Here is a 53,153-nt window from a genome sequence, read left to right as displayed (position 1 = left end):
TGAAATGTACCCTTTGTAAAGGACAGTTTAAAAAAAGCCTAGGCAGCTTGAAAAAGATGATTTCTGTATTGAACAGGAGTCATCTTTTTTAAATTCCATTGGTATCTGTAGTGATTGTAATACGTCATATATTGCTTAATTTCTTTTTTTAATTCATCTAAAGTTGAACATGCTTTAATAGAGGCTTCATCTTTAAAATGGCCAAAAAAAGATTCTTGAGGTGCATTATCCCAGCAGTTCCCGCGCCTTGACATCGACTGGCCTAATCCCAGTTTTTTTACTAATTTCTGAAAGTCCGGATGGGTATAATGAGTTCCCTGATCAGAGTGGATAAAGGCATTCTTTGCTTTGTGAAATCTTCGATTTTTCTTTAACTTGAGGAGGGTTTCCGTAGCCAGGTCCATGGTAATGCGATCTGATACATGGTAAGCCACAATTTCATTGGTCGAAGCATCCTTAATCGTTGATAGATAAGCTTTCTTTCCTTGGCCATAGAACAAATATGTGATATCTGTCAGTAGTATTTTACCTGGAACTTCCTGTTTGAATTCCCTCTTCAAAAGATTCGGCACCACACGGTGCTCGTGAGTGGCTTTCATCATTCGTCTGTACGGATTTGCCTTCCGAATAGGGCATATAATGCTGTACTTCTTCATGATTCGCCGGATACGCTTCAAATTATAGACAACATTAAATTGACCCGCCAAAGTCATTTTGATCTGACGAGCCCCTTTCTTACGATTTTTGAAATGGAATGCTTTTATGATGATTTCTTTCACTACCTCATCCTTTTCATCTTTTCGAATTCTTTTTTCCTGTGATTTCACTGAGAAGTAATTATAATAACCACTTCTTGAAACACCGACTATTTTACAAAGGTATTTCACCATATGTTTTAGTTGATATTTTTCAATCACGGAGCGAATTAGGATATATTTTTGGAAAGGAGGAAGAACTACTTCTTCATCCCCCTTTCTGCAAAACGAATCTTTTTTAACAGTTCGTTTTCTGCCTTTAGTAAGTTGATTTGTGCTTCTAAGCGAGCATTTTTCTCCTCTAGGGTAAGTTTTCTTTCCTTTTGGCGCCCTGAATTTCCTGCTCTAGTGTCACATAAACCAATAATCCCGTTCTTCTCGTAAACTGCTTGCCATCTCTTACTCGCTGATTTAATTCTTTCCGTCCCCAAAACCTCTACATCAAACCCAAATTCTTCAAATATTTGCCTTACGAACTTGCCTTTCTGTTTTTCCGCTATAAATATATGCTTAAATTCATCAGTATAAGTAATTCCTTTTGAACTTACAGATTTAACATAATTATTAGATGATAGTAGTTTGATTTCTTTCTCTGTAAAAAGCTTTTTACTCATAACCTTCTCCAGTCCCATGTTGTGTTTTCTCGTTGTGTTTCTTAATTATACAAAAAAGTACCCTATAGGAGACTTTTTTAGGTGTCTACTCTATAGGGTACAGTTTATTATGTGAGACGGTTTTTTTTTGGACAACACCCTCATTAATCCTTTGGAATCTATATTTCCAGCTATCAACTTTTTTTGTTTTTACTAGTTTAAGATAGCTGGAAAATGGTGAGACTAATTCATGTGAGGGGGCGAAGGCGATGAAAACTAAACATTTAGCCATTATTTATCTATTAATCTTAACTATAGGAACGATCGTAAGTATATATATGCCTAAAGCGGAGATGGTCGGTGCAGAAGATACGAAGGTAATCCCGGATGAGGCGATTCGGCTGCGGATACTCGCCAATAGTGATGCAGAAGAGGATCAAGCGGTTAAACGGCTGATTAGGGATCAGGTAAATGAAGATATCACAAAGTGGGTCGCTGAGCTTACTTCTTTGGATGAAGCGAGGGATGTGATCACCTCGCATCTGCCGGATATCCAGGCGACGGCTGAGGCGGTAATAAAGGAACAAGGTTTGGAGCAGTCGGTGAAAGTGGATTTTGGACAAGCTGAATTTCCGACAAAACTGTACGGGCAGTATTTATATCCGGCAGGGGAATATGAAGCAGTGATTATCACGCTTGGTGAAGGGGACGGCGCTAATTGGTGGTGTGTGTTATTTCCCCCATTGTGTTTCTTGGATTTTTCAAATGGGACGGCTGTAAGTCAAAGTCCGATTGTCGAGGATGAAGGGGAAGGGTCATTGACTTCGGAAGGAAAGGCGTATGCTGCAACGAATGAAGAGAGTGAACCTGTTGCGGAGGAAGTGGTTGAAGAAGAAGGGCTGGCTGAAAAGGAAAAAGGGCCGGAAGAAGTAGTTGAAGAAGAGGTAATCGTGGAGAGCGTAAAAGAGGAAGCACCGGAAGTAACGGTAAAAGAAGAGGTTGTAGAGCCAGAGGTAAAAGAAGAAGTGGCGGTAGTGAAAGATAAGGAACAGGTGACAGAGGAAGTCATTGAAGGGAAAGTTGAAGAAAACAAGGTTGAACTTGCGGCATCCAATGAAAAAGGTCAACAATTATATGAAGGGGAAAAGGAGCCCGAGGTGGAAGTGAAGTCCTTGTTTGCAGAAATCTTCAATAATCTATTTTAAGGAGGGGGCTGAGTCCCTCTTCTTTAAATTCAGATAATTTTAAAAACTTATCCACAGGGTTATTAACAAAAAATCAAAAAAGTCTGTCATTAATTATTAATATCCACAAACTTATCCACGGATTCGATGTGGTTATCCCCAATTTGTGGATAACACTTGAATTATGTGTATACTTCTTTTATACTTTCAAAGTATCTTTTAAGCGGAATTCGTACGTTAAGTTGAAAATACCGTTCATATTAAAGCGATTATATAAAATAAGAAATGTTAAAAGGCGATGGTGTTCAAAATGAAAACGAAAATTTGGTCAGTGGATAAAAATGTGGATAATTTACAAAGTTATCCCCAGATTACACAATCAGCTGAATTATTAAAGGCTAATCAAGTGGTTGCTTTTCCTACGGAGACCGTTTATGGACTCGGCGCGAATGCCAAAAATGACGAGGCGGTCAAAAAAGTGTTCGAAGCAAAGGGGCGTCCGAGTGATAATCCTTTAATCGTTCATATAGCCTCGGATGACCAGTTGTCAGGTATTGTAGAAGAGATTCCGGAACAGGCCCGGAAGCTAATGGCAGAATTTTGGCCGGGTCCTTTGACTTTGATCATGAAACGAAAACCGGGCCAGCTATCGAATCTTGTGACAGCTGGATTGGACACGGTGGCTGTCAGGATGCCGGATCACCAGGTTGCCCTTGGCCTTATTCGTGCGAGTGATTTGCCCATTGCGGCTCCAAGTGCAAATACTTCCGGTAAACCAAGCCCCACTTCAGCAAAACATGTTGAAGATGACTTGATGGGCCGGATTGCAGGTATAGTCGATGGCGGGAATACAGGTGTGGGCGTGGAATCCACAGTACTGGATTGCACTGTGGAAGTCCCAGTTATTTTAAGGCCTGGCGGGGTGACCCTGGAACAGCTGGAAGCGGTAATAGGGGAAGTCAGGCAAGATGTCGCTTTGAAGAATCAGGAAACGGCGCCAAAAGCCCCGGGCATGAAATATACCCACTATGCACCGAAGGCCCCTCTATTTTTAGTCAAGGGCAATCAAGCTTTCCTTCAGAAGCTTGTGGATGAAAAAAGAAGTGACGGGTTAAAGGTGGGCATCATTACGGCTTATGAACATCAACAGGATTATAAGGCGGATTATGTGGTTGTCCCAGGTTCATTAGCCGATTTACATACAGTTGCGACAGGCTTATATGATGCCTTAAGACAGTTTGACGAGCTGGAGGTCGATGTCATTTTTAGTGAAATGTTTCCTGACCATGGAATAGGGGCTGCGGTCATGAACCGGCTTGAGAAGGCTGCAGGTCATCAAATCATCAAGCAACATGTGTAATAAGGACTGATTTATCCTTCTATTTCTTTTCGGACATGCATAACATGTAGTAGGCACGTCCGAGGGGGATTGGAATGAATACATTTGCTGGAGAAATCATCACCTTATTGCTAATGGCCTTCGCTTTGGGAATGGATGCCTTTTCAGTGGGCCTTGGAATGGGAATGTTTAAGCTAAGGTTGAGGCAAATTCTGTTTATAGGTTTGACAGTAGGCATTTTTCATATTTGGATGCCCTTGCTTGGAATGGGGGCAGGCCGTTTCATTTCAGAAAAATTCGGGACCTTCGCTACATACGCCGGCGGTCTCTTGTTGATCATTCTTGGTATACAGATGTTTATTCCTGGTAAAAAGGATGGAGCTGGTGCCATGCAAAATAAGATGCTGGCTCCTGTCGGGAAAGGTTTAATCATTTTTGCTTTAGGGGTAAGCCTGGATAGCTTCTCGGTAGGGTTGACTCTGGGGATTTACGGTGCCAAAACGATTTTAACCGTTCTTTGTTTTGGGTTTGCCGCCACTCTATTAACGTGGGCGGGGCTTTTACTGGGTAGAAAAATGCAGGGTTTGCTTGGCGTGTATAGTGAGATTCTAGGCGGAAGCATCCTGTGTGCGTTTGGATTGAAATTATTGTTCTCTTTTTGATCCGCCTGAATTCATATCATTCCTTCCTCAACTGTTCCGATTAACGGGGCGGTTTTTATTTTTCTTCGGCCACAATGACAGTGATTTTTTGACTATAATAAACGGGCGATAGCTTATAATGAATAAAAAGGAGGCGTTAAAATGATCCGAGTATTATTTGTATGTACAGGTAACACATGCCGAAGCCCGATGGCAGAAGCGATATTGAAAAACAAGAATATTGCGGGTGTTGAAGTGAAGTCCGCAGGCGTGTATGCTTCGACAGGTCAGGATGCTTCGATGCATGCTAAAAATGTATTGGTTGAAAATGACATAGTGCATAATCATCATTCAACGCCTTTATCCGCGAAGGAAATGGAGTGGGCAACTCATATCTTCACCATGACGGAAGGGCATAAATCGGCCATTACCCGTTCATACCCCCAAATGATCGATAAGACCTTTACTTTAAAAGAATTCATTCTCGGCGATAAATATGATAGAGACATAATGGATCCGTTCGGCGGTTCTGAAGGCATTTATCGGGAAACGTTCAGGGAGCTGCAGGAATTGATAGATGAATTAGTCAAAAGGCTTAAAAATTGAACTGGGGTACATAATGTGGTCGCTGGAGTAAAAGATATTACTAAGCTTGGTATAGGATCAAGGCGGCCCCAAGAAGTGGCTGCTATTGCAGAATAAGCATCTGCTGGAGCGGAAGAAGTGACGGCTGTCACAAACGAACAAGGGATAGTCATGGGAAATGTCGGAAAATCGGCAATGGAACTTAAAGTGAAAGCGGAAAAGTTGAACAGGACCATTACCCGCTAGCAGGAAACCAGAGTTGGTTTCCTGCTTCTTTGCGGGGAAGTGATGGACATCCTTTATCTTTTCATAATTTTGTGACACAATAAAATCAAATGAAAAAGCTAGAGGAGGATTATGATGAAAGTTGCGATTGCTTCGGATCATGGTGGTATACATATCCGTGAAGAAATAAAGAATTTATTGAATGAGTTACAGATTCCATTTGAGGACTTTGGCTGTGAATGCAGTACGTCGGTCGATTATCCTGATTATGCCTTGCCGGTTGCTGAAAAAGTGGCACGGGGTGAGTTCGATCGGGGCATTTTAATCTGTGGAACTGGAATCGGAATGAGCATTGCTGCCAATAAGGTCAAAGGAATACGATGTGCATTGGTTCATGATGTCTATAGTGCGAAATTGACCCGTCAGCATAATGATACCAATATGTTAGCGATGGGGGAACGTGTCATTGGTCCGGGTCTTGCCAGGGAAATTGCCCAAACATGGCTGACTTCGGAATTTGAGGGCGGGCGCCATCAAAACAGGATCGGTAAGATTGCGGAGTACGAAGGTAAGCACAGCTGATTCTTATGGTTTTTGGAGAGTTCCGATAGCAAGTTTTCTTATTGAAAGGATGCGTTTTCATGACAAGTTATGCTACATTTTCAAATGAGCTTGAGATATGGGAAAACCAGTTTCGGGAACTTTTATATGAGTTCCAAGAACAGACGGCTTTAAAAGAGAAACAGCTACTGGTTATCGGCTGCAGTACAAGTGAAGTGATCGGGAAAAGGATCGGTACTGACGGGACGCTCGATGTTGCTGGGATGATTTTTTCCGTTGTGAGGGATTTTCAAGGAAAAACGGGTGTTCAGGTTGCATTTCAATGTTGTGAGCATCTAAACAGGGCCTTGGTTTTACAAAGGGAAACCGCGATTCGTTTTGGTTATGAAGAAGTTTCGGTCGTTCCTGTAAGAACAGCTGGGGGATCGATGGCGACGTACGCCTATCAGCAATGGAAAGATGCAGTCGTCGTTGAACATATCAAAGCGGATGCGGGGATAGATATTGGAGACACATTCATTGGTATGCATTTGAAGCATGTTGCGGTTCCGATCCGCTCTGCCATTAAAGAAATAGGACATGCACATGTGACCATGGCAAAAACCCGTCCGAAACTGATTGGCGGGGAGCGTGCAGTTTATCGGGACCTCTCTGAAAACAAGAGTTGTACTTAATGGGTAAGTAAGACAGCATTTCTCGGATGGGGAATGCTGTTTTTTAATTGAGGCGGGCAAAATCGTAAAGCTCAAGGTATGGCTTAGAAGAAAAAACTTTCTTTAATAGTGCTAATAGAATGGTGATTTCGCTCATGGAATATAGGGTGAAAGAGCTATTTATCACAATTTCGATGTTAAATACGAACATTTTTAAATGAAAAAACATTTAATGTTCGATAAAATTAGACTATCACTTCTAAATTAGACATGTTAAAATGGAGTAGAATTTTCTAATAATTATTGGTAAGGCTTTTTCATGCTTTTTGAAGGCATGTTGCACATAAATACTAAAAAGCGAATCACGCACAATTTGAGGAGGAATTACGGAATGAATCGTTTAGCAAAGCAAGATGAGCAAGTGTTTAACGCAATTCAACTGGAATTAGGGCGTCAAAGAAGTAAAATTGAGCTTATTGCTTCTGAAAACTTCGTGAGTGAAGCTGTCATGGAAGCGCAAGGGTCGGTCTTGACTAATAAGTATGCAGAAGGATACCCTGGAAAACGTTACTATGGCGGATGTGAGTATGTAGACATCGTTGAAGATCTAGCACGTGAGCGTGCGAAAGAAATTTTCGGAGGCGAGTATGTGAACGTACAGCCTCACTCTGGAGCTCAAGCCAATATGGCCGTTTACTTTACAGTGCTTCAAACTGGCGACACAGTGCTTGGGATGAACCTTTCGCATGGTGGTCACTTAACACATGGAAGTCCAGTAAACTTCAGTGGTGTTAACTACAATTTTGTTGAATATGGTGTAGACGAAAAAGATCACCGTATCGATTACAATGATGTATTGGAAAAAGCGCGTCAACACAAACCTAAATTGATCGTAGCGGGTGCAAGTGCATATCCACGGGAAATCGACTTCAAGCGATTCCGTGAAATTGCGGATGAAGTCGGGGCATATTTAATGGTCGACATGGCGCATATTGCAGGTTTAGTTGCGGCTGGATTACATCAAAGTCCAATTCCTTATGCTGACTTTGTAACGACAACTACTCATAAAACACTTCGCGGACCACGCGGTGGGATGATCATCTGTAAAGAGGAATTCGGTAAGAAGATCGATAAATCCATCTTCCCTGGAATTCAAGGCGGTCCTTTGATGCATGTTATATCAGCTAAGGCTGTTGCATTCGGCGAAGCGCTTCAAGATGATTTTAAAGTATATGCCAAACAAATCATCGACAATGCTAAACGTTTGGGTGAAGGTTTGAAGAAAGAAGGGTTCACTCTTGTTTCTGATGGAACGGACAATCACTTGATTCTTCTGGATGTGCGCTCTACAGGATTAACGGGAAAAATCGCAGAGCATGTTTTGGATGAAATCGGTATTACCGTGAACAAAAATGCGATTCCTTATGACCCGGAAAAACCTTTCGTTACCAGCGGTATACGTATTGGGACTGCGGCAGTGACATCACGTGGCTTCGGATTGGAAGACATGGATGAAATAGCTGCTATCATCGGACTTGTATTGAAAAATAATGAAGACGCAGCTAAGCTTGAAGAAGCAAAACAGCGTGTTGAATCATTAGCGAACAAATTTGAATTATATCCTTCATTGTAATATAGGAGCCGCTCCCTTTAAAGGGAGCGGTTTTTTTGCATTTATGGAAGGTCAGTGTGTTAGAAGAATCCGAATAGTGAAAATAGGTCTGACATCTAAACCTTTATTGAAGATTGAAACATTTTTCTGTAAAATAGGTTGAAGTGAATTTTAAAAGACACGAAAATTTTTCTATTCGATTAGGGAAATCATAAAAAAGCGCAAAACTAAGCAATGGAATTGGAGAGATGCCAAATGGGAAAAGTTTATGTTTTCGATCACCCGTTAATTCAACACAAATTAGCCTATATACGTGATATAAATACAGGAACAAAAGAATTCCGTGAACTAGTGGATGAAGTTGCATCATTGATGGCATTTGAAATCACGAGGGATATGCCGCTGGAAGAAGTGGAAATCCAAACGCCTGTAAGCACAGCGAAAGTGAAAATGCTTTCTGGTAAAAAAGTGGGGATCGTCCCGATTTTACGTGCAGGCATAGGGATGGTGGACGGAATCATTAAGCTGATTCCTGCTGCAAAGGTTGGACATGTTGGACTTTACCGTGATCCTGAAACATTGAAACCGGTTGAATATTATGCGAAGATGCCAAGTGACTTGGCAGAAAGGGAATGCATTGTCGTTGACCCGATGCTAGCCACTGGCGGATCAGCCATCGAAGCGATCCATTCCATTAAAAAGCGCGGTGCGGTCAATATTAAATTCATGTGTTTGATTGCAGCTCCAGAAGGTGTAGAAGCTTTAAAAGAAGCTCATCCTGATGTTGATATCTATATTGCGGGTCTTGACGAAAAACTGAATGAACATGGTTATATCGTTCCAGGTCTTGGAGACGCAGGAGATCGTTTATTCGGCACAAAATAAGGAAAGAAACTGAGGTGTCACGAATGAACAAACCGATTAAAGTCATGACCATTTTCGGGACGAGACCAGAAGCTGTCAAAATGGCTCCCTTAGTACTCGAATTTCAAAAACACCCAGAATATTTCAAGCCGATCGTTGCTGTTACTGCTCAGCATCGCCAAATGTTAGATCAAGTTCTCGAACTATTTTCCATACAGCCGGACTATGACTTGGACATAATGAAGGAAAGGCAAACGCTTGCTGACATTACAACAAGAGCATTAAATGGTCTTGATTCCGTAATGAAGGAAGCTAAACCAGATATTGTTCTCGTTCATGGTGATACAACCACAACGTTTGTCGCCAGTCTGGCAGCTTTTTATAATCAAATTGTCATTGGGCATGTAGAAGCGGGGCTGCGCACATGGAATAAGTATTCCCCCTATCCCGAAGAGATGAATCGACAGCTTACGGGTACGATGGCGGATTTGCATTTTGCGCCGACTTCGAAAGCCGAGGAGAATCTGCTGAACGAAAACAAGAAGGATAATATCTTCGTGACGGGAAATACGGCAACGGATGCTTTAAAAACGACTGTAAGGCCGACATATTCCCATCCGGTTTTAAATGGCCTTGGAGAAGACAGGCTCATTTTGCTTACCGCCCATCGGAGGGAAAATCTAGGGGAACCCATGAGGAATATCTTCAGGGCCGTTAAGAGAATCATTGTTGAGCATGATGATGTTCAAGTGGTATATCCTGTTCATTTAAATCCGCTTGTTCAAGAATTGGCAAACGAAGTTCTCGGGGACGATCCGCGGGTTCATTTGATCGAACCGCTGGATGTATTGGATTTCCATAACTTCGCTTCTAGAGCCTATCTGATTTTGACTGATTCTGGAGGAATCCAGGAAGAGGCACCGTCACTTGGTGTACCCGTCCTGGTTTTAAGGGATACGACCGAACGTCCTGAGGGGATTGCGGCCGGAACCTTAAGATTGGCTGGTACTGATGAACAAACCATATATGATTTGGCACATGAATTGCTCACCGATCAAGAGGTGCACGAAAAAATGTCCAAAGCTTCAAATCCATATGGGGACGGAAATGCTTCGGTCCGCATAGCTGAAGCGATCCGGTACTATTTTAAGCAAGTGAATATGCCGCCAACTAGATTTGAACCATAAAAAAGGAAAAGCTATGCGCTTTTCCTTTTTTTTATTTGCATACTCCAAGGTTGTTGAGAAAAGATAACTGCTAAGGGGATGATTATGTTGGGAAAGAAAACGTTCATAGTGTTTGTTTTCCTTTTTATATTTATTTATCAAAATGAAAAGGGCTTCGCAAAAGTCATTTTGCCGCCTTTACCAAAACTATCTGAATCTAAGGAAGTAACGGTTGTTGTCACGATGGATAAGGCGTTTAATCGAAAAAAGATCGAAAAACTGCTTGAAAAATATCCATCTCTTCAATTACGGAATGTTTATTCGGTTGCCCTGGATGGATTTTCCCTTCACGGGAAAATGAAAGAAATAGAACAACTTAAAAAGGAGGGGGGAATTCAGGCCGTAACGGAAATATCCGTTTATCAACCCGTGTTGGATGAAAGTGTCCCATACATAGGAGGAGACAGGGTCAGGGGTTTCTTTGATAAGGAGAATCACCGGATCACCGGGAAAGGGATAAAGGTAGGGATAATCGATACTGGCATCGATTATACACATCCCGATTTGCAACGAGCTTATAAAGGAGGTAAGGATCTGGTTGACGGTGATGCAGATCCGATGGAAACCAAAAATCAAGGCGACCTGGATACATTGCATGGCACTCATGTGGCAGGCATCATTGCAGCCAATGGAAAACTGAAAGGCGTCGCACCTGAAGCGGAGATTTACGCTTATCGAGCTTTGGGGCCAGGCGGTTCTGGAGATACAGATCAAGTATTGACGGCCATTGAGACAGCCATGAAGGATAAGGTGGATGTATTGAACCTCTCTCTAGGCAATAACGTCAATGGTCCTGATTTACCCATCTCCCTTGCGTTGAATAAGGCTGTGGAAAGCGGCATCGTTGCCGTGACATCAAACGGGAATTCCGGTCCGGCTGTATGGACCGTCGGTTCACCCGGTACAGCGGAAAAAGCGATTTCCGTTGGGGCCTCGACTCCCCCCTTAAGGGTTCCGTATTTGATTTACGGACTTGGATCAAAAAAGCATCAATCGCATTTAACCTTGTTTCAAGGCTCTAAAAAATGGAACCTGACGTTTTCCGAGGATGTCATATATGGGGGACTGGGTAATGAAAAGGACCTGAAGAATGTTCGGGATAAGATTGTATTGATGGAACGTGGTACACTTACCTTCCAGCAGAAAGTATCCAATGCAGAAAAGGCAGGTGCCAAGGGGGTAATTGTTTTTAATAATACGAGCGGGAGCTTTACTGGAAGCTTGGAAAAAGAAATGAACATCCCAGCTGCTTCTATTAATAGAAGAGATGGATTGCAGCTCAAGCAAATCATGGAGCAGGGGCAGAGCAAAACCGTTCAATTTGTTTATAAGAACGAGCAGGATAGGCTCGCGGATTTTAGCTCCAGGGGACCGGTAACCGTATCATGGGGAATAAAGCCTGACGTATTGGCACCGGGAGTGGAAATTGAAAGCACCATTCCTAAAGGATATATGTCCCTGGATGGAACAAGTATGTCCGCACCGCATGTTGCAGGTGCATGCGCCTTAATCCTGCAAAAACACCCGGAATGGACTCCTGACCAAGTGAAATCTGCATTGATGAGCACTTCCAAGCCATTGAGGAAAACAGCGTATCAATTGTATCACACATATGAACAGGGAGCTGGACGCATCCAGGTCGACGAAGCTTTAAAAGCGGACACGCTCTTGAATCCAAGCTCATTGTCCTTTGGGATGTATACAAAAAAAGAGGGAATTGAAGAGCATCATGAAACGATAGTCATAGAAAATACCGGAACGGAAATGAGGAAGTACTCATTCATGGTCCCATTAAAAGAGACGGGGCTTACTTGGGAATTGCCGAAGTCCCTAACTTTGAAACCGAAGGAAAAGAAACGGATAAAAGTCGGATTGCAGGTCAACCCAGCCGAGCTTAAAAAGGGAGTCTTTGATGGATACCTCATTATAATGGAAGGAACCAAAAGAATATCCCTTCCTTATTTATATGTAAAAGAAGAGCCTGATTATCCAAGGATAATGGGATTTGATTTTGGTCAAGGGGACCAGGAAGGCACATATCGATACGAAATGTATCTTCCGCGCGGGGCTGAAGAATTCGGTATTGCCCTTTATGAGGAAGATAGCTTGAAATTCGCTGGATATTTGGATTGGTCCAGATCGGCTCCTTCCGGTTTGATCAAAAAAGATGTATTGAAAGAGGACTTGCCGCCTAAAGGAATATATAAGGCGATAATCTTTGCAAGAAGGGGCGGAAGGGAAGATCGGATAGAAAAGACGTTACTTATCGAGTGAAGAGAGGACAATAAGTAAAATAAAATGGATGTCAATAGTATAAAAAAGATAATTTGTGAACAATTCGTTAATAATTACAAACCTGTGACAAATTTCACTAACCACTCATTGACAATGATTCTAGCCTATTGTATGCTAACAAAGGATGTAAAATGAGAGGGTTTTCAGGAGCCCGGCATGCAGATTTTTACAGCATGAAATGTTTTCTATCCTCCACCAAATTCAACCGCGAGGATGCAACTTGCGTCAAATGATCGCCGTCTAAAATGGCTATGACTTTGATGTCAGCGATTCTTTCTCAAATAGTCGGATCAGTTTTGTTCGGTATCTTCTTTTACTCGTCAGAACCTAAGATTCGAACCGCTGCTATTAGTAATTGGCCTTCTTTGTGGACTTGCTAGGTTTACAAGCAATGCTTCATTCAGTACGAAAATATTTCTCAGGAGATTAAATGAAAAATGCCAGAAATGAAAATCATGTTCAACAGGCAGAGTAAATATATAATTTTTCTTCTGGCGGTTTATGTTGTTGGATGGGGACTTACGAGTTATCAAGCCGTTTTTGCTGGGCTTATACTGGGTACGAGTTTGAGTTTATACAATTTATGGCTGATCAATCAGAAAATGAAAAAGTTCAGTCAGGCGCTCGATGAAGGAAAGAAAACGAAATCTCTTGGGACGATGACACGAATGGCATCCGCAGGTCTAGCGGTACTCATTGCATTGGAATTTCCGGAGCATTTTCATCTGATAAGTGTTGTATGGGGATTAATGACAGCTTATATTGTCATTTTTATAGATTTTTTCATCCAATTAATACGTCGATAGCGGGGAAGAGAGGTGAATATAGTTGAATCATGAAGCACCCTTACAAGAATTTATGGGTCTTACCTTTAACTTGAGTAACGTCCTAATGATTACAGTTGCCAGTCTAGTTGTGTTCATACTTGCTGTGCTTGGTACACGTAAGCTTGCCATGAAGCCAACCGGCATGCAGAATTTCATGGAATGGATTATGGATTTCGTTAAGGGTATTATTAATAGTAACATGGACTGGAGAACAGGTGGTCAGTTTCAACTGCTTGGTATGACTTTGCTAATGTACATTTTTGTGTCCAATATGCTAGGTCTTCCGTTTGCAATTAGTTACGATGGAGTGCTTTGGTGGAAATCACCAACAGCCGACCCAGTTATCACATTGACTCTTGCAGTCATGGTTTTAGGTTTAACGCATTATTATGCTATAAAAATGAAAGGCGCCAAGGGTTACTTTAAAGCTTATAAAAACCCAATGACACTTGTAGAGGAATTTACAAACTCCTTGACACTTGGTCTGCGTCTATATGGTAACATTTATGCTGGTGAAGTTTTGCTGAGTCTATTAGCGGGCACCCTGGCATTTAGTGGAGCTGCCGGATTTATTGGTGCAATTGTGCCTACATTAGTATGGCAAGGCTATAGTATTTTCGTCGGTAGTATCCAAGCGTTTATCTTTGTCACGTTAACAATGGTTTATCTGTCTCATAAAGTCAGTGACGACCATTAATTATAAGTTCATTTAGAACTAAAAAAATAATAAATTTTGATACAATCTAAGGAGGATATTTATAATGACAGGTTCAGTAGGTCTTCTTGCAGCAGCAATTGCAATTGGTTTAGCAGCACTAGGTGCAGGTATTGGTAATGGTCTTATCGTTTCAAGAACAGTAGAAGGTATCGCTCGTCAACCAGAAGCTCGCGGTATGCTTCAAACAACAATGTTCATCGGGGTAGGTTTAGTTGAGGCGATGCCTATCATCGCGGTAGTAATTGCGTTTATGGTATATGGTGGTTAATAGAACCTTCAAAAAGTTCAAAAATGGCGAAGTTCGTTCCATGTGAACCTTCGCCTTTCCTTTATGTCCACAATCCTGTTTTTATACAGTTTAAGAGCATAGTTTTCTAAAGTTCATATAATGAACGCTTTAAGAAGTGAAACTCGTGAAGGGAGTGAACCAAGCGTGTTAACAAGCAGCTTTGTACTTGGGTCAACGTCTCATGGCTTTAATGGCGGAGACATGTTATACCAATTAGTAATGTTTATCATTTTGTTAGCGTTGCTGAAGAAATTTGCATGGGGTCCTCTAATGGGCATCATGACTCAACGTGAAGAACATGTTGCAAATGAAATTCAAGCAGCTGAAGCTAGCAGACAAGAAGCACTTAAATATTTAGAAGAACAACGTGAAATCGTAAAACAATCTCGCACTGAAGCGGGACAACTTATAGAAAACGCAAAACTTCAAGGTGAAGCACAGCGTGAAGAGATCGTGAATCAAGCACGTCTTGAAGCTGAACGCGTCAAAGAAACAGCTAAGCGTGAAATCGTACAGGAAAAAGAAAAAGCCATTACGGCATTACGCGAGCAAGTGGCATCTTTATCCGTACTTATTGCTTCTAAAGTAATAGAAAAAGAACTATCCGAAGCAGATCAAGAACAATTGATTAATGACTACATTCAAGAGGCAGGAGAAGGGAAATGAGCGATATAACAGTAGCAAAGCGTTATGCCGTTGCCCTTTTCCAAATTGCGAAAGAGCAAAATCTCATTAACCAACTTGAAGAAGAGCTTCGCATAGTGAATGAAGTTTTTACAAAAGATGATGAGCTATTAAGCTTCCTGGCTCATCCTAAAATGACTAAAGATGCAAAAGGCGCTTTGATTGCAAATGCATTTGCAAGCCTTTCTTTTTCCGTTCAAAACACTGTGATGCTGATGGTGGAGCGTCATCGTACAGATGAAGTGACAGCAATGGCACAAGAGTTCATTGAACTTGCGAATGAAGAAAACTCAGTAGCTGATGCAACGGTCTATACAGTACGTCCATTGACTGAAACGGAAGTGGAAGCTGTGTCTTCATCTTTTGCAGCAAAAATCGGCAAAAGAAATTTACGCATCACTAATATTACGGATAGCAATATCCTTGGCGGCATCAAATTACAAATCGGTAACCGCATTTATGACGGGACGATTAGCGGTAAGTTAGATCGCCTTAGCAAACAACTATTAGGTTAATATTCACAGATAGGGGTGAAATTCATGAGCATCAAAGCTGAAGAAATCAGTGCGCTGATTAAAAAGCAGATTGAAAACTATCAGTCGGAAATTAAAGTAAGCGATGTTGGTACGGTTATCACTGTTGGTGATGGTATCGCACGCGTTCATGGTTTAGATAATGCAATGTCTGGGGAGCTCTTAGAATTTTCCAATGGGTCAATGGGATTAGCACAAAACCTAGAGCAAAATAACGTAGGTGTTGTTATTCTTGGACCATTCAGAGACATTAAAGAAGGCAGTGAAGTACGCCGTACTGGCCGTATCATGGAAGTGCCAGTTGGAGAAGAATTAATCGGACGTGTCGTGAATCCGCTTGGGCAACCATTAGATGGCCTTGGCCCGATCGCTACGACAAAAACTCGTCCAATAGAAAGCCCTGCAACAGGTGTAATGGACCGTAAATCAGTACATGAACCTTTACAAACAGGTATTAAAGCAATCGATGCATTGGTTCCAATCGGTCGTGGACAACGTGAGTTAATCATCGGTGACCGTCAAACTGGTAAAACATCAGTTGCAATCGATACAATTCTTAACCAAGCTGACCAAGATATGATCTGTATCTATGTCGCTATCGGTCAAAAAGAATCAACGGTTCGTGGAACTGTTGAAACACTACGTAAAAATGGTGCTTTGGATTACACAATCGTTGTATCTGCATCAGCTTCTCAACCAGCACCACTTTTATACCTAGCTCCATATGCTGGTGTGACTATGGGTGAAGAGTTCATGTTCGCCGGCAAGCACGTTCTTGTGGTTTATGATGATCTTTCTAAACAAGCATCTGCATACCGTGAACTTTCCTTGCTACTTCGCCGTCCTCCAGGTCGTGAAGCATTCCCAGGGGATGTATTCTACTTGCACTCCCGTTTACTTGAGCGTGCAGCAAAATTGAATGACACTTTAGGTGCCGGTTCAATCACTGCGCTTCCATTTGTTGAAACACAAGCAGGCGACATCTCTGCTTACATTCCAACAAACGTAATTTCCATCACAGATGGACAAATCTTCTTACAATCCGATTTGTTCTTCTCAGGTGTACGTCCTGCGATTAACGCTGGTCTATCCGTATCCCGTGTTGGTGGATCTGCACAAATTAAAGCGATGAAAAAAGTTGCCGGTACATTACGTCTTGACTTGGCTTCATACCGTGAATTGGAAGCATTCTCTCAATTCGGTTCTGACCTTGATGCTGCTACACAAGCAAAACTTAACCGTGGTGCTCGTACAGTTGAAGTCCTTAAGCAAGATCTAAACAAACCGATCAAAGTAGAAAAACAAGTCATGATTTTCTATGCATTGACTAAAGGTCATTTAGATGATATTCCAGTATCGGATATCCTTCGTTTTGAAGAAGAGTACTATGTGTTCCTAGATCGTTCTCATCCGGAATTATTAGATCACATTCGCACAACAAAAGGTCTTCCTGAAGACGCTGCTATCGTTGCTGCAATTAACGAATTCAAAAAGAACTTCGTTATTTCCGAATAATAAGGTCTAACTAATTTATAAAGGGTGGTGAGAATGAATGGCCTCTTTACGCGATATTAAGTCTCGGATTACTTCAACGAAAAAGACGAGTCAAATTACAAAAGCGATGCAGATGGTATCTGCTTCTAAAATGAACCGTGCGGAAGCTAATGCTAAAGCATATGTTCCATATATGGAAAAAATTCAAGAAGTGGTATCCAGTATTGCGAACGGAAGCACGGATGCATCGCATCCAATGCTTACTTCACGTCCAGTTAAGAAAACCGGTTACTTGGTAATCACATCGGACCGTGGATTGGCTGGGGCATACAATAGTAGTATACTTCGCCACGTTCATAAAACCATTCTTGAACGCCATAAATCCAATGATGAGTTCGTCATTATCGCAATCGGAAGGGTTGGCCGTGATTTCTTTGTCAGCCGTAACATGCACGTAGAGCTTGAAGTAATTGGGGTTCCTGATCAGCCGTCTTTCGCTGACATTAGCTCCCTTGCAAAATCGACAGTGAATTTATATCTGAATGAGCTGTGTGATGAGCTTTATATGTACTATAACCATTATGTCAGCCCAATCCAGCAGGAGGTAACGGAAAAGCAAGTCCTTCCGTTAGCTGACTTCAATACTTCCAATGCAACATTGACTTCTTATGAATTTGAACCGAATGCAGAAGAAATCCTTGAGGTATTACTGCCTCAATACGCAGAAAGTTTGATTTATGGTGCTTTATTAGATGGTAAAGCAAGTGAGCACTCTGCACGTATGACTGCAATGAAAAATGCGACCGATAATGCAAAAGAGTTGATCGACTCACTTTCATTACAATATAACCGTGCACGTCAGGCAGCGATCACTCAAGAAATTACAGAGATTGTCGGCGGTGCAGCAGCTTTAGAATAAAATCATTAAAGGAGCGGTCGGCCCGGACGAAGCTTGGCCGTTCCATAAACTCGATAGTCGTTATAAGCAACGTTAGGAGGGAAAACGATGAATATAGGACGCGTTACTCAAGTTATGGGTCCGGTTGTTGACGTGAAATTCGAAGACGGACAACTTCCTAAGATCTATAACGCGTTAAGAATCGAAAATACAGCGTCTGGTACAGGACTAACTCTTGAAGTGGCCCTTCAACTAGGTGATAATACAGTTCGTACTGTAGCAATGTCTTCCACTGATGGTTTAACCCGTGGTGCAGAGACTGTTGATACAGGAGCTCCAATTTCAGTACCTGTAGGTGAAGTTACTCTAGGTCGTGTTTTCAACGTATTAGGGGAAAACATTGACCTATTCGAACCACTTACAGCAGAGGTGCGTCGTGATCCAATTCACAGACAAGCACCAACATTCGAGGAATTATCAACATCTGTTGAAATCCTTGAAACAGGTATTAAAGTAGTAGATTTACTTGCTCCTTACATCAAAGGTGGTAAAATCGGTCTCTTCGGTGGAGCCGGTGTTGGTAAAACTGTACTTATCCAAGAACTTATCAATAACATCGCACAAGAGCACGGCGGTATCTCGGTATTCGCTGGTGTAGGTGAGCGTACTCGTGAAGGTAATGACCTTTTCTACGAGATGACTGATTCTGGTGTTATTAAGAAAACAGCGATGGTATTCGGACAAATGAACGAGCCGCCAGGTGCACGTATGCGTGTTGCCCTAAGCGGTTTGACAATGGCTGAATATTTCCGTGACGAACAAGGACAAGACGTTCTTTTCTTCATCGATAACATCTTCCGTTTCACACAAGCAGGTTCTGAGGTTTCCGCCCTACTAGGACGTATGCCTTCAGCGGTTGGTTACCAACCAACTCTTGCTACTGAAATGGGTCAATTGCAAGAACGTATCACTTCAACAAATAAAGGTTCAGTTACATCCATTCAAGCGATCTATGTACCTGCCGATGACTATACGGATCCGGCTCCAGCTACAACTTTCGCTCACTTGGATGCAACAACTAACCTTGAGCGTAAACTTTCTGAAATGGGTATCTACCCTGCAGTTGATCCATTGGCGTCTTCTTCTCGTGCCCTTAGCCCAGAAATCGTTGGGGCTGAGCACTATAAAGTGGCTCGTCAAGTGCAATCGACTTTACAGAAATATAAAGAACTTCAAGATATTATTGCCATCTTGGGTATGGACGAATTAAGCGAAGACGAAAAAGTAATCGTTCAACGTGCTCGTAGAATTCAAAACTTCTTGTCACAAAACTTCCACGTGGCTGAACAATTCACTGGTCAAAAGGGATCTTATGTACCAGTTAAAGAAACAGTCCAAGGATTCAAAGATATCCTAGCTGGAAAATATGACGAACTTCCAGAAGATGCTTTCCGTCTAGTTGGCCGCATCGAAGAAGTTGTTGCTAAAGCAAAAGAAATGGCTTAATTAAAGGGACCTAGGAGGGAATGAAATGAAGACCATTAAAGTCAATGTTGTTACTCCCGATGGCCCAGTATATGATGCAGAAGTTGAAATGGTAAGCACTAAAGCTAAAAGCGGTGAGCTGGGAATCATGGCTGGACACGTTCCAACTGTAGCCCCGCTTACCATTGGTGCTGTCCGTCTTAAAAATGGAAGCAACACAGACTATGTAGCTGTAAATGGTGGCTTCTTAGAAGTTCGCCCTGATGTGGTAACCATTTTAGCTCAATCTGCTGAAAGAGCTGAAACTATCGATCTTGCACGTGCTCAAGCAGCAAAAGCCCGTGCTGAACAAAGATTGCAGAACAATGATGGATCAAATGATGCCAAAAGAGCTAATTTAGCGCTTAAACGTGCCATTAACCGAATCCAAATTGCAGAAATGCGATAACTTTAATTGTTGAAAACACCTGATCAAGCCATTCGTGGTAAGATCAGGTGTTTTTTTATCCTGAAGGTTTTTGAGGATCATTGACATGGAATATCGGAATTAGGAAAAAAAGGTCGAATTATAGGGTAAAGTATTTTCCATTTTAAACCCTAACTCGTCGACATGTTTTTATCCTAATGTTATAATGTATACGCTTACATTTATTGCTTCATACCCCCTCCTATCACGTAGCTTCTAAAAGATTGTTACCCTGCATAATATTTTATTACAGTATCCAAAAAGAAGACAGGCAAATTTAACTTCTATCCAGTTAACATGATTTATCCATAAAGGGAGATGAACATGGGACAGCTGCATATTTACCAAAATAATTATTTAATTGTATTTGTTTTCCTTTGTCTCGGTATTTTATTACCTGTGATCGCTTTATTTCTTGGTAGACTGCTAAGGCCTTATAAACCGACAGATATGAAATATACGACTTATGAAAGCGGAATCGATCCTTTTCAGGATTCAAGGGTTCAATTCAATGTCAGGTATTATCTATTCGGATTGATGTTCGTCATATTTGATGTAGAAACGGTTTTTCTTTACCCATGGGCGGTTGCCTATGATGAACTCGGACTGTTTGCATTGATTGAAATGCTGTTTTTTGTCGTGATCCTTATGCTAGGACTAATCTATGCTTGGAAAAAGAAGGTGTTAAAGTGGAATTGAAGTTGGATGAACTTACCCCTAAAGAAATGGAAGAAATGCGCCACAGTATTTTCTTATCCACACTTGAACAAATAAAAGGCTGGGCTAGAAGTAACTCACTCTGGCCAATGACTTTCGGTTTGGCATGTTGTGCAATTGAAATGATGGGTGTCGGCTCCTCTCATTATGATTTGGACCGATTTGGTTCTTTTTTTCGGACATCCCCCAGACAATCGGATGTCATGATTGTTTCAGGAACGGTAACGAAAAAAATGGCTCCAATAATAAGTAGATTATACGAACAAATGCCAGAACCGAAATGGGTTATTGCAATGGGCTCCTGTGCAACTGCTGGCGGCCCTTATGTTCACTCTTACTCAGTGGTCAAAGGGGTAGATCAAATTGTACCTGTCGATGTATATATACCGGGTTGTCCCCCAAACCCAGCTGCACTTATTTACGGGATCAATAAATTAAAAGAAAAAATCCGTTATGAGGCGAAAACCGGAAAGCGGGTGATATAGATGAGTGAAAAGGAAGACTTAGCGAAGCAAAAGGCAGAGGCCGCGGCCAAGGCAAAGGCCGTAGCACTGGCCCGAAAACAGGCGAAAGAAGAAGCGGCAGAAAAGCCGGAAGGTGAAATGGATATAGCGAAGCAAAAAGCAGAGGCAGCGGCCAAGGCGAAGGCAGCCGCATTGGCCCGGAAACAGGCGAAAGAAGAAACGGCAGAAAAGCCGGAAGGTGAAATGGATATAGCGAAGGAAAAGGCGGCGGCAGCGGCCAAGGCGAAGGCAGCGGCATTGGCCCGGAAACAGGCGAAAGCAGAAGCGGCAGAAAAGCCGGAAGGCGAAATGGATGCAGCGAAGGAAAAGGCGGCGGCAGCGGCAAAGGCGAAAGCAGCAGCCGCTGCCAAAGCGAAAGCGGCTGCTGCTGCGAAGAACAGGGCTGCTGTACAGGAAAGCGAGGAAGTTGACACCCCTAGCGAAATTTCCCCAAATCAGTCGAAACTTGATCAAATTGTTTCTGCTATTGAAAGCCATGTAGGACAAGGGGCATTATTAGAGAACTATATTAATAGACTATCAAAAGATGTACCCACTTTAGTGGCCAATCCGGATACATATTTTTCAATAGCCAAATTTCTGCGGTACGATGAACAGCTTGATTTTTCGTATTTATCGGAACTTCATGGTACGGATTTTGAATCCCATATGGAAATCTATGTACATTTACACTCATTCAAAATGAACCAATCAGTTGCCTTGAAGGTGAAGCTTGATAGGGATACTCCCGTTATCCCATCATTGGTCCCATTATGGTCAGGTGCCAATTGGCCAGAATGTGAGGCGTATGATTTATTGGGCATTAACTTTTATGAACACCCTGATTTAAAGCGGATTTTACTTGGGGAAGATTGGAAAGGGTATCCCCTTAGAAAAGATTATGAGCCTTATGATGTGGAGGTATAAGCCCTATGTTAAGGACGGAAGAAATGCTTCTCAATGTCGGGCCGCAGCATCCGAGTACACATGGTGTTTTTCGGCTTGTCATCAAGATTGACGGTGAGATTATCAAAGAGGCTACACCTGTCATTGGGTATCTGCATCGCGGTACGGAAAAACTAGCGGAAAATCTGCAATATACACAAATAATCCCATATACCGACCGGCTCGATTATCTGGCGGCAATGACAAATAATTATGTGCTTTGCCATGCTGTTGAGACGATGATGGGGGTGGAGATCCCTGAAAGGGCAGAATATTTGCGGGTCATCGCAATGGAATTGGGCAGAGTTGCAAGCCACCTCGTCTGGTGGGGTACATACTTGCTGGATATAGGTGCGACGAGTCCTTTCCTTTACGCATTCCGAGAACGTGAAATGATCGTTAATTTATTGACTGAATTGTCAGGGGCACGCCTAACATTCAATTATATGCGTGTCGGAGGTGTGAAATGGGATGCTCCTGAAGACTGGATTGCGAAGGTTGCCGAGTTTGTCCCTTATATGAGGGAGCAGCTTGCCGGTTACCATGAGCTTGTGACAGGGAATGAAATCTTTGTTAATCGGGTTAAAGGGGTGGGCATCTATACGAAGGAAGAAGCCTTGCAGTATTCGCTTAGCGGTGCCAACTTAAGGTGTACAGGTGTGAAGTGGGATTTACGGAAAAATGAACCATATTCCATTTATGACAGGTTCACATTCGATGTTCCTACAAGGGAAGAGGGTGATGCCTTTTCACGCTATCATTGTAGAATGGAAGAAATCGAAGAGTCACTGAAAATCATCGAGCAGGCGGTTGAGCAATTTCCAGAAGGGCCGGTCCTTGCTAAGGTCCCTAAAATAATAAAGGTTCCTAAGGGTGAGGCATTTGTCCGAATTGAATCACCAAGAGGGGAAATAGGCTGTTATATCGCGAGTGAAGGGAAAAAGGAGCCATACCGCTTGAAATTTCGCAGACCTTCGTTTTATAATCTGCAAATTCTTCCGAAATTATTGGAGGGGGAAAATATGGCGAACTTGATAACGATTTTAGGTGCAATCGATATCGTGTTAGGGGAGGTGGATGGATAAATGATCAAGGATCTTCTCCACTCCGCTCCAAGCCTACTGAATTTTGGCATTTTTTTTGGTTTGGCAGTCCTGCTCCTGTTTGTCGTATTAGGGTTTGTAACCTATGGAATCCTTTCAGAGCGTAAAATCATGGGATTCATGCAGATGCGTGTCGGCCCAAACCAAATTGGAGGGAAATGGGGTCTCTTGCAGACCGTTGCTGATGTTTTGAAACTTCTGATCAAGGAAGATACGATACCCAAGAAAGCTGATAAGCCGTTATATATTTTAGCTCCGGTAATTGCTTTTGCTCCCGCTTTCATGGTCCTTGCCACCTTGCCGTTCACCGATGCCTTCCAATTTGCTGATATAGGTGTCGGACTGCTTTATTATATGGCGATTTCCGGCATATCTACCATCGGCATCGTCACTGCAGGTTGGGCATCCAATAATAAGTATTCTTTGATTGGCGGAATGAGGGCAGCCGCGCAAATGATATCTTATGAGATCCCTTTGGTGATGTCGCTAGTGGGCATCGTCCTCATAACAGGCAGTTTAAACTTGAATGATATAGTTGCAGCCCAGGAAAAGGTTTGGTTCATTTTTCTTCAGCCGGTTGCGTTCATCGTGTTTTTCATTGCATCGGTTGCCGAGTTGAACAGGGTTCCTTTTGACCTTCCGGAAGCGGAATCCGAACTTGTTGCAGGCTATCATGTTGAATACTCTGGATTTCGCTGGGCCTTCTTTATGTTATCCGAATATGTGTATATGTTTGCAATGGCAACGCTAACCACTGTATTATTTTTAGGGGGATGGAATTCTATTCCGTTTTTGGATTTTATTCCGGCGGCCATCTGGTTTGGTCTGAAGTTCAGTGCCGTATTCTATATATTGGTCTGGATCCGTGTAACCTTTCCTCGTATAAGGGCTGATCAATTGATGGAATTCGGATGGAAAGTGCTGCTCCCGGTTGCATTGGCAAATATATTTTTGACGGCACTAATAAAAGAATTGCTTAACCTTTTTTAGAAACTTAAGCTGGTCGGAAAGCGAGGGATTTATATGCTTGGTTTAGCAAAAGGTTTAACCTATACATTAAAGAACTTGACGAGGAAAAAAGTGACCTATGACTACCCGAATGAGCCGCTTCCGCTCCCTGACCGATTTCGCGGAATCCAAAAATTCTATCCTGAAAAGTGTATAGTATGCAATCAATGCGTGACGATTTGTCCAACGGATTGTATTCAATTAACTGGTAAGAAACATCCGGACCCGTCGAAAAAAGGGAAAATCATCGATACGTATGACATCAATTTCGAGATTTGCATTTTATGTGATTTATGTACGGAGGTCTGCCCTACAGAAGCGATCGTGATGACGAATCAATTCGAGCTGGCCGAGTATAGCCGTGATCATCTATTTAAAAACCTGGAGTGGCTGGATGAAAATGATGAAAATATCCGGAAGGTGAATAAAGTATGAGTTTGTCGGGTGAATTAATTGCCTTTATTGGTTTGGCACTTGTCGCGATAGTTGGCGGGGTGTTGCTGATTACCTTAACAAAAGTGGTGCACATGGTTATCGCACTTGTTTTTACTTTCTTGGGCATTGCAGGCATTTATATGTTGCTTTCGGCAGAGTTTGTCGCCATTGTCCAAATCCTTATTTATTCAGGGGCAATTACGATCGTGATGCTATTCGGGATTATGCTGACAAAACACCAGGAAAATGATGCACCGGCTAAAGGGGGCTGGGGGAATTTCTCCTTGCTGGCAGCGATTGCAGGATTTGCCGTAGCGGTGTATCTTGGGATTTATAATCTGGATATACCTGTACAGCCAACGGCGTTGCATGAGGAAAATACAAAGCAAATAGGAATCGAACTTTTTTCAAAATATGTAATTCCATTTGAAGTGATGTCGGTACTCCTGCTTGTTGCTTTAGTCGGTGCCATCGTATTGGCTAAAAAAGATGATGAGGAGGGAGATCGATCATGACGGGAGTCCCTTTGTCGGCTTACCTTGTATTGGCACTCGTTTTGTTTTGTATAGGGCTGTATGGTGCCTTGACGAAAAGAAATGCGGTCATTGTTTTGATTTCAATCGAGCTGATGCTGAACGCTGCAAATATCAATTTAGTGGCCTTCAGTAAATTCGGGGTAACGCCATCCATAACGGGTCAAGTTTTTTCCTTATTCACGATTACGATCGCTGCAGCCGAGGCGGCTGTAGGGCTGGCCATACTAATGTCCCTTTATCGCAATCGTAAGACGGTCAATGTCGATGAAATGGAAATGATGAAGAATTGAAGGTTTATATAATTGAAGAAGGGGATTTGATACGATGATGGAGCACGCATGGCTCATACCGATCTTTCCACTCGTCACGTTTCTGGTTCTGCTTCTATCAGGCGGGCGGTTGCGGGAACGAGGGGCTTTTATAGGAATAATATGTACAGTGGCTTCGTTCGTTTTATCGTTGCTTGTCCTGATCGAGCGATTTAAAGAACCTACTTATAATATATCGATAGATTGGCTTTCCTTCGGAGGGACGCAACTTTCAGCTGGATTCGAAATCAATCAGCTCAATGCCTTGATGCTTGTGGTCGTTTCCCTTGTCAGCCTGCTTGTCCAGATATATTCGAAGGGGTATATGAAGGGTGAAGTGCGATTCTCCATTTTTTATGCTTATCTGGGCTTCTTCACCTTTGCCATGCTTGGACTAGTCATGGCACCCAATTTATTACAACTTTATATCTTCTGGGAATTGGTCGGGGTGGGGTCTTTCCTGCTCATTGGTTTTTACTTTTATAAATTGGAAGCTAAGGCTGCGGCGAAGAAGGCATTCATCATGACCAGGATTGGGGATGTAGGGCTATTAATCGGCATCATTCTTCTATTCTGGGAAACAGGCAGCTTTGAATATGGCGAGATCTTTAAAGCCGTTCAGTCGGGCGTGATATCAAGTGAAAAACTGACATTAATCGCTATTTTGATTTTTATCGGTGCGGTTGGGAAGTCTGGACAATTTCCACTTCACACATGGCTTCCGGATGCAATGGAAGGCCCGACTCCGGTTTCCGCATTGATACACGCAGCAACCATGGTTGCTGCAGGGGTATATCTGGTGGCGGCCATGTTTCCGTTATTCATGGCTAGTTCTGCTGCGATGCAGGTAGTGGCCATAACAGGTGGGATTACAGCCATATTTGCCGCAAGCATTGCCATAGTGCAAAAGGATGTTAAGCGTGTATTGGCCTATTCGACCATCTCTCAGCTTGGTTTTATGATGCTTGCTTTGGGTACTTCGGGATATGTGGCCGGGGTGTTTCATTTAATGACCCATGCCTTTTTTAAAGCTTTGCTGTTTTTGGCAGCAGGCAGTGTTATTCACGCTATACATACACAGGATATGGAAAAAATGGGCAGCTTATGGCGTAAGTTGAATTGGACCGGTCCGCTGTTCTTGACTGGCACGTTGGCGATATCGGGGTTTCCGTTGCTCTCGGGCTTTTTCAGTAAAGATGAAATTCTAATGGCAGCTTGGGAGAATGGTAGTTATATATTGTTTGGTCTAGCGGTGGTTACCTCCTTTTTAACTGCGTTTTATATGTTCCGGCTGTTTTTCATGATGTTTGCAGGCGATTCACGCAGTCAAGCAGAACAGGTCAAGGAATCACCTTTCATCATGCTAATTCCCATGCTTGCATTGGCTTTGCTTGCTGTAATCGGTGGGTATATCCAAACACCGTGGTTTGGAACTTTTCTTGGGGAGTGGCTTGTGGAGGGAAATGAAGCTCTTCTAGGCGCCAGCCATAGTGAGGGGCCCGTTTGGATAATGTTGATGGCCGTGCTTGTGTCGCTGGCCGGGATTTACCTTGCTTATATGATATACGTTAAAAAGAAGTTATCTCGGGAATGGCTTGTCAAAGAAAACTCCGAGGTATATAGGATTTTGGAAAATAAGTATTACATTGATGAGATTTATCATTTTACTGCAGGCTATGCAATCAAAGGCTTTAGTATATTCCTATCTTATATTGAAAGGTTCATTGTCGGTGGCCTTGTTTCCACTGTAACAAGTTCAATAGAAGGATTGGGGAAAATAGGGTCTAAACTGCAAACGGGACAGGTACAGCAATATGGCATGATAGCCTTTCTGGGACTTGCGGTACTGTTGGTGATTTTTGCAGTAACTGGGGGGTATCTAAGATGAATGTCTATTTGCTCTCGCTTTTAGTGTTTTCACCGCTGCTGGGCATCGTGATGGTTGCCCTCATGCCGAAAAAAGAGGAAAGGACGATTAAACAATTTGGTTTTTTCGGAACACTGCCTCCCCTTTTCCTATCATTCTTTCTTTGCAGCCAATATTATTCGGATGTGGCCCTATCCATATTTGACATTAAGTTGAATTGGATCAGGTTTGGAAATTTGGAGATGTATGATCCCAAGCTCTTCACGGTTGATTTTGAGTTGGGGCTGGATGGCTTAAGTCTCATCTTCATATTACTGACAACAATCATTTCATCACTGGCCGCAATCGCATCCATTTATATAAAAAAAGAATGGAAAGGGTATTATTTATTATTTTTGATCCTGGAGATGGGAATGCTCGGTGTCTTCACGGCAGAAAATTTGATCCTTTTTTTCATCTTTTTCGAAATGACTTTGATTTCTGCTTTCTTTTTAATTGGCAGATGGGGCTTTCTGGAGAGGGAGAAAGCTTCTTATAGTTTTCTGATCTATAATGGCATTGGTTCGGCTGTTTTATTGGTGGCCATTTTGATTTTGTTTGCCAGGACAGGTACGACCAACATTGCAGCATTGACACAGATGATGACAATGGGCGGCGTTTCGCTTTTTGCACCCATATCCGGTTCGATGAAATATGGTTTATGTCTTGCATTTCTCGTGGCATTTGCGATAAAGCTGCCGGTCTTTCCCTTTCATAGCTGGATGGTGCGGGTCCATGCAGAAGCACCCCCATCCATAGTCATGATACATGCCGGTGTCTTATTGAAAATTGGGGCGTACGGAATCATCCGGTTTGGAATGGGGATATTTCCTGAACAATATAAAAGCTTGGCCTTTACCATTGTCCTATTTGGGGTCCTCAGTTTTTTATATGGTGCTTTTCTGGCATTGGTACAAACGGATTTCAAGCTTGTTTTAGCCTACTCATCAATCTCGCATATGGGTATCGTCATGATGGGGCTGGGAGCCTTGAATGAAGCGGGCATTCAGGGAGCTATTTTTCAAGTCATCTCACACGGGCTAATTGCTGCTTTGTTGTTTTTCTTGGTGGGAGTGTTGTATGAACGTACAGGAACCACGATGCTTCCTAAGCTTGGAGGGCTGGCCAAGTCGATGCCGATTTTTTCAGGGTTTATGTTAGCTTGCGGAATGGCTTCACTCGGTTTGCCTGGCATGTCCGGCTTCATCAGTGAATTCATGGTATTTCTTGGCTTATTCAAGAGTCAGCCGATGCTTGCGGCAATAGGGGTGATCGGGCTGGTATTAACCGCTGTTTATGTACTGAGGGCGGTCATGCTTATGACTTTCGGGAAAAATGATAGCTTGAAAGAAAAAGAGAAATGGGACATAAGGGGCTGGGAGTTTTTTCCGGCGTTGGTTCTTCTCAGTTTGATAATATCTGTTGGGGTATACCCAAATTTGTTAGGCGGGCCTCTTCAAGGAACGATTGAAGCCATGATGCTTGCTCTAGGGGGGCGATGAAGGATGGATTGGAACACGATGCTTTCTTATGATTGGGGAGCGATGATGCCTGAATTCATCATTCTTGGAACGACCATGATTCTTTCGATACTGGATTTATTCTGGCCGAAGCACTTTAATCGGAGAATACTGGCATGGCTCGCGCTAACCGGAATCATTTTGGCATGTTTGTCACTGATTAGCCTGCTATCCTTTGAGACAGTCAGTATCTTATCCGATACGTTTCGTTTAGATTCATTTGCAAAAGCTTTTAAGCTGCTACTCTTATTCGGAGCGGCCCTGATCATCCTTCTGGCTGAAGGATATGAACCGAAAGAGGGGCTGCGGGAGCACCGGGGGGAATTTTATTATCTGTTCCTGACCGCTTTGCTTGGAGCGATGGTCATGTCCTCAAGCGGTGATTTGATCACGCTGTTCGTTGGACTGGAACTTCTTTCACTTTCATCTTATATATTAGTCGGAATGCGCAAGCATGATCGGAAGTCCAACGAAGCGTCCATGAAGTATGTGATAAACGGAGGCATTTCCACAGCAATCACTTTATTCGGGATGAGCTATTTATATGGAGTGACCGGTTCCGTCAATCTAGGCGAAATGAGCAGGACGATGGCTGCGATGACGGACGGGCAGCTGCAATACATCATGGGGCTCGCTTTCTTCATGGTATTTGTCGGTGTATCCTTCAAGATAGCTGCCGCACCGTTTCATATGTGGGCGCCGGATGTCTATGAAGGGGCACCGACACCGGTCGCAGCCTTCTTGAGCGTAATTTCGAAAATGGCGGGTTTCGTCATCATCCTGCGCCTTTTTCTTTCGTTGTTCCTAACAGCTTCCGGTGATACGTTCGGGGCGCTCGATTTTTTGGATAAAAATAATATTTATATAGCTTCATTGGCGGGGCTGACGATCATCATTGGAAATGTGGTTGCGTTAAGGCAGCAAAATTTAAAACGAATGTTTGCCTATTCAAGCATCGCCCATGCGGGTTACCTGCTTGTGGCGGTGGCAACATTGGGCGGGGGATATTTCCTCCTGGATACTGTCTGGTTTTACCTAATGGCTTATGTATTAATGAATATCGGTGTATTTGCAGTCATTCAGCTGCTTTCCAGTCAAAGTGGGTCCGAAGATATCAGCATTCTTGCAGGACTGGGGAGGAAATCCCCGTATCTTGCCATGGCTTTCACCGTATTCATCCTGTCGCTTGCTGGAATTCCCGGGACGACAGGTTTCATAGGCAAGCTCAATATTTTTCTTGGGACATTCATAACGGAGCCTGGACATTTCGTCCTTGCGGGAATCATGATTGCAGGTACCATTGTGTCCTATGTGTATTATTTCGGATTATTGGTGCAGGTCTTTTTCCGACCGATTCATTCAGAGAAGGTCATTAAAATCCGTCCGGGTCTTTACGCCGTGTTGATCATATGCGTAATAGGCACCATACTTTTCGGGGTGGCGCCAAATATTGCCTTTGATTTTATTCATGATCAATTTGGTGATTTTACAGACTTTATTTCGAGTAAATGATATAATGCCTGTATCAGAGGCTTGTTCCATTGGATCAAGCCTCTATTTACAGTTTTAAAAAGATATTTTGCAATTCTTCCTTTTTAATTCCAAATATGAAGGGGTTTTGTGTTAGAATAGAATTCGGGTGTCTTTTAGGAGGTATGTACATGTTTTCAGCAATGGGACAGCAGGCTTTAACAGGAATAATTGCACACTTGTTTTTCATCGCAGTTACCTGGTGGGCTTTACAGGCATTACATTTTGATAAAATGTTAAGATCCAATTCGGTCATCAAGGCCAGGGTATTATATATTTTATTAACGGTTGCCATCGGTTCAGTTGTAAGTAATTTCTTCCTCGACTACCTGGGATTTGCAAACCAACTTCCGTATATGTTTAGTAATGACTGATATGCTGTAAGACTTTTCTTATAGCAAAATATGATTCTACTCTTGCATTCGCTATTGCTTCCTTCAAGTTTAAGGGGAAGGTGTCACCAATTGTCGGAAAAATCGAAGTATGATCTCTCTCCTTATGGAAAGAATGTGTAAAAGGGGAGGGATTTAACATGTATTTTTTAAATAAAAAAATGTTAACATACATAGTATTTCTCGGTTTGATGGTGATTTTAATTGGGAATAGTACGATTGTGGCAGAAAGTAAACCAGATATAGTTAAAATGGTGGGACTGTTACAGGAAGATAAAGATTTAGACATAGGGGATTGGTCTGTACTCACTAGAGAAATAAATAAAGAGATTACAACTAAACAAGAGTTTGAAAGCGAAGTTACAGCTTTAAAACGAAAATACCCTCAATTTCAATGGCACCGGAAAGATGATGCTTCCGGCTGGAAGGCTGAGGCGTTAACTTACAATGTCGATTCAGGTCTGACCGAGTCTATCAAAATAATGACAACGGAAGAGAAATTTGATAAAGTTACCTATGTTATTTACGAAGTGAAGGGGAAAAAGTGGAAGAAAGCCAATAATGCCTTTTTTACCGCTACGTTCCAAAACAGGGTGAATGACCTATTTATAGGAACTCCTTCAATTTTTTCTTGTATTAAAGGGTCTATCAATGATAATATGGATTCGGTTTTAAACTCTAAAACTGAAGACCTGTTAGATATGTTCCAAGCAAGGGAAATTGAGAGTGTGCACGAAACAAACTTTACATCTATATCTGCACATTCAACTTTGTTTAAACAACCTTTGACAAAAGAAAAATTAAATTTGCAGTTTGGGCTACGGACAGAAGGATTGGGTGACCGAACGAACTTTGTAGTTGGCACACCAATCATAACGTTTGAATATTAATATAGAGAAAATGGACGCGGAGGGGAATACTTTTGGAAAAAATCATCGTCCGCGGCGGAAAAAGGCTTAGCGGGACAGTTAAAGTAGAAGGTGCTAAAAACGCCGTTTTGCCAGTTATCGCTGCAACATTATTAGCAAGTGATGGGAAAAGTATCATTAAAGATGTTCCTACGCTCTCCGATGTATATACAATCAATGAAGTATTGCGCAACTTAAATGCAGATGTTGCCTTTCATGACAATCAAGTAACTGTAGATGCATCAAGAGAGTTATTAGAAGAAGCACCATTTGAATATGTACGTAAAATGAGAGCTTCCGTTTTAGTGATGGGCTCATTACTGGCAAGGAATGGCCGGGCCCGCGTTGCTCTTCCTGGTGGCTGTGCCATCGGATCACGTCCTATCGACCAGCATTTAAAGGGCTTTGAAGCGATGGGAGCAAAAGTGAAGGTCGGCAATGGTTTCATTGATGCCGAGGTAGAAGGCAGACTTAAGGGTGCAAGAGTGTATCTTGACTTCCCAAGTGTTGGTGCCACCGAAAACATCATGATGGCTGCTACGCTTGCTGAAGGTATTACGATTCTTGAAAATGTGGCCAAAGAGCCTGAAATTGTAGATCTTGCGAATCTCCTTAATAAAATGGGTGCCAAAGTCAGAGGTGCCGGTACTGGTACGATGAGAATCGAAGGTGTCGATAAATTATATGGCACTGAACATACGATTATACCTGACCGTATCGAAGCTGGTACATTCATGACAGCGGCCGCTCTTACTGGCGGCAATGTTCTTGTTCAAGGAGCTGTACCTGAACACCTTACTTCCCTTATTGCTAAAATGGAGGAAATGGGCGTTAAAATTCTTGAAGAAGAAGATGGATTACGCGTTATCGGTCCAAAAACCTTGAAGGCCATTGACATCAAAACAATGCCGCATCCTGGTTTCCCGACTGATATGCAATCGCAAATGATGGCATTATTACTGCGTGCTGAAGGAACAAGTATGATTACGGAGACCGTTTTCGAAAACCGTTTCATGCATGTTGAAGAATTCCGTCGCATGAATGCCAATATAAAAATAGAAGGCCGTTCCGTTATCGTTAATGGTCCAACTAACATTCAAGGTGCTGAAGTAGCTGCAACAGATTTACGTGCCGCGGCAGCGCTCATCCTGACTGGATTGGTTGCAGATGGCATTACACGTGTTACAGAATTGAAGCATCTTGACAGAGGTTACGTGAATTTCCATGGTAAATTGGCATCTCTAGGTGCTGATGTGGAACGTATTAACGAAGATGTGCCTGCTGAAACAAAAAAAATTGCAGATTTAAACGCATAAGTAGCTTATAAAACCATTCACGTTCGAGTCTCCGAACCGTGAATGGTTTTTTTTATCATGTTCCGGATTCTTGGTCGACAGTTAAATAGTTGTCGTTTTTCTATTCATAAATGCTTGTCCTTCGACATACATTTGTTATGTAAAGATACCTGCTGGATACGATTATACGGCAGAGAAAACAAGTGTAGGGAGGCTCAGGAATTTGAAAGCAATCAAACCGATGGTCGTACTATTCATAGCAGTAGCATTCGTAATTATCATGATTCCGGCAGTGCTTGTGCTTCCATTTTCAAATGATAAGACAAGTGGGCAGTTGACCGAGCAATTGGAAAGTAAAGGCAAGAATGAGGGCAAAGAGGTAGCAGCAAATGAAATGAGTTCCGTAGAAGTTGCCGTTTACCGCACATCTGCAAAAAAGATTGAAAAACTGCCGATTGAATCGTACTTGAGTGGTGTGGTTGCAGCTGAAATGCCAGCAGATTTTGAAGAAGAAGCGCTGAAAGCACAAGCGTTGACGGCGAGAACCTATATTGTCAATCAGCTCATAAGCGAAAGTCGATTAGGCTTGCCGGATGGTGCCGATGTAAGCGATACGGTCATGCACCAAGTTTATAAGAATAATGATGAGCTGAAAAAACAGTGGGGCTCTGATTATAAATGGAAAATGCAAAAAATTAACAAGGCCATAAAAGAAACGGCGGGTCAAATCTTAACCTATGAAGGAAAACCGATTACTGCCACTTTTTTTTCGACAAGCAATGGCTATACGGAGAATTCCGAGGACTATTGGCAAGCTGAATTTCCCTATTTAAAAAGTGTATCCAGTCCATGGGATAAAGAAGAATCACCAAAGTTTTATAATAAAGTAGTAGTCGACACTGCAGATTTTGAAAATAAATTGGGTGTAAGTCTTTCTTCGGGAGCATCCATAGGAACTGTCATTGAAAGAACATCAGGTAATCGCGTAGGTGTAGTGGATATCGGAGGAAAGAAAATGACAGGAAAACAGATTCGTGAGAAGCTCGGGCTGACATCTTCCGATTTTGACTGGGAGCGTCAAGGCAACCAGATTGTGATCACGACAAAAGGATCTGGACACGGAGTTGGAATGAGCCAATACGGTGCTAACGGCATGGCCAGGGAAGGGAAAACCTATGAGGACATCGTGAAATATTATTATAAAGGCGTCAAAGTCCAGTCTTCAAGTAAGTGGCTGAATACGATGACGGCAAAAAAATGAGAGATGGGAATTCCCATCTCTCATTTCTTTTCGTTTAATTTTTCTATCAAGGTCAAAAAGCCCCGTTTACGCTTGAAATAATGATATTGGACATGAAAATAAACTGCAGCTACTCCAATGATATCTTTAATGACATCTATTAAGCTAGAGGAGCGGTACGGGACGAAAGATTGATGGTATTCATCAATCACTCCATAAAGGCAAGCTAGAAGGGCAGCCAACAGGCTTAAACCAGGTCTCAGTTTTTGGTGTGCAGCAAGTGCCGAAACAAATAATATATACAAAAGGGCAAATTCGACCAGATGAAGTGCCTCTTTGATAAATCGGTCAAATGAGGATGAGGGAAGATCAAGAATCATATCATCGGGGTTGCTCGACATTATCCAAACGGCAATCATATATAGAAAAGGCAATGACGTTAACACAAGTTTAAAAGCTTTTTTCATGATTTAAACATCCTTCAACAGTAAGATACCAAACATTTTACCATTCTACGAATAAAATCGGTTTCATTTCCACAAAATAAATCCAAAAAAAATTTTTTCCTGAATGTATATAATTTTAACAAAATGTTCAGAATGATTGCTGAGGTGATTAATATGAGAGAGGAAGAAAAGAAACCAACTTCCACAATCCGACGTATACTAAAACAACGTTGGGCATTATCAGCAATCTATATCGCAAGTGCAGCCATAATCTTAGCCGCGGCCTTCTTATTACAAAATAGTTTTGATGATTCAGCTAAAGATGGCAAAGAGGAATCGGCTGAAACAGGAAAAAACTATGGTGAGCCTTCTGTAGAGGTTAATAGCAATCTTGAGACAATCAAGATGCCTGTAGCCGATGCAGACAAATCGGTTATCAAGAAACAGTTTTATGATGTGAATGCGGATGAAAAGGCACAAGAAGAAGCATTGGTTTTCTACAACAATAGATATGAGCAAAACAAAGGTATAGACATTGCAATGGAAGATGGAAAGTCTTTCGATGTAAAAGCTTCCTTAAGTGGAAATGTAACGAAAGTCCAAGACGATGCGTTACTTGGAAATTTAGTTGAAGTAGAGCATGAAGATGGCGTCGTTACTCGTTATCAATCTGTTAAAGACATTAAGGTTGCAGTCGGTGACAAAGTGAAACAAGGACAAGCAATAGCTACAGCCGGAAAAAGCCAAATCAATGAAGAGGCTGGCGTACATGTCCACTTCGAAATCAGAAAAGATAACATTGCGTTAAACCCACTTGATTTTGTTGATAAACAAGCTTCTGCGATCCAATCTGCAACTGATGCCGAAGCTGATAAAGAAGAAACACCTGCAGTCGAAGGATCTGAAGCTGACAAAGAAGAAACGCCTGCAGTCGAAGGGTCTGAAGCTGACAAAGAAACACCTGCAGTCGAAGGATCTGAAGCTGACAAAGAAGAAACGCCTGCAGTTGACGAAACTGACGAGAGCACTGATTTAGAGAGTGGCACTGATGAGGAAGGCTCTGTCCCTGGTGAAGATACAACTGAAGAAAGCGATTCCTTAAAAGATTCGTTAAATCAATCTAATTAAGATTAAGATTTTTAATAAAATCAAAACAAAAACCTAGAGCGTTACGAATGACAACAACTGAAAATTTGGTAAAAGGAGGCCGTTCACTTAGAACGGCTTCTTTTTTTCTTTCGTGGAAATATTGGCCAATATGCTGAAACCTTTGAATTTCTGACAAATTTCTCGGGAAATAATATACGTTTAATGAAAATAAACAGATGAAAATCAGAAATATATCCAAACCTCCTGTCCCATTAGGCATATATTCTTAACCAAGCTAATAAGATGTTATAAACCATGCAAAGAGAGTGTTTGAGGTGAGGAATCGTTTATTACAAATTATCTAATAGGTGAATAATTCTATCTTTCATTGTTTATAGGGCAGCGGTATTCGATTCGAAAAATACGAATCTCATTTCACACTTCTCACATCCAATTTGGGGAGGTCGAGTGGTGTGCACGATTACATCAAAGAAAGAACTATCAAGATAGGAAAGTATATCGTGGAAACTAGAAAAACAGTCCGCGTCATTGCAAAAGAGTTCGGAGTCTCTAAAAGCACAGTGCATAAAGACTTAACTGAGAGGCTGCCAGAAATTAATCCTGATTTGGCTAACGAAGTGAAGGATATATTGGATTATCATAAATCCATTCGTCACCTTAGAGGTGGAGAAGCGACAAAATTAAAATACAAACGTTCTGAAAGAGAAGAAGAAATCGTTAAATGATACTTGAATCATTCCGGCAATTGGGAAGTAATCGGGCTATCGGGGAATGAATAAGGGGACATGAAAGTGAGTGTCAGCTTTTTCTTAACCTTGATTGCGGTTCCATGCCGGAATTTTTTTTATGGGAAAATACGGTAAGGTAGTACATTGGGCATTGATTTTTTTTACATATTGTCAAAATAGGAAATAATAGTCTGTATTAGTGTTTATTTATAATTCATACTTACTTGTGTCAATGCAATATGGTAAAATAAACAATTAGGACAGAAGTAGGTTATATGTGAGGATATTCAAGGAGGATTTAAGAAATGTTTGCTAGAGATATTGGGATAGATCTTGGAACAGCCAATGTTCTTATACATGTCAAAGGTAAAGGAATTGTGTTAAATGAGCCTTCGGTAGTGGCGATTGATAAGAATACGAACCGTGTTCTTGCCGTCGGGGAAGAAGCTCGAAAAATGGTAGGCCGTACTCCAGGAAACATCATCGCAATCCGTCCTTTAAAAGACGGTGTCATTGCAGATTTCGATGTAACAGAATCGATGCTTAAGCATTTTATCAATACATTGAATGTGAAAGGCTTCCTTTCAAAGCCTAGAATTTTAATTTGCTGCCCGACCAACATAACAAGTGTCGAACAAAAGGCGATTAAAGAAGCTGCCGAAAAAAGCGGCGGGAAGAAAGTATACCTTGAAGAAGAGCCGAAAGTGGCTGCTATCGGTGCCGGTATGGATATTTTTCAGCCAAGCGGCAATATGGTCGTGGACATTGGCGGGGGTACAACGGATATTGCCGTTCTTTCAATGGGGGATATCGTTACATCTTCATCCATTAAAATGGCCGGTGACAAATTCGATAATGAAATATTACATTATATCAAGCGGAAGTATAAGCTCCTGATTGGTGAACGTACAGCGGAGAACATTAAAATCCAGGTTGCAACCGTCTTCCCTGGATCTCGTAATGAAGTCATCGATATCCGTGGGCGTGATATGGTATCGGGATTGCCTAGAACCATTTCGGTCAATTCTGAAGAAATTGAGGAGGCTCTTCGCGAGCAGGTTTCCATCATTGTACAAGCTGCAAAAAGCGTACTTGAGCGGACGCCGCCAGAACTTTCTGCTGATATCATCGACCGCGGCGTCATTTTAACCGGCGGGGGAGCCTTGCTTCACGGGATTGATTTACTTCTTGCTGAAGAACTTAAGGTCCCGGTGCTCGTTGCCGAGCAGCCGATGGATTGTGTAGCAATCGGAACCGGTATCATGCTTGATAATATGGATAAATTGCCACGGCACAAATTCAACTAAAAAGCGGGTGGAAATCCGCATCATAAGATAGGGGTCTAAGGTTCAGACAAACGTGAGGCATAGTGAAAGTGCGTGCAGTTCCAGTACTGATGAGCAATAGGCCCTCTTCTTTTAGTCGAGAATTTAACACCATTCCTTTAAATTTGACCTAGCCTACGATATGACAAATTCTTCTGCCTAATGCTTCTCCTTTTCCTTAAGATACTGAAGTTCATGACCGATAAGATAGATATGAGATATTGAACGGATAAGTTATGTAGATTGGGGAGTGAAGAAGATGTTAAGAGGTTTTTATACGGCTGCTTCCGGGATGCTTGCACAGCAAAGGCGCACGGAATTACTCACAAACAATATGTCCAATGCGAATACAACAGGGTATAAAGCTGATCAATTGAGTGTAAGGTCTTTTCCTGAAATGCTCATAAGCAGCATGGGTGGTGAAACGGTTCCCACGGAGAGCAAATTGAGCATGTCTAACTTTTTCCAGGTTGGGGGGCTCAGTACGGGTGTTTACGTACAGGAGGCGAATCCTTTATTTACACAGGGCACATTGGAGGAAACCCAGCTTAATACGGATATTTCCCTTGTTGATGAAAACCTACCGATCAATGAGGAAACGGGTCGGCAAGGCTCGGTGTTTTTTACTGTCCAGGATGGCGATGGTGCTATCCGTTATACGCGTAACGGCAGTTTCACCCTGGATGGGCAAGGTTATCTGACTGCGCCGTCCGGTCATTATGTATTGAACGAAAATAATGAAAAGATCCAGCTTGATAGCGATCGATTCACAGTAGTGGAAAACGGTGTTATTTTAGAAGGAAATGTTCAAACCGCACGTTTGGGGATCGGTTATTCGGATGATCCGTCATTACAGCTCATGAAAGATGGCGAAGGCCTATATAAGGCTGTGAATGATGGGGATTTACCTAGCGCATACGCGGCTGCGGATGTCAGTTTTTCCACTGAGCAGGGCTTTCTTGAAGGCTCCAATGTTGACCAATCGAGAACGATGACAGAAATGATGTCGGCATACCGCTCTTTTGAAGCGAGTCAGAAGGTGCTTCAAGCCTATGATAAAAGTTTGGATAAAGCGGTCAATGAAGTTGGCAGGCTTTAATTGAGCAGTAGGTGAAATTCGGAAATTTGAACTGCAAGGGGAAAAACCATGAACCGGACGATGATGACGGCGACGAATACGCTGAACCAGCTTCAAAGTAAAATCGATCAAATAAGTAATGATATCGCGAATGTGGACACGACAGCCTACAAAAAGACCCAAACGAGCTTCAATGACTTATTGACACAGAGTTTCAATAATCAACCGAGTGAGACAAAGGAAAAAGGAAGGTTGACCGCACCTGGCATCCGGCAGGGAACAGGTGCTATGATAAGCCAATCTCAATTGGTGCTTTCACAGGGTGCCTTAAAGACGACGGACCGCAACCTTGATGCCGCATTCACCCGGGATGACCAATTCTTCACCGTAAGCGTTCAGGACGATAATGGGGTCAATACAAGGCTTACAAGGGATGGTGCCTTTTATTTATCCCCCAATGCTAACGACCAAATGATGCTTGTCACCTCTGCTGGACATAAAGTACTTGATGAAAATGGTGAACCGATCCTCATAGAGGGAAATATTAAAGACATTAAGATTTCGGAAAATGGCTTATTGATAGTGGATACGGAAGAAAATGGCGAAAAGAGTTTTGGGCTCGGAATAGTCTCGGTAAAGAAACTGCAATTTCTTGACCGGCTAGGCGGGAATTTACTTGGCCTGCCCAAAAACTTCACTGCCTTGGGTGTTACGGAAGACGATATCATGACTGCATTAACAGGGGATTCCCGCAACCAGGCAGCAGTCCGTCAAGGTACTCTGGAGTCCTCAAATGTCGATCTTTCCAAAGAAATGACGGATTTAATCAATGTTCAGCGCTCTTACCAATTTCAATCCCGGGCGGTAACGATGGCTGATCAAATGAGCGGATTAGTCAATGGAATCCGTTAAGGTAACTGGTAAATAAAATGTCTCCCTGCGGAATTAGAGCAAATCGGTTATAATGAATTCATAACAAGAGAAATCATTCGTGCCGACCATTTTGCATAGCTGCTGAATTTCTGGCGTATCGGGGAAATCAGTCGGCGAGTTTTCTTAAAAGGAGCTTTCACATTCTATATGGAACAAAATCGTGTAATGAGACAACAAATTGAAGAAGAGATAAAGGAAGTTGAGGCGAAACCGAATCGTAGGATCAAGGTCCGTCTTTTGCCAATTTGGCTTCGTTTACTCATTGTTATCGGATTGATTTTCATTGCTGTATTATCCGGGGCACTATTAGGATATAGTGTGATTGGCGGAGGACATGCAATGGATGTTTTCCAAAAATCCACATGGACCCATATTTTTGATATAGTGAACAAGGGCGCGTAGTTCCATGTTTTTTTGAAGTAGTTGCTGTCGTTAACGGATTTATATTTCATGGCAACTACGCCTCTGTCTAGATGACAGGGGCGAGTTTACGTTATGTTTGAAATATTTAAGTCATAGGAGGAACAAGTATGCTTGATATCACACAAATAAAGGAAATTATTCCGCATCGTTACCCATTCTTATTAGTCGATCGGATCATAGAAATTGATGAAGGGAAAAGAGCGGTTGGATTGAAGAATGTCTCGGCAAATGAAGAATTCTTTAATGGCCATTTCCCCGATTATCCAGTTATGCCTGGAGTTTTAATTGTAGAGGCCTTAGCGCAGGTTGGCGCTGTAGCCGTCTTGAAACAAGAAGAATATAAAGGCCGGCTTGCATTTTTCGCTGGGATTGATAATTGCCGCTTTAAAAAGCAAGTTAAACCAGGTGATCAGCTGCGTCTGGAAGTGGAAATAGTGCGTATGAGAGGGTCAATGGGTAAAGGGAAAGCGGTGGCAACGGTTGATGGGGAAACAGCATGTGAGGTCGATATCATGTTTGCCTTTGGTGACAAATAAGATTCTTTTCCCGTGATGGGAATGGAATGTTTTAACTATATGTTTCAAAAAGTGGTTTAAGGAATCGTGAAGCGGTGTATATAAAAAGCACTGCATTGCTTTTTTAAAGCAAGAGCGGTTTTTAGATCTTTCTATTCTCCCTTTGAATGCCGGACATTATTATGTCCGGTATTTTTTAATGTTTAATTCCAAAAAGCAGATTTTCTTTTTAAATTTAAAATAGGACGCAAGTTATTTTCACATTCGGGCAAAATACCTAATGATAAAGAAAGAAGGGAGGTTGCCAAAAATGATGAAGAAAATTTTTGCACTACTTGGGGGATCTTTATTATCTATTATGTTCCTTGCTGGATGTGGAACGGATAATGATGACAACAACAATCCCGCACCAGAAGAAGATAACAACATCATAGAAGATGATAACAATGGCGTGAATGATAACAACGGTACAGATGATAACAATGGTACGGATGATAACGGCATGAACGGTAATGATGATGGATTGCTTGAAAACGACGATAATAACGTCGATAATGATGCCGATGACTTGATTGAAGACCCTGATAAAAATGACGACAAAAATAAGTAATTAGAACAGAATGAGAAAGACTGCTTAGGCAAAAGAGGATTAATATCCTTATCCGTCTAAGTCAGTCTTTTTTATGTCGATTAGGGGATGGAAATTAAGGGAAGGTTTTTTATTTATTAGTTGCTAATTTAGGCTTTGAGCGGATTTTTTGCTTGAACTCTTTTATAAGTTCATCGCCGACGAGACCCTTTTGGACCAAATCTTCTAGAAGGAGTTCTGCATATTTGCTCCGTGTTTTTTGGATATGACCAACGAATAAAAGGCTATAGTGATTGCCCACTTTTCTTATTGTACGTAAGACAGTTTGAAACAAAGCCGGTTCATTGTCCTTTTTGGTAATGACTGCCTGGATATACACCTCTCCATCTATATCGGGAAGTGAGGGTTCAAGCTCTTTGAAATGTTTTTCTTCGACAAAGGCTTCCAGTAACCATGATCTAGCGTCGTTTTCTTTATTTATAATCAATCCATCTGTTAATGCAATATCAATCAAGTTTAAATTTTCAGTAACAATTTGCAACGAGATCAATTTGAATGATTTCATCTAATTCCTCCGTTTCTTGCAAGAAAGAGCGGCGATTACCTCTCTTAAACGTAAATTTTGAAAGGGTACATATCGATTAATCCTTTTAAAGGTAATTATATCATACTAAAAAAAAGTCCCTTAATGAAATGAAAACCCAACATTTGTCTAAATTATGAAGGATGGAATAAAAATTTGCAAAATATTTAATTTTGTTAACTATTCGTTTTTTACCTGATTTTAATCACTAAAAAATGTTTTTGCACCAATCCAAACGTTTTTTTATAAAGAAAAATGGTGTAATAAGAACATTTCCTCCATTTTTTAATCGATGGAAGAAAGCGTATGATTAAAGCAATTAAAGAGGAAGGAGTGAAAAAATGATTAATCAAGTTACCCTCGTCGGCAGGCTTACGAAGGATCCAGAATTAAGATACACACCCGATGGCAAGGCTGTTTCGAATATCACATTAGCAGTCAACCGGAACTTCCGTAATACTGTCGGTAACTATGAGGCAGACTTTGTACAGTGTATCATATGGAAAAAGTCGGCTGAAAATACTGCTCAATATTGTAAAAAAGGAGCCATAATCGGTATAACTGGCAGAATACAAACAAGAAGATACGAAAATCAGGAGGGTAAATATGTATATGTAACTGAAGTGGTCGCCGAGAGGGTTCAATTCATCGGAACTAAACAACATGATGGTAAGCCCAAAGATTTTGAACATATTGGTTTATAGTGTTACGTGAAGGTTGGGCATGCAAGCTTGCTTAACAATGTTTTTAAGAAAAGGTAGAGTTAAATTTGAAACACAAAAAAGTATTTATATGACCATAATGAATAACCAGTGCATAGAATTACAGGAATATTTTATGAAACTCGGCAGTAGTAGATAGAATTACTTTTCATCCATTCATTCCCCAAAGCTAATATAGCTTCTTCTCCGCTGGAAACCCCGATTTACCCTCAAAAAAATCGAGTTATATGATTTCCTCCTTGTAAAGACTGCAAATAAGCAGTCTTTTTTTTGTGCCAAAATGTGTGTAAATAGAAAAAAATAAAAAATAATTCTGTTAAATTAGAATTTTTAGAAAATATATTGTAATATTTTAATTTTGATGCAATAATAAACCCAATAATATAATGGAAAATAAGTTATATATAGGAAGTGATTTGATGGACGAACCAATTATTAAGGTTAATGGGCTTCGAACCAGTTTTCGTACGGACGATGGGGTAATCCCTGTCGTGAATTCAATCGATTTTCATGTCAATCCTGGTGAGGTTTTAGGGATTGTAGGAGAATCGGGATGCGGAAAAAGCGTAACTTCTCTGTCCATCATGGGTTTGGTTTCTTCACCGGCTGGTAAGGTGGAGGGGGAAATCCTTTTTAAAGGAGAAAACATCGCAAATGCCTCTGAAGCGAAAATGAGAAAAATTCGCGGGAATGATATAGCGATGATATTTCAGGAACCGATGACAAGCTTGAATCCCGTATTCACTATTGGCGAGCAGTTGGTCGAGACGCTTCGGATACATAAAAAATGGAATAAAAAGCAGGCACGAAATAGAGCTGTGGAAATGTTGAAGCTGGTTGGGCTTGGCCGTGCCGAGGAATTGCTCAAAGAGTATCCGCATCAGCTTTCTGGCGGAATGAGACAAAGGGTCATGATAGCGATGGCCATGATTTGTGAGCCTAAACTCCTTATAGCCGATGAACCGACAACGGCATTGGATGTGACGATCCAGGCACAAATCCTGGAGTTAATGAAGAATTTAAATAAAGAAACAGACACGGCAATCATGATGATTACCCATGATCTTGGGGTAGTGGCGCAAATGTGTGAACGTGTCATTGTCATGTATGCCGGCAAGGTGATTGAGGAAGGAAATGTGCAAACGATTTTCCAAAACCCTAAGCATCCTTATACGGTTGGTTTACTTCAGTCGATTCCCGATATGCGAATAAAGAAAGAGCGCCTTTACTCGATACCGGGTAATGTGCCAAAGCCTGGGACAAGCAACCTCGGGTGCCAGTTTGCACCCCGCTGCTCCCATGCCATGGAGCAATGTATGAATGAGACCCCGTCTCTATTGGAATTCGATGAGGGCCAGCATGTTCGCTGCTGGCTGTATGAAGATGGGAAAGGAGCTTCCTTGCATGAATCAAACATTGGTTAAGGTAGAAAACCTAAAGAAGCATTTTCCGATAAAAGGAGGGGTTCTGGGAAAGACCATTGGCGAGGTTAAGGCAGTCGATGGTTTGTCTTTTTCCATTTATAAAGGGGAAACCTTGGGACTTGTCGGTGAAAGCGGTTGCGGAAAGTCTACGACGGGAAGGTTATTGCTTCGATTGCTTGAGCCGAGCGAGGGCAATGTTTATTTCGAAGGAAAGGACCTGACAGCTTTATCTTCCAGTGAAATGAGAAAGATGCGCCGTGAAATGCAGATGGTCTTCCAGGACCCATTCGCCTCCCTCAATCCCAGGCATACTATTGAAAAAATTTTGGAAGAACCGCTCATCGTCCACGGGGTTAAAGATAAAAAAGCCCGAAAGGCCCGTGTACAGGAACTTCTTAAGGTCGTTGGCCTAAGCAGTTACCATGCTAAAAGGTATCCGCATCAATTCAGCGGGGGCCAGCGGCAGCGTATTGGCATCGCGAGGGCACTTGCAGTCAACCCCAAACTGATCATTGCCGATGAGCCGGTATCTGCACTGGATGTGTCGATTCAAGCCCAGGTCTTGAATCTGTTGCAGGATTTGCAGGAAGATTTTGATTTGACCTACTTGTTCATTGCTCATGATCTTGGAGTGGTAAGGCATATCTCCGACCGTGTCGGTGTCATGTATCTTGGACATATTGTTGAATTGACGGAAAGTGAAGGGCTTTATGAAAATCCGCTTCACCCATATACGCAGGCTTTATTATCGGCCGTGCCCATTCCGGATGTGGAATATAAGGGGGATAGGGTAATCCTGCAGGGAGATGTTCCAAGCCCATCAAACCCGCCCAGCGGCTGTCCATTCCATACGAGATGTCCGAAGGCGATGGCAGGATGCAATACGGACAAGCCAATCCTGACTGAACATAAACCTGGTCACTACGTTGCTTGTCATTTATACAATTGACACGACGTATACATAAATTCGCAAATAATAAGGGGGAAGAATATGAAGAAAACATTGGCATTGTTGCTGACTGGTATCCTGGCTCTTTCGCTAGCGCTTGCGGGATGCTCCTCGTCTACATCAAAAGAGAAAGATGATGGTAAAGGGGGATCTAGTGAAGCGAAGGGCGGCGTATTGATATACGGTAAAGGCGGAGATGCTGTCGGTCTTGACCCAGCAATCGTAACCGATGGGGAATCATTCATCGTCACTCAGCAGATTTTTGAAACGCTTGTGAAATATGGGGAAGATGATACGGAAATCAAATCGGGTCTTGCAAAGTCATGGGAAGTGTCAGATGACGCGAAAACATACACATTCAAATTGGAAACCGGAATCAAGTTCCATGATGGTACGGATTTCAATGCAGATGCGGTCGTAAAAAACTTTCAACGATGGGCACAAAGTAAGGATGAAGGGAAATTTGCGTACTATGCCTCCATGTTCGGAGGATTTGAAGGTGATGAGGGTCATGTTATCAAAGAAGTAAAAGCGATCGATGCCAGCACGGTGGAATTCACTTTGAACCGTCCGCAGGCGCCGTTCCTGAAAAACCTTGCCATGCCTACATTTGCCATAGCCAGTCCTGATGGAATTGAAAAAGAGGGTGACGACTTCACTAAAAACCCATCTGGTACAGGTCCTTTCAAGTTCAAATCATGGAAACCTGGCGATACGATTGAAGTGGTGAAAAACGATGATTATTGGCAAGATGGACTGCCTAAACTTGATGGAGTCACGTTTAAGGTCATTAAAGATAACTCTGCACGTTTAAATGCTGCAATCAAGGGTGAAATAGACCTGATGGACGGGTTGAACCCAAGTGATATCAGTAAGGTTACAGGAGATGAAAAACTGCAAATATTCGAACGTGCATCCATGAACGTCGGGTACTTTGCTTTCAATGTTGAGAAAGCACCATTCGACAAGAAAGAAGTGCGACAAGCCATCTCGCATTTGATCAACAAAAAGGAAATCATTGATAATTTTTATGAAGGCACAGCAGAGCCTGCCAAGAATCCTATACCTCCATCCGTTTCTGGCTACAATGACAAAATTGAAGACTATGATTACGATGTAGAAAAAGCGAAAGAACTGCTGAAAAAAGCTGGACTTGAAGACGGATTTAAAATGGATCTATGGGCAATGCCGGTACCGCGTCCATATATGCCGGATGGTCAAAAAGTGGCTGAAGCCATTCAAGCAAGCCTAAAACAAGTCGGCATCGAAGCGAATATCGTTTCGTACGAATGGGCTGCATATTTAGAGAAAGTGCAGGCTGGTGAAGCCCAATCCTTCATGATGGGCTGGACAGGCGATAATGGAGATGCGGATAACTTCCTTTATACATTATTGGATAAAGATAATATCGGCTCCAACAACTATGCCCGTTACGCAAACGATGAAGTCCATGAATTGCTGATCGAAGCCCAGTCCACGGCAGATGAAGCCAAGCGTAATGAGTTGTATGGAAAAGCCCAGGAAATCATCCATGATGAAGCTCCATGGGTTCCGCTTGTACACTCTTTACCGCAGTTAGCCGGATCTAAGACGGTCAAAGGGTTTGTTCCACATCCAACTGGTTCACAATCCCTTGTTAATGTTTCTCTAGAAAATTAACCGTACGAACCGGGTAGTATGGAGTCTTGCATGCTTCCCGGTTTTGTTATGGAATGCATTTCAAAATGATCGAGGGCGCTTCGAAGGCCCCTTATTTAAAAGGCGGGTGATTGTTTTGTTTTCCTATACCGTACGACGTTTAGGATCTCTCATTCCGGTGTTACTCGGAATGGCGTTTATTGTGTTCATGATGATACGGGCGATTCCTGGAAATCCAGCACAGGTGATTTTAGGGCAGCAAGCAACGGAAGAGGCAGTCGCTGCGATGACAAAGGAACTTGGCCTGGATAAACCTTGGTTCATTCAATTTTGGGATTACTTATCAGGCCTGTTAAAGGGGGACCTGGGAGTTTCGTTAAAAACGAATAGTCCGGTTTCTGAAGAAATTGGACCATACTTAATGGCCACGATAGAATTGGCCTTGATCGCGATGATCATCGCCGTGGTCATAGGCGTGAATGCAGGGATAGTATCAGCTTGGTTTCAAAACTCATGGTTTGATTATGTCGCCATGGTGATTGCGTTGATTGGTTTGTCCATGCCTATTTTCTGGCTGGGATTAATGGAGCAATACATCATTTCAATTCAGTGGGATTTACTTCCGACGACAGGGCGGGACAATATCAGGGATCCCGTTGAGGCCATAACCGGCCTTTATTTGATAGATACACTCATGGCTGGCAGGGTTGATCAGTTTTTCGAGGTGATCAAGCATCTCATTTTGCCAGGGTTAGCGCTTGCTACCATTCCGATGGCGATTATTGCAAGGATGACACGTTCGTCCATGCTGGAAGTCATGAGATCGGATTTCATTCGTACGGCTCGTGCTAAAGGAATGAAAATGTTTTGGGTTGTTTACAAGCATTCCTTTAAGAATGCCTTGATTCCAGTGGTGACGGTTATCGGTCTGCAGACAGGATTACTTTTAGGCGGCGCCATATTAACGGAAAACATTTTTGGATGGCCAGGTATCGGTACATATATTTATGATGCAATCCTATCTCGGGATTATCCGGTGATACAGTCCGGAATTCTCGTCATCGCCTTTTTGTTTGTCATGATTAATCTAGTTGTGGACTTGTTGTACGCAGCGATCGATCCTAGGATTAAGTATAAATAGGGAGGGAAACTCATGCCTGAAATAGCAACGAATACTCCGCCAATCCTTCCTCCAAAAGAGGCAGAGGAAAAAGTCATCTCTCCCTGGAAGGAAGGCTGGAAAAGCTTTAGGAAAAACAAGGTAGCGATCGTGGGTCTGGGGATTGTTTCATTTTTCATCTTAATCGCCATCTTCGCGCCCGTTATAGCACCTTATTCATTTGATGGGCAAAAGCTAAGTGATAAACATTTGGCCCCGTCTGCGGAGCATTGGTTCGGAACGGATGAATTTGGCCGGGATATTTTGAGCAGGGTCATTTATGGCTCGCGCATTTCAATAGGGGTCGGCTTCTTATCTGTTGCCGGATCTGTTGTGGTTGGGTCTTTTTTGGGGATCATTGCCGGTTATTACGGCAGGTGGATAGATACGATCATATCGAGGATCTTTGATATTATTCTGGCCTTTCCTAGTATCTTGCTTGCCATTGCTGTCGTTGCCGTTTTGGGGCCCTCCCTTCGCAACGCACTTATTGCCATCGCCATCGTCAATGTCCCGATATTCGGCCGGCTTTTACGGTCACGGGTCTTAACGGTGAAAGAAGAGGAATATGTAACGGCTGCAAAGGCAATTGGAATGGGGGATGGCCGCATTCTCCTTCACCACGTCCTTCCGAATAGCCTTGCACCGATTATCGTTCAAGGTACCTTGGCGATTGCAACTGCCATCATTGAGTGTGCAGCGCTCGGCTTTCTCGGTCTCGGTGCACAGCCGCCAGCACCAGAGTGGGGAAAAATGCTCGCCGATTCCAGGGCGTTCATCATTCAAGCACCATGGACGGTTCTCTTCCCTGGGCTTGCGATCATGCTTACGGTACTCGGCTTTAACCTAATGGGGGATGGACTGCGCGATGCCTTGGATCCAAGAATGAAAAACTAGAAGTAAAAGGGTGATGTTAGTTTAACATCACCATCTTTTTGCCGTTTATCTTGTAAATCTAGCAAAATATGAAAAATAATAAAAAAATCCTAGTTCTAAATAGGAAAATAGTGACTATTACCCCTTAAAATCACCCCAAAAGTTGTGATACTTTTATACTCAGTAAGAATATTCCAAAAATTGCTTATTTTAGAGGAGGAAAGTTCATTGATCAAACGTAGCTTGTCCATTCTAGCAATCTTTCTATTAGTATTTACTGCAAGCGTTTCCGCAGCCAAGCTCCCAGATCCCCCGACAGGCTCGGGCGGTGCAGGTAAGAAGAATCAGGAGAGTATTATAAAGCTGAAGAAAAATGACTTGGGGAAGAAATACAAAAGCAATGAGAAGGTCAGGGTCATCGTAGAGATGAAGGAAGCCCCGGCAATAGAAACCGCTTCGAAAGAAGGGAAGCTTTTTAAACAATTATCGAAAAATAAGAAACAACAATTAAAGTCTGAAAAGCTAGCTACTCAGAAGAAATTGAAAAAAAAGGTGAAAGAGAAAAAAATAGCTTTCAAGGAACTTGAAAGTTTTACGACAGTCGTCAATGGATTCAGCGGTGAACTTCAGTATGGTGAGATCAAAAAGGTGGAAGCCATGCCTGAAGTTGCTGAAGTACATATAGCGAATGAATATGAACGTCCTGCAGAAAAACCCGAAATGCTATATAGCAAAGAGCTTGTCCAAGCCCAGGAAGCATGGCGGGAATATGGATATAAAGGGGAAGGGATGGTCGTCGGGATTATTGATACTGGAATCGACCCATCTCACCGTGATATGGTCCTGAACGACGAGAATAAGGCTGAACTGACTGAAAGTGAAATCAGCGCGATGAAGGAATCCAGCCATCTATTAGGCAATTACTATACGGCCAAGGTTCCTTATGGATACAATTACATGGATGAAAATGAAGAAATCCTTGACCTTGGTGAAGAGGCCTCCATGCATGGAATGCATGTGGCAGGTACGGCCGGAGCCAATGGAGATGAAGAGAATGGCGGCATTAAAGGCGTTGCTCCTGAAGCCCAGCTGCTTGCATTAAAGGTCTTCGGAAATGATCCCGACATGCAGACAACATGGGGCGATATATATATTAAGGCGATTGACGATGCCATCATTCTTGGGGCGGATGTGCTGAATATGAGCCTTGGCTCCACTGCAGGCTTTGTATCGGCAGAAGATCCGGAGCAGCAGGCTGTATCCAGAGCTGTTGATAATGGGATCCTCATGTCGATTTCAGCAGGAAACTCGGCACACTTTGGAAATGGATTTGCCAACCCATCAGCCTCGAACCCGGATATTGGCGTTTCAGGTTCACCTGGACTTGCTTACGATTCTGTACAAGTGGCATCGGTAGAGAATAACTATATGGATTTGGATGCAGCGACTTATGAAATAAACGGTCAAGCAGGAAAAGCTCCGTTCATGTCGGCTTCAAGCGTACATCCCAATGCCTTGAAGGATAAAACACATGAATTGGTGGCTGCTGGTCTTGGGACGCCAGAGGAGCTTTCCAAAGTGGATGTTAAAGGCAAGTTCGCCCTCATCGAGCGCGGCACGCTTTCTTTTATAGAAAAGGCGCAAAATGCCCAGGCAGCAGGAGCGACAGGAGTCATAATTTACAATAATGCTGACGGATATATTTCCATGGCTACAGATCCAAGCATAACCATTCCCCAGCTGTTCATGTTGAAATCGGATGGTGCAAAGCTGAAAGCGGCCTTAGCGGATGGGGAAAAGGTGACGATTACCTTTAATGGTGATAAAACAAAAGCTGTAAATCCAGAAGCGGGGAAAATGAGCTCATTCAGTTCATGGGGAGTCGCGCCGAACTTGGATTTCAAACCGGAAATCACCGCTCCGGGCGGACAAATTTATTCAACGCTGAACAATGATGAATATGGAATGATGAGCGGTACTTCAATGGCGGCGCCGCATGTTTCCGGCGGCTCGGCACTGGTTCTTGAAAGAGTGGATAAAGACTTTAAATTAGAAGGATCGGCCCGGGCTAATTTAGCGAAGAACCTAATGATGAATACATCAAAACCATTAACGGATCAGGGGGTCGTCAATAAAGCCCTTGACTGGAAAAACCCTTATTCGCCTCGCAGGCAGGGAGCCGGGGTCATGCAGCTGCAATCCGCATTGTCCACACCTGCTGTCGTGACCGAGGCATTCACGAAAGAATCGAAGGTTGCCATGAAGGAGGTCGGCAATAAGTTCGCCTTTACTTTAAAGGTTGAAAACTTCAGCAACAAAGCAGTCAAGTATGATGTAAAAGGAAATATCCAAACAGACTATGCAATCCAGGGACAGCTGGGCTATACCGCTAACGAGCTGGAAGCACAGGAAATTAAGAACGCTTCGATTAAAATCAATAATAAAAATACAAATAAGATTACCGTTCCTGCAAAAAAATCGATTACATTCGAAGTGAAAGTGGACATATCCGATGCAAAGGTACTTGGAGATGACCTTCAGACTCTTGTAGATATTGACAAGGTGTTTCCAAACGGCTATTTTGTTGAAGGGTTCATTTCATTGAAGGATCCAGCCGATACGAATCCGGAACTGAATGTACCGTATGTAGGATTTAAAGGGGAGTGGGACAAAGCCCCAATCCTGGATGGCACTAAATATGACAAAGAATCTTTCTATGGCATGGCAGGAGGAGTATCTACAGCAGGTGAAGATTTCACGTATCTTGGCTATGACCCTGCGGGGAAAACATTCAATGGCAAAAATATCGCGATTTCCCCAAATGGCGATGGTGCACAGGATGACTTCGTGCCTGTCCTATCATTCTTAAGGAATGCGAAAAAGGTAGAGTACAATATATTGAATGGTGATAACAATTCAGTCCGGAAACTTCGCACAGAGAATAATGTACGCAAGGACTATTATGATGGCGGACTAGGGACCGCATACACGCTGGATCCGGCCCGTAAATGGGACGGTAAAATCAATAATGCACTCGCTAAGGATGGGGTCTATTATTTTGAAATCAAAGCGATGATAGATTACGAGGGTGCAAAATGGCAGACGGTTAAAATGCCAATCAAAATCGATACGGTAAAGCCGACGGTCAAGATTTCGAAAAAAGGTAATGTATTAACCATCCAAGGTAAGGATAATTTGAATGGTTCAGGGCTTGCTTATTACGATGTACAAGTCGATGGAGCATCCATCATGGAAGAGCCGCTCCCGGCGAATGCTAAACAATTCACCCTGCCTGATGTAAAAGGGGAAAAGGTTCAGGTTGTGGCAATCGACTATGCAGGTAATGAGAAAACGGCTGAAACCGAATTGGCCGGTGATTCGGCTCCAATCGATAATCATGCACCAGCTGTAAAGATCAAGAGTCCTGAAGCCTTGAGCGTGAACAATAAAAATAAAATCAAAATAACAGGAGAAATTGAAGAAGCGTCGGAAATAAAGGAATTTAAAATCGACAATAAAACGGTACCTGCAACGTATAACAAAACGAATAAAAAATATGAATTCTCATATGAAAAGAAATTCGAAGATGGTGTCCAAAGCTTCACGGTTAAAGCAACCGATAAATGGGATAACACGGTTTCCTTTAAAAGGACGATAATGGTCGATGCAACAAAGCCAGGTTTAAAAGTTAAAGGCGTACCGGAAACTGTGGGGTCCAAAGGCAAGAATCCAAAAGTGGACGTGACGGTAGAAGATAATTTCGATGAAATCCGCCTTTACCTGAACGGAAGTGAAATATTCTATCATGAATTCAAGGAACCATACAAAATGCGTTCCTATAAGAAAAAGATAGAGGATTTGGAACTGCCGCTTAAGACTGGCAACAACAAGATTGAATTTAAGGTGACCGATCTTGCAGGAAATGAATCGAAGAAATCCTTTAACATCAATAAAGCAAAAAAATAAACGTAAGGCAGCCCTCTTATCCAAGAGGGTTGTTTTTTGTGGACATAATTGATTTTACCTGCATCTTTTGAGGGTTAGTACAATGCTAACGTTGATTGGAATGTATAGGATAGGGCACTCGCCTTCCGCGTGAGGTCCGGGAAGCCTTCTCGGCGCTCCTTTGCGCCTGTGGGGTCTCCCTTTCACACTCTATTCCCGTAGGAGTAAACTTTAAGAAAACTCGCTTTTCCTTATACAAGATGGGGTTAGGAATGGACCCTCCGAGATTATTAAAAGAAATCTTGGTTATCCTTCATGAATTTTTACCTTTTTATAAGGAATGAAACCTCATTAAATTGAAGAAATTTGCGACACTCCTGCCGAATGACTGGCTAGCCGAGACCCCACAGACGCTTGCGTCGAGGAGGCTTGGCAGA

Annotated in this window: 52 protein-coding genes; 49 read left to right on the top strand and 3 right to left on the bottom strand. The window is 42.4% G+C overall.

Features of this window, described 5'->3' with window-relative positions:
• Positions 1-38: 38 nt before the first annotated feature.
• A protein-coding gene (locus ADA55_RS28600; RefSeq protein WP_226990452.1) for an IS3 family transposase occupies positions 39-1,369 on the bottom strand; the annotation gives its coding sequence in 2 pieces (ribosomal slippage) (positions 39-997 and positions 997-1,369; 1,332 coding nt in all).
• Positions 1,370-1,617: 248 nt separating this feature from the next.
• On the opposite strand from ADA55_RS28600, the gene spoIIR reads away from it, so the two are divergent.
• From spoIIR to spoIID, 34 genes are all read left to right on the top strand, one after another.
• Positions 1,618-2,553, top strand: coding sequence for a stage II sporulation protein R (gene spoIIR, locus ADA55_RS16490; protein WP_065421169.1), 936 nt, complete (start codon positions 1,618-1,620; stop codon positions 2,551-2,553).
• Between the two features lie 289 nt (positions 2,554-2,842).
• Positions 2,843-3,892: an L-threonylcarbamoyladenylate synthase gene (locus ADA55_RS16485; protein WP_048685872.1), complete on the top strand. Its 1,050-nt coding sequence runs from the start codon at positions 2,843-2,845 to the stop codon at positions 3,890-3,892.
• Between the two features lie 74 nt (positions 3,893-3,966).
• A complete protein-coding gene (locus tag ADA55_RS16480) occupies positions 3,967-4,533 on the top strand; it encodes a manganese efflux pump MntP family protein (RefSeq protein WP_048685870.1) in 567 nt (188 codons plus the stop codon).
• 141 nt (positions 4,534-4,674) lie between these two features.
• Positions 4,675-5,118 (top strand): low molecular weight protein arginine phosphatase, encoded by a 444-nt coding sequence (locus tag ADA55_RS16475; RefSeq protein ID WP_048685867.1) that lies wholly within the window; start codon positions 4,675-4,677, stop codon positions 5,116-5,118.
• A 339-nt stretch (positions 5,119-5,457) separates the two neighbouring features.
• Positions 5,458-5,904, top strand: a complete 447-nt coding sequence (gene rpiB, locus ADA55_RS16470; protein WP_034315832.1) for a ribose 5-phosphate isomerase B — start codon at positions 5,458-5,460, stop codon at positions 5,902-5,904.
• Between the two features lie 59 nt (positions 5,905-5,963).
• A complete protein-coding gene (locus tag ADA55_RS16465) occupies positions 5,964-6,557 on the top strand; it encodes a TIGR01440 family protein (RefSeq protein WP_048685865.1) in 594 nt (197 codons plus the stop codon).
• 370 nt (positions 6,558-6,927) lie between these two features.
• Entirely contained in the window at positions 6,928-8,169 is a 1,242-nt protein-coding gene (glyA, locus tag ADA55_RS16460; protein ID WP_048685863.1) for a serine hydroxymethyltransferase, read from the top strand.
• Positions 8,170-8,403: 234 nt separating this feature from the next.
• Complete coding sequence (gene upp, locus ADA55_RS16455) at positions 8,404-9,033, top strand: uracil phosphoribosyltransferase (RefSeq protein ID WP_034315825.1); 630 nt, start codon at positions 8,404-8,406, stop codon at positions 9,031-9,033.
• Between the two features lie 23 nt (positions 9,034-9,056).
• A complete protein-coding gene (gene wecB / locus ADA55_RS16450) occupies positions 9,057-10,199 on the top strand; it encodes a non-hydrolyzing UDP-N-acetylglucosamine 2-epimerase (protein ID WP_048685862.1) in 1,143 nt (380 codons plus the stop codon).
• 87 nt (positions 10,200-10,286) lie between these two features.
• Positions 10,287-12,512: a S8 family serine peptidase gene (locus tag ADA55_RS31050; RefSeq protein WP_275452470.1), complete on the top strand. Its 2,226-nt coding sequence runs from the start codon at positions 10,287-10,289 to the stop codon at positions 12,510-12,512.
• 458 nt (positions 12,513-12,970) lie between these two features.
• A complete protein-coding gene (locus tag ADA55_RS16440) occupies positions 12,971-13,339 on the top strand; it encodes an ATP synthase subunit I (RefSeq protein ID WP_048685860.1) in 369 nt (122 codons plus the stop codon).
• A gap of 22 nt (positions 13,340-13,361) precedes the next feature.
• Entirely contained in the window at positions 13,362-14,057 is a 696-nt protein-coding gene (atpB, locus tag ADA55_RS16435; protein WP_048685858.1) for a F0F1 ATP synthase subunit A, read from the top strand.
• Between the two features lie 64 nt (positions 14,058-14,121).
• Entirely contained in the window at positions 14,122-14,346 is a 225-nt protein-coding gene (gene atpE / locus ADA55_RS16430) for a F0F1 ATP synthase subunit C (protein WP_048685857.1), read from the top strand.
• A gap of 165 nt (positions 14,347-14,511) precedes the next feature.
• Positions 14,512-15,033: a F0F1 ATP synthase subunit B gene (atpF, locus tag ADA55_RS16425; protein ID WP_048685855.1), complete on the top strand. Its 522-nt coding sequence runs from the start codon at positions 14,512-14,514 to the stop codon at positions 15,031-15,033.
• Positions 15,030-15,566, top strand: coding sequence for a F0F1 ATP synthase subunit delta (locus ADA55_RS16420; RefSeq protein WP_048685852.1), 537 nt, complete (start codon positions 15,030-15,032; stop codon positions 15,564-15,566). Before atpF ends, ADA55_RS16420 begins: the two co-directional genes overlap by 4 nt.
• Positions 15,567-15,590: 24 nt before the next feature.
• Positions 15,591-17,099, top strand: coding sequence for a F0F1 ATP synthase subunit alpha (gene atpA, locus ADA55_RS16415; protein WP_048685849.1), 1,509 nt, complete (start codon positions 15,591-15,593; stop codon positions 17,097-17,099).
• Between the two features lie 37 nt (positions 17,100-17,136).
• A complete protein-coding gene (locus tag ADA55_RS16410; RefSeq protein ID WP_048685846.1) occupies positions 17,137-17,997 on the top strand; it encodes a F0F1 ATP synthase subunit gamma in 861 nt (286 codons plus the stop codon).
• A gap of 87 nt (positions 17,998-18,084) precedes the next feature.
• Positions 18,085-19,482 carry a F0F1 ATP synthase subunit beta gene (gene atpD, locus ADA55_RS16405; protein ID WP_048685843.1) on the top strand — a complete coding sequence of 466 codons (1,398 nt, stop codon included), beginning with the start codon at positions 18,085-18,087 and terminating at the stop codon, positions 19,480-19,482.
• Positions 19,483-19,507: 25 nt separating this feature from the next.
• The gene (locus ADA55_RS16400) at positions 19,508-19,909 is read left to right on the top strand and encodes a F0F1 ATP synthase subunit epsilon (RefSeq protein WP_048685840.1); all 402 of its coding nucleotides are present in this window, start codon (positions 19,508-19,510) and stop codon (positions 19,907-19,909) included.
• Positions 19,910-20,251: 342 nt separating this feature from the next.
• Entirely contained in the window at positions 20,252-20,626 is a 375-nt protein-coding gene (locus tag ADA55_RS16395; RefSeq protein WP_048685838.1) for an NADH-quinone oxidoreductase subunit A, read from the top strand.
• A 26-nt stretch (positions 20,627-20,652) separates the two neighbouring features.
• Positions 20,653-21,129 (top strand): NuoB/complex I 20 kDa subunit family protein, encoded by a 477-nt coding sequence (locus tag ADA55_RS16390; protein ID WP_170946902.1) that lies wholly within the window; start codon positions 20,653-20,655, stop codon positions 21,127-21,129.
• Positions 21,130-22,074 carry an NADH-quinone oxidoreductase subunit C gene (locus tag ADA55_RS16385; RefSeq protein ID WP_048685834.1) on the top strand — a complete coding sequence of 315 codons (945 nt, stop codon included), beginning with the start codon at positions 21,130-21,132 and terminating at the stop codon, positions 22,072-22,074.
• A 5-nt stretch (positions 22,075-22,079) separates the two neighbouring features.
• Entirely contained in the window at positions 22,080-23,177 is a 1,098-nt protein-coding gene (locus tag ADA55_RS16380; protein ID WP_048685832.1) for an NADH-quinone oxidoreductase subunit D, read from the top strand.
• Positions 23,178-24,185 carry an NADH-quinone oxidoreductase subunit NuoH gene (gene nuoH, locus ADA55_RS16375; RefSeq protein ID WP_048685830.1) on the top strand — a complete coding sequence of 336 codons (1,008 nt, stop codon included), beginning with the start codon at positions 23,178-23,180 and terminating at the stop codon, positions 24,183-24,185.
• Positions 24,186-24,218: 33 nt separating this feature from the next.
• Positions 24,219-24,638, top strand: coding sequence for an NADH-quinone oxidoreductase subunit NuoI (gene nuoI, locus ADA55_RS16370; protein ID WP_048685828.1), 420 nt, complete (start codon positions 24,219-24,221; stop codon positions 24,636-24,638).
• The gene (locus ADA55_RS16365) at positions 24,635-25,153 is read left to right on the top strand and encodes an NADH-quinone oxidoreductase subunit J (RefSeq protein ID WP_048685826.1); all 519 of its coding nucleotides are present in this window, start codon (positions 24,635-24,637) and stop codon (positions 25,151-25,153) included. Before nuoI ends, ADA55_RS16365 begins: the two co-directional genes overlap by 4 nt.
• On the top strand, positions 25,150-25,464 hold the full coding sequence (gene nuoK, locus ADA55_RS16360) for an NADH-quinone oxidoreductase subunit NuoK (protein WP_034315785.1): 315 nt from the start codon (positions 25,150-25,152) through the stop codon (positions 25,462-25,464). The genes ADA55_RS16365 and nuoK overlap by 4 nt, the downstream gene beginning before the upstream one ends.
• A gap of 34 nt (positions 25,465-25,498) precedes the next feature.
• Positions 25,499-27,370 carry an NADH-quinone oxidoreductase subunit L gene (gene nuoL, locus ADA55_RS16355; RefSeq protein WP_048685824.1) on the top strand — a complete coding sequence of 624 codons (1,872 nt, stop codon included), beginning with the start codon at positions 25,499-25,501 and terminating at the stop codon, positions 27,368-27,370.
• Positions 27,367-28,890, top strand: coding sequence for a complex I subunit 4 family protein (locus ADA55_RS16350; protein WP_048685823.1), 1,524 nt, complete (start codon positions 27,367-27,369; stop codon positions 28,888-28,890). The genes nuoL and ADA55_RS16350 overlap by 4 nt, the downstream gene beginning before the upstream one ends.
• Before the next feature lie 3 nt (positions 28,891-28,893).
• On the top strand, positions 28,894-30,420 hold the full coding sequence (gene nuoN, locus ADA55_RS16345) for an NADH-quinone oxidoreductase subunit NuoN (protein ID WP_048685822.1): 1,527 nt from the start codon (positions 28,894-28,896) through the stop codon (positions 30,418-30,420).
• A gap of 149 nt (positions 30,421-30,569) precedes the next feature.
• Complete coding sequence (locus tag ADA55_RS16340; protein WP_034315776.1) at positions 30,570-30,812, top strand: DUF1146 family protein; 243 nt, start codon at positions 30,570-30,572, stop codon at positions 30,810-30,812.
• A 158-nt stretch (positions 30,813-30,970) separates the two neighbouring features.
• Positions 30,971-31,720: a YwmB family TATA-box binding protein gene (locus ADA55_RS16335; RefSeq protein ID WP_048685820.1), complete on the top strand. Its 750-nt coding sequence runs from the start codon at positions 30,971-30,973 to the stop codon at positions 31,718-31,720.
• Between the two features lie 32 nt (positions 31,721-31,752).
• Positions 31,753-33,054, top strand: coding sequence for a UDP-N-acetylglucosamine 1-carboxyvinyltransferase (gene murA / locus ADA55_RS16330; protein ID WP_034315774.1), 1,302 nt, complete (start codon positions 31,753-31,755; stop codon positions 33,052-33,054).
• A gap of 202 nt (positions 33,055-33,256) precedes the next feature.
• Positions 33,257-34,294 carry a stage II sporulation protein D gene (gene spoIID / locus ADA55_RS16325; RefSeq protein WP_226990485.1) on the top strand — a complete coding sequence of 346 codons (1,038 nt, stop codon included), beginning with the start codon at positions 33,257-33,259 and terminating at the stop codon, positions 34,292-34,294.
• A 20-nt stretch (positions 34,295-34,314) separates the two neighbouring features.
• On the opposite strand, the gene ADA55_RS16320 is transcribed toward spoIID, so the two are convergent.
• Complete coding sequence (locus tag ADA55_RS16320) at positions 34,315-34,740, bottom strand: VanZ family protein (protein ID WP_048685818.1); 426 nt, start codon at positions 34,738-34,740, stop codon at positions 34,315-34,317.
• Positions 34,741-34,893: 153 nt separating this feature from the next.
• Here ADA55_RS16320 and ADA55_RS16315 point away from each other — a divergent pair, with 153 nt between their 5' ends.
• From ADA55_RS16315 to ADA55_RS16275, 8 genes are all read left to right on the top strand, one after another.
• Positions 34,894-35,847: a M23 family metallopeptidase gene (locus ADA55_RS16315; RefSeq protein ID WP_048685816.1), complete on the top strand. Its 954-nt coding sequence runs from the start codon at positions 34,894-34,896 to the stop codon at positions 35,845-35,847.
• Positions 35,848-36,281: 434 nt separating this feature from the next.
• Positions 36,282-36,554: a sporulation transcriptional regulator SpoIIID gene (gene spoIIID, locus ADA55_RS16305; RefSeq protein WP_034315767.1), complete on the top strand. Its 273-nt coding sequence runs from the start codon at positions 36,282-36,284 to the stop codon at positions 36,552-36,554.
• A 308-nt stretch (positions 36,555-36,862) separates the two neighbouring features.
• Positions 36,863-37,864: a rod shape-determining protein gene (locus ADA55_RS16300; RefSeq protein WP_048685812.1), complete on the top strand. Its 1,002-nt coding sequence runs from the start codon at positions 36,863-36,865 to the stop codon at positions 37,862-37,864.
• A 277-nt stretch (positions 37,865-38,141) separates the two neighbouring features.
• Positions 38,142-38,981, top strand: a complete 840-nt coding sequence (locus ADA55_RS16295) for a flagellar hook-basal body protein (protein ID WP_048685810.1) — start codon at positions 38,142-38,144, stop codon at positions 38,979-38,981.
• A gap of 48 nt (positions 38,982-39,029) precedes the next feature.
• A complete protein-coding gene (locus tag ADA55_RS16290) occupies positions 39,030-39,872 on the top strand; it encodes a flagellar hook-basal body protein (protein WP_048685808.1) in 843 nt (280 codons plus the stop codon).
• A gap of 168 nt (positions 39,873-40,040) precedes the next feature.
• Positions 40,041-40,295 carry a DNA-directed RNA polymerase subunit beta gene (locus tag ADA55_RS16285; protein ID WP_053087418.1) on the top strand — a complete coding sequence of 85 codons (255 nt, stop codon included), beginning with the start codon at positions 40,041-40,043 and terminating at the stop codon, positions 40,293-40,295.
• Positions 40,296-40,423: 128 nt separating this feature from the next.
• A complete protein-coding gene (gene fabZ / locus ADA55_RS16280; RefSeq protein WP_048685806.1) occupies positions 40,424-40,852 on the top strand; it encodes a 3-hydroxyacyl-ACP dehydratase FabZ in 429 nt (142 codons plus the stop codon).
• Between the two features lie 289 nt (positions 40,853-41,141).
• Positions 41,142-41,441 (top strand): hypothetical protein, encoded by a 300-nt coding sequence (locus tag ADA55_RS16275; RefSeq protein WP_048685804.1) that lies wholly within the window; start codon positions 41,142-41,144, stop codon positions 41,439-41,441.
• 109 nt (positions 41,442-41,550) lie between these two features.
• On the opposite strand, the gene ADA55_RS16270 is transcribed toward ADA55_RS16275, so the two are convergent.
• Positions 41,551-41,985, bottom strand: coding sequence for a YwpF family protein (locus ADA55_RS16270; RefSeq protein ID WP_034315749.1), 435 nt, complete (start codon positions 41,983-41,985; stop codon positions 41,551-41,553).
• A 359-nt stretch (positions 41,986-42,344) separates the two neighbouring features.
• Between ADA55_RS16270 and ssb the strand changes: the two genes are divergently transcribed.
• The 7 genes from ssb (at position 42,345) to ADA55_RS31045 (ending at position 52,737) form a co-directional block, all read left to right on the top strand.
• Positions 42,345-42,707: a single-stranded DNA-binding protein gene (gene ssb, locus ADA55_RS16265; RefSeq protein WP_048685802.1), complete on the top strand. Its 363-nt coding sequence runs from the start codon at positions 42,345-42,347 to the stop codon at positions 42,705-42,707.
• 437 nt (positions 42,708-43,144) lie between these two features.
• Positions 43,145-44,149, top strand: a complete 1,005-nt coding sequence (locus ADA55_RS16260; RefSeq protein ID WP_152908346.1) for an ABC transporter ATP-binding protein — start codon at positions 43,145-43,147, stop codon at positions 44,147-44,149.
• A complete protein-coding gene (locus ADA55_RS16255) occupies positions 44,130-45,098 on the top strand; it encodes an ABC transporter ATP-binding protein (RefSeq protein WP_048685797.1) in 969 nt (322 codons plus the stop codon). The genes ADA55_RS16260 and ADA55_RS16255 overlap by 20 nt, the downstream gene beginning before the upstream one ends.
• 42 nt (positions 45,099-45,140) lie before the next feature.
• Entirely contained in the window at positions 45,141-46,757 is a 1,617-nt protein-coding gene (locus ADA55_RS16250; protein ID WP_048685795.1) for an ABC transporter substrate-binding protein, read from the top strand.
• Between the two features lie 115 nt (positions 46,758-46,872).
• Positions 46,873-47,877 carry an ABC transporter permease gene (locus ADA55_RS16245; protein WP_048685875.1) on the top strand — a complete coding sequence of 335 codons (1,005 nt, stop codon included), beginning with the start codon at positions 46,873-46,875 and terminating at the stop codon, positions 47,875-47,877.
• Positions 47,878-47,889: 12 nt separating this feature from the next.
• Positions 47,890-48,792: an ABC transporter permease gene (locus ADA55_RS16240; protein ID WP_048685793.1), complete on the top strand. Its 903-nt coding sequence runs from the start codon at positions 47,890-47,892 to the stop codon at positions 48,790-48,792.
• Positions 48,793-48,999: 207 nt separating this feature from the next.
• Positions 49,000-52,737, top strand: coding sequence for a S8 family serine peptidase (locus tag ADA55_RS31045; RefSeq protein WP_250697432.1), 3,738 nt, complete (start codon positions 49,000-49,002; stop codon positions 52,735-52,737).
• Positions 52,738-53,153 lie beyond the last annotated feature (416 nt).

Origin of the sequence: Bacillus sp. 220_BSPC, assembly GCF_001054655.1 — a bacterium.
GTDB lineage: Bacteria > Bacillota > Bacilli > Bacillales > DSM-1321 > Peribacillus > Peribacillus frigoritolerans.
Note: the sequence above shows the minus strand (reverse complement) of the source record. Positions and strands in the feature narration are given on the sequence as shown.

What these genes read in the sequence shown, in the direction of transcription:
- atpA (WP_048685849.1), top strand. Translation starts at nt 15,591, where the DNA reads ATGAGCATCAAAGCTGAAGAAATCAGTGCGCTGATTAAAAAGCAGATT.
- ADA55_RS16380 (WP_048685832.1), top strand. Translation starts at nt 22,080, where the DNA reads ATGTTAAGGACGGAAGAAATGCTTCTCAATGTCGGGCCGCAGCATCCG.
- ADA55_RS16270 (WP_034315749.1), bottom strand. Translation starts at nt 41,985, where the DNA reads ATGAAATCATTCAAATTGATCTCGTTGCAAATTGTTACTGAAAATTTA.
- ADA55_RS16440 (WP_048685860.1), top strand. Translation starts at nt 12,971, where the DNA reads ATGCCAGAAATGAAAATCATGTTCAACAGGCAGAGTAAATATATAATT.
- ADA55_RS16250 (WP_048685795.1), top strand. Translation starts at nt 45,141, where the DNA reads ATGAAGAAAACATTGGCATTGTTGCTGACTGGTATCCTGGCTCTTTCG.
- ADA55_RS16410 (WP_048685846.1), top strand. Translation starts at nt 17,137, where the DNA reads ATGGCCTCTTTACGCGATATTAAGTCTCGGATTACTTCAACGAAAAAG.
- glyA (WP_048685863.1), top strand. Translation starts at nt 6,928, where the DNA reads ATGAATCGTTTAGCAAAGCAAGATGAGCAAGTGTTTAACGCAATTCAA.
- nuoI (WP_048685828.1), top strand. Translation starts at nt 24,219, where the DNA reads ATGCTTGGTTTAGCAAAAGGTTTAACCTATACATTAAAGAACTTGACG.
- nuoH (WP_048685830.1), top strand. Translation starts at nt 23,178, where the DNA reads ATGATCAAGGATCTTCTCCACTCCGCTCCAAGCCTACTGAATTTTGGC.
- ADA55_RS16395 (WP_048685838.1), top strand. Translation starts at nt 20,252, where the DNA reads ATGGGACAGCTGCATATTTACCAAAATAATTATTTAATTGTATTTGTT.
- ADA55_RS16340 (WP_034315776.1), top strand. Translation starts at nt 30,570, where the DNA reads ATGTTTTCAGCAATGGGACAGCAGGCTTTAACAGGAATAATTGCACAC.
- wecB (WP_048685862.1), top strand. Translation starts at nt 9,057, where the DNA reads ATGAACAAACCGATTAAAGTCATGACCATTTTCGGGACGAGACCAGAA.
- nuoN (WP_048685822.1), top strand. Translation starts at nt 28,894, where the DNA reads ATGGATTGGAACACGATGCTTTCTTATGATTGGGGAGCGATGATGCCT.
- ADA55_RS16255 (WP_048685797.1), top strand. Translation starts at nt 44,130, where the DNA reads ATGAATCAAACATTGGTTAAGGTAGAAAACCTAAAGAAGCATTTTCCG.
- spoIIR (WP_065421169.1), top strand. Translation starts at nt 1,618, where the DNA reads ATGAAAACTAAACATTTAGCCATTATTTATCTATTAATCTTAACTATA.
- ADA55_RS16335 (WP_048685820.1), top strand. Translation starts at nt 30,971, where the DNA reads ATGTATTTTTTAAATAAAAAAATGTTAACATACATAGTATTTCTCGGT.
- atpD (WP_048685843.1), top strand. Translation starts at nt 18,085, where the DNA reads ATGAATATAGGACGCGTTACTCAAGTTATGGGTCCGGTTGTTGACGTG.
- upp (WP_034315825.1), top strand. Translation starts at nt 8,404, where the DNA reads ATGGGAAAAGTTTATGTTTTCGATCACCCGTTAATTCAACACAAATTA.
- ADA55_RS16400 (WP_048685840.1), top strand. Translation starts at nt 19,508, where the DNA reads ATGAAGACCATTAAAGTCAATGTTGTTACTCCCGATGGCCCAGTATAT.
- ADA55_RS16350 (WP_048685823.1), top strand. Translation starts at nt 27,367, where the DNA reads ATGAATGTCTATTTGCTCTCGCTTTTAGTGTTTTCACCGCTGCTGGGC.
- rpiB (WP_034315832.1), top strand. Translation starts at nt 5,458, where the DNA reads ATGAAAGTTGCGATTGCTTCGGATCATGGTGGTATACATATCCGTGAA.
- fabZ (WP_048685806.1), top strand. Translation starts at nt 40,424, where the DNA reads ATGCTTGATATCACACAAATAAAGGAAATTATTCCGCATCGTTACCCA.
- ADA55_RS16300 (WP_048685812.1), top strand. Translation starts at nt 36,863, where the DNA reads ATGTTTGCTAGAGATATTGGGATAGATCTTGGAACAGCCAATGTTCTT.
- nuoK (WP_034315785.1), top strand. Translation starts at nt 25,150, where the DNA reads ATGACGGGAGTCCCTTTGTCGGCTTACCTTGTATTGGCACTCGTTTTG.
- ssb (WP_048685802.1), top strand. Translation starts at nt 42,345, where the DNA reads ATGATTAATCAAGTTACCCTCGTCGGCAGGCTTACGAAGGATCCAGAA.
- ADA55_RS16285 (WP_053087418.1), top strand. Translation starts at nt 40,041, where the DNA reads ATGGAACAAAATCGTGTAATGAGACAACAAATTGAAGAAGAGATAAAG.
- ADA55_RS16290 (WP_048685808.1), top strand. Translation starts at nt 39,030, where the DNA reads ATGAACCGGACGATGATGACGGCGACGAATACGCTGAACCAGCTTCAA.
- ADA55_RS16295 (WP_048685810.1), top strand. Translation starts at nt 38,142, where the DNA reads ATGTTAAGAGGTTTTTATACGGCTGCTTCCGGGATGCTTGCACAGCAA.
- nuoL (WP_048685824.1), top strand. Translation starts at nt 25,499, where the DNA reads ATGATGGAGCACGCATGGCTCATACCGATCTTTCCACTCGTCACGTTT.
- ADA55_RS16385 (WP_048685834.1), top strand. Translation starts at nt 21,130, where the DNA reads ATGAGTGAAAAGGAAGACTTAGCGAAGCAAAAGGCAGAGGCCGCGGCC.
- ADA55_RS16365 (WP_048685826.1), top strand. Translation starts at nt 24,635, where the DNA reads ATGAGTTTGTCGGGTGAATTAATTGCCTTTATTGGTTTGGCACTTGTC.
- ADA55_RS16390 (WP_170946902.1), top strand. Translation starts at nt 20,653, where the DNA reads ATGGAAGAAATGCGCCACAGTATTTTCTTATCCACACTTGAACAAATA.
- atpE (WP_048685857.1), top strand. Translation starts at nt 14,122, where the DNA reads ATGACAGGTTCAGTAGGTCTTCTTGCAGCAGCAATTGCAATTGGTTTA.
- ADA55_RS16260 (WP_152908346.1), top strand. Translation starts at nt 43,145, where the DNA reads ATGGACGAACCAATTATTAAGGTTAATGGGCTTCGAACCAGTTTTCGT.
- ADA55_RS16420 (WP_048685852.1), top strand. Translation starts at nt 15,030, where the DNA reads ATGAGCGATATAACAGTAGCAAAGCGTTATGCCGTTGCCCTTTTCCAA.
- ADA55_RS16315 (WP_048685816.1), top strand. Translation starts at nt 34,894, where the DNA reads ATGAGAGAGGAAGAAAAGAAACCAACTTCCACAATCCGACGTATACTA.
- ADA55_RS16465 (WP_048685865.1), top strand. Translation starts at nt 5,964, where the DNA reads ATGACAAGTTATGCTACATTTTCAAATGAGCTTGAGATATGGGAAAAC.
- ADA55_RS16275 (WP_048685804.1), top strand. Translation starts at nt 41,142, where the DNA reads ATGATGAAGAAAATTTTTGCACTACTTGGGGGATCTTTATTATCTATT.
- ADA55_RS16475 (WP_048685867.1), top strand. Translation starts at nt 4,675, where the DNA reads ATGATCCGAGTATTATTTGTATGTACAGGTAACACATGCCGAAGCCCG.
- ADA55_RS16320 (WP_048685818.1), bottom strand. Translation starts at nt 34,740, where the DNA reads ATGAAAAAAGCTTTTAAACTTGTGTTAACGTCATTGCCTTTTCTATAT.
- ADA55_RS16240 (WP_048685793.1), top strand. Translation starts at nt 47,890, where the DNA reads ATGCCTGAAATAGCAACGAATACTCCGCCAATCCTTCCTCCAAAAGAG.
- ADA55_RS16485 (WP_048685872.1), top strand. Translation starts at nt 2,843, where the DNA reads ATGAAAACGAAAATTTGGTCAGTGGATAAAAATGTGGATAATTTACAA.
- ADA55_RS16480 (WP_048685870.1), top strand. Translation starts at nt 3,967, where the DNA reads ATGAATACATTTGCTGGAGAAATCATCACCTTATTGCTAATGGCCTTC.